General features: G+C 41.3%; 53 protein-coding genes (2 of these 53 cut by a window edge). 6 read left to right on the forward strand and 47 right to left on the reverse strand.

All coding sequences use genetic code 11. The features are described 5' to 3' along the window. From FZC76_RS02630 to spoIIP, 19 genes are all read right to left on the reverse strand, one after another. Window positions 1-949, reverse strand: partial view of an MBL fold metallo-hydrolase gene (locus FZC76_RS02630; RefSeq protein WP_262372381.1) — the 5' portion only. Its footprint begins 314 nt before the window's first position; only the first 949 of its 1,263 coding nucleotides appear in the window; its start codon is at window positions 947-949; its stop codon lies off the left edge, out of view. 74 nt (window positions 950-1,023) lie between these two features. Then, window positions 1,024-3,231, reverse strand: coding sequence for an alpha/beta fold hydrolase (locus tag FZC76_RS02635; RefSeq protein WP_148986714.1), 2,208 nt, complete (start codon window positions 3,229-3,231; stop codon window positions 1,024-1,026). A 20-nt stretch (window positions 3,232-3,251) separates the two neighbouring features. After that, window positions 3,252-4,715, reverse strand: a complete 1,464-nt coding sequence (panF, locus tag FZC76_RS02640; RefSeq protein ID WP_148986715.1) for a sodium/pantothenate symporter — start codon at window positions 4,713-4,715, stop codon at window positions 3,252-3,254. Continuing rightward, complete coding sequence (locus FZC76_RS02645; protein WP_148986716.1) at window positions 4,715-5,005, reverse strand: YhdT family protein; 291 nt, start codon at window positions 5,003-5,005, stop codon at window positions 4,715-4,717. Before FZC76_RS02645 ends, panF begins: the two co-directional genes overlap by 1 nt. 364 nt (window positions 5,006-5,369) lie before the next feature. Further along, complete coding sequence (locus FZC76_RS02650) at window positions 5,370-6,536, reverse strand: acyl-CoA dehydrogenase family protein (protein ID WP_148986717.1); 1,167 nt, start codon at window positions 6,534-6,536, stop codon at window positions 5,370-5,372. A 61-nt stretch (window positions 6,537-6,597) separates the two neighbouring features. Continuing rightward, a complete protein-coding gene (locus FZC76_RS02655) occupies window positions 6,598-7,131 on the reverse strand; it encodes a DUF6241 domain-containing protein (RefSeq protein ID WP_148986718.1) in 534 nt (177 codons plus the stop codon). 150 nt (window positions 7,132-7,281) lie between these two features. Then, window positions 7,282-7,728, reverse strand: coding sequence for a pyridoxamine 5'-phosphate oxidase family protein (locus tag FZC76_RS02660; protein WP_148986719.1), 447 nt, complete (start codon window positions 7,726-7,728; stop codon window positions 7,282-7,284). Between the two features lie 145 nt (window positions 7,729-7,873). Next, entirely contained in the window at window positions 7,874-9,112 is a 1,239-nt protein-coding gene (locus FZC76_RS02665) for a D-alanyl-D-alanine carboxypeptidase family protein (RefSeq protein WP_148986720.1), read from the reverse strand. Window positions 9,113-9,306: 194 nt separating this feature from the next. Next, the gene (locus FZC76_RS02670) at window positions 9,307-10,899 is read right to left on the reverse strand and encodes a M3 family metallopeptidase (protein ID WP_262372355.1); all 1,593 of its coding nucleotides are present in this window, start codon (window positions 10,897-10,899) and stop codon (window positions 9,307-9,309) included. A 49-nt stretch (window positions 10,900-10,948) separates the two neighbouring features. After that, the gene (locus FZC76_RS02675; protein WP_187441930.1) at window positions 10,949-11,845 is read right to left on the reverse strand and encodes a GNAT family N-acetyltransferase; all 897 of its coding nucleotides are present in this window, start codon (window positions 11,843-11,845) and stop codon (window positions 10,949-10,951) included. Window positions 11,846-12,196: 351 nt separating this feature from the next. Beyond that, a complete protein-coding gene (locus FZC76_RS02680; RefSeq protein WP_148986722.1) occupies window positions 12,197-12,739 on the reverse strand; it encodes a GNAT family N-acetyltransferase in 543 nt (180 codons plus the stop codon). Window positions 12,740-12,746: 7 nt separating this feature from the next. Then, entirely contained in the window at window positions 12,747-13,085 is a 339-nt protein-coding gene (locus tag FZC76_RS02685) for a hypothetical protein (protein ID WP_148986723.1), read from the reverse strand. Between the two features lie 11 nt (window positions 13,086-13,096). Continuing rightward, the gene (locus FZC76_RS02690; RefSeq protein ID WP_148986724.1) at window positions 13,097-13,603 is read right to left on the reverse strand and encodes a GNAT family N-acetyltransferase; all 507 of its coding nucleotides are present in this window, start codon (window positions 13,601-13,603) and stop codon (window positions 13,097-13,099) included. A 225-nt stretch (window positions 13,604-13,828) separates the two neighbouring features. Beyond that, on the reverse strand, window positions 13,829-14,449 hold the full coding sequence (safA, locus tag FZC76_RS02695) for a SafA/ExsA family spore coat assembly protein (RefSeq protein WP_148986725.1): 621 nt from the start codon (window positions 14,447-14,449) through the stop codon (window positions 13,829-13,831). A gap of 135 nt (window positions 14,450-14,584) precedes the next feature. Then, window positions 14,585-15,340: a threonine/serine exporter family protein gene (locus FZC76_RS02700; RefSeq protein WP_392396806.1), complete on the reverse strand. Its 756-nt coding sequence runs from the start codon at window positions 15,338-15,340 to the stop codon at window positions 14,585-14,587. Beyond that, window positions 15,341-15,808 carry a threonine/serine exporter family protein gene (locus FZC76_RS02705; RefSeq protein ID WP_148986726.1) on the reverse strand — a complete coding sequence of 156 codons (468 nt, stop codon included), beginning with the start codon at window positions 15,806-15,808 and terminating at the stop codon, window positions 15,341-15,343. A gap of 111 nt (window positions 15,809-15,919) precedes the next feature. Beyond that, a complete protein-coding gene (locus tag FZC76_RS02710; protein ID WP_148986727.1) occupies window positions 15,920-16,498 on the reverse strand; it encodes a YdcF family protein in 579 nt (192 codons plus the stop codon). Window positions 16,499-16,791: 293 nt separating this feature from the next. Further along, window positions 16,792-17,436 (reverse strand): SDR family oxidoreductase, encoded by a 645-nt coding sequence (locus FZC76_RS02715; protein WP_148986728.1) that lies wholly within the window; start codon window positions 17,434-17,436, stop codon window positions 16,792-16,794. Window positions 17,437-18,029: 593 nt separating this feature from the next. Then, window positions 18,030-19,271: a stage II sporulation protein P gene (gene spoIIP / locus FZC76_RS02720; RefSeq protein ID WP_262372356.1), complete on the reverse strand. Its 1,242-nt coding sequence runs from the start codon at window positions 19,269-19,271 to the stop codon at window positions 18,030-18,032. A gap of 355 nt (window positions 19,272-19,626) precedes the next feature. On the opposite strand from spoIIP, the gene FZC76_RS02725 reads away from it, so the two are divergent. Continuing rightward, entirely contained in the window at window positions 19,627-20,769 is a 1,143-nt protein-coding gene (locus FZC76_RS02725) for a glycosyltransferase (RefSeq protein ID WP_148986729.1), read from the forward strand. A 16-nt stretch (window positions 20,770-20,785) separates the two neighbouring features. Here the strand turns inward: FZC76_RS02725 and FZC76_RS02730 are convergent, their stop codons facing one another. The 4 genes from FZC76_RS02730 to FZC76_RS02745 all read right to left on the reverse strand — a co-directional run bounded on the left by FZC76_RS02730 (window position 20,786) and on the right by FZC76_RS02745 (window position 23,879). Then, window positions 20,786-21,178, reverse strand: a complete 393-nt coding sequence (locus tag FZC76_RS02730; protein ID WP_148986730.1) for a hypothetical protein — start codon at window positions 21,176-21,178, stop codon at window positions 20,786-20,788. A gap of 132 nt (window positions 21,179-21,310) precedes the next feature. Continuing rightward, a complete protein-coding gene (locus FZC76_RS02735; protein WP_148986731.1) occupies window positions 21,311-21,874 on the reverse strand; it encodes a sugar O-acetyltransferase in 564 nt (187 codons plus the stop codon). Window positions 21,875-21,911: 37 nt separating this feature from the next. Next, a complete protein-coding gene (locus FZC76_RS02740) occupies window positions 21,912-22,844 on the reverse strand; it encodes a nucleoside hydrolase (protein WP_148986732.1) in 933 nt (310 codons plus the stop codon). Window positions 22,845-22,952: 108 nt separating this feature from the next. Continuing rightward, complete coding sequence (locus tag FZC76_RS02745; RefSeq protein ID WP_148986733.1) at window positions 22,953-23,879, reverse strand: phosphatidate cytidylyltransferase; 927 nt, start codon at window positions 23,877-23,879, stop codon at window positions 22,953-22,955. 104 nt (window positions 23,880-23,983) lie between these two features. Here FZC76_RS02745 and FZC76_RS02750 point away from each other — a divergent pair, with 104 nt between their 5' ends. Next, window positions 23,984-24,538, forward strand: coding sequence for a C40 family peptidase (locus FZC76_RS02750; protein WP_148986734.1), 555 nt, complete (start codon window positions 23,984-23,986; stop codon window positions 24,536-24,538). Window positions 24,539-24,578: 40 nt separating this feature from the next. Here FZC76_RS02750 and FZC76_RS02755 read toward each other — a convergent pair whose 3' ends face one another. From FZC76_RS02755 to FZC76_RS02810, 12 genes are all read right to left on the reverse strand, one after another. Further along, on the reverse strand, window positions 24,579-25,535 hold the full coding sequence (locus FZC76_RS02755) for a DUF6612 family protein (RefSeq protein ID WP_148986735.1): 957 nt from the start codon (window positions 25,533-25,535) through the stop codon (window positions 24,579-24,581). A gap of 1,313 nt (window positions 25,536-26,848) precedes the next feature. After that, complete coding sequence (gene leuD / locus FZC76_RS02760; protein WP_148986736.1) at window positions 26,849-27,439, reverse strand: 3-isopropylmalate dehydratase small subunit; 591 nt, start codon at window positions 27,437-27,439, stop codon at window positions 26,849-26,851. Continuing rightward, the gene (gene leuC, locus FZC76_RS02765; RefSeq protein WP_148986737.1) at window positions 27,439-28,860 is read right to left on the reverse strand and encodes a 3-isopropylmalate dehydratase large subunit; all 1,422 of its coding nucleotides are present in this window, start codon (window positions 28,858-28,860) and stop codon (window positions 27,439-27,441) included. The genes leuD and leuC overlap by 1 nt, the downstream gene beginning before the upstream one ends. Before the next feature lie 250 nt (window positions 28,861-29,110). Then, window positions 29,111-30,202 carry a 3-isopropylmalate dehydrogenase gene (gene leuB, locus FZC76_RS02770; RefSeq protein WP_148986738.1) on the reverse strand — a complete coding sequence of 364 codons (1,092 nt, stop codon included), beginning with the start codon at window positions 30,200-30,202 and terminating at the stop codon, window positions 29,111-29,113. Next, window positions 30,199-31,749, reverse strand: a complete 1,551-nt coding sequence (locus FZC76_RS02775) for a 2-isopropylmalate synthase (RefSeq protein ID WP_148986739.1) — start codon at window positions 31,747-31,749, stop codon at window positions 30,199-30,201. Before FZC76_RS02775 ends, leuB begins: the two co-directional genes overlap by 4 nt. Further along, window positions 31,736-32,761: a ketol-acid reductoisomerase gene (ilvC, locus tag FZC76_RS02780; protein ID WP_148986740.1), complete on the reverse strand. Its 1,026-nt coding sequence runs from the start codon at window positions 32,759-32,761 to the stop codon at window positions 31,736-31,738. Before ilvC ends, FZC76_RS02775 begins: the two co-directional genes overlap by 14 nt. Window positions 32,762-32,960: 199 nt before the next feature. Beyond that, window positions 32,961-33,218 (reverse strand): acetolactate synthase small subunit, encoded by a 258-nt coding sequence (gene ilvN, locus FZC76_RS02785; RefSeq protein WP_010192589.1) that lies wholly within the window; start codon window positions 33,216-33,218, stop codon window positions 32,961-32,963. Then, the gene (gene ilvB / locus FZC76_RS02790; RefSeq protein ID WP_148986741.1) at window positions 33,215-34,930 is read right to left on the reverse strand and encodes a biosynthetic-type acetolactate synthase large subunit; all 1,716 of its coding nucleotides are present in this window, start codon (window positions 34,928-34,930) and stop codon (window positions 33,215-33,217) included. The genes ilvN and ilvB overlap by 4 nt, the downstream gene beginning before the upstream one ends. Before the next feature lie 27 nt (window positions 34,931-34,957). Further along, window positions 34,958-36,625: a dihydroxy-acid dehydratase gene (gene ilvD, locus FZC76_RS02795; protein WP_148986742.1), complete on the reverse strand. Its 1,668-nt coding sequence runs from the start codon at window positions 36,623-36,625 to the stop codon at window positions 34,958-34,960. 140 nt (window positions 36,626-36,765) lie between these two features. After that, entirely contained in the window at window positions 36,766-37,710 is a 945-nt protein-coding gene (gene ilvE, locus FZC76_RS02800; protein ID WP_148986743.1) for a branched-chain-amino-acid transaminase, read from the reverse strand. 529 nt (window positions 37,711-38,239) lie between these two features. After that, window positions 38,240-39,502, reverse strand: a complete 1,263-nt coding sequence (gene ilvA / locus FZC76_RS02805) for a threonine ammonia-lyase IlvA (RefSeq protein WP_148986744.1) — start codon at window positions 39,500-39,502, stop codon at window positions 38,240-38,242. A gap of 116 nt (window positions 39,503-39,618) precedes the next feature. Continuing rightward, window positions 39,619-40,413, reverse strand: a complete 795-nt coding sequence (locus tag FZC76_RS02810; protein WP_187441931.1) for a (2Fe-2S)-binding protein — start codon at window positions 40,411-40,413, stop codon at window positions 39,619-39,621. 211 nt (window positions 40,414-40,624) lie between these two features. Between FZC76_RS02810 and FZC76_RS02815 the strand changes: the two genes are divergently transcribed. The 3 genes from FZC76_RS02815 to FZC76_RS02825 all read left to right on the forward strand — a co-directional run bounded on the left by FZC76_RS02815 (window position 40,625) and on the right by FZC76_RS02825 (window position 44,708). Next, on the forward strand, window positions 40,625-41,470 hold the full coding sequence (locus tag FZC76_RS02815) for a patatin-like phospholipase family protein (protein ID WP_148986746.1): 846 nt from the start codon (window positions 40,625-40,627) through the stop codon (window positions 41,468-41,470). Window positions 41,471-41,490: 20 nt separating this feature from the next. Further along, entirely contained in the window at window positions 41,491-42,852 is a 1,362-nt protein-coding gene (locus FZC76_RS02820) for an MFS transporter (RefSeq protein WP_148986747.1), read from the forward strand. 581 nt (window positions 42,853-43,433) lie between these two features. Beyond that, window positions 43,434-44,708, forward strand: a complete 1,275-nt coding sequence (locus tag FZC76_RS02825; protein WP_148986748.1) for an ATP-binding protein — start codon at window positions 43,434-43,436, stop codon at window positions 44,706-44,708. Between the two features lie 20 nt (window positions 44,709-44,728). Here the strand turns inward: FZC76_RS02825 and FZC76_RS02830 are convergent, their stop codons facing one another. From FZC76_RS02830 to FZC76_RS02845, 4 genes are all read right to left on the reverse strand, one after another. After that, a complete protein-coding gene (locus FZC76_RS02830) occupies window positions 44,729-45,133 on the reverse strand; it encodes a TraR/DksA family transcriptional regulator (RefSeq protein WP_148986749.1) in 405 nt (134 codons plus the stop codon). 67 nt (window positions 45,134-45,200) lie between these two features. Continuing rightward, entirely contained in the window at window positions 45,201-46,088 is an 888-nt protein-coding gene (locus tag FZC76_RS02835) for a TIGR01777 family oxidoreductase (protein WP_148986750.1), read from the reverse strand. A 70-nt stretch (window positions 46,089-46,158) separates the two neighbouring features. After that, window positions 46,159-47,010 carry an STAS domain-containing protein gene (locus FZC76_RS02840; RefSeq protein WP_148986751.1) on the reverse strand — a complete coding sequence of 284 codons (852 nt, stop codon included), beginning with the start codon at window positions 47,008-47,010 and terminating at the stop codon, window positions 46,159-46,161. 88 nt (window positions 47,011-47,098) lie between these two features. Beyond that, a complete protein-coding gene (locus tag FZC76_RS02845) occupies window positions 47,099-47,977 on the reverse strand; it encodes an alpha/beta hydrolase (protein ID WP_148986752.1) in 879 nt (292 codons plus the stop codon). A 160-nt stretch (window positions 47,978-48,137) separates the two neighbouring features. On the opposite strand from FZC76_RS02845, the gene FZC76_RS02850 reads away from it, so the two are divergent. Next, window positions 48,138-48,566 carry a VOC family protein gene (locus FZC76_RS02850; RefSeq protein WP_148986753.1) on the forward strand — a complete coding sequence of 143 codons (429 nt, stop codon included), beginning with the start codon at window positions 48,138-48,140 and terminating at the stop codon, window positions 48,564-48,566. Window positions 48,567-48,667: 101 nt separating this feature from the next. Here the strand turns inward: FZC76_RS02850 and FZC76_RS02855 are convergent, their stop codons facing one another. The 8 genes from FZC76_RS02855 to FZC76_RS02890 form a co-directional block, all read right to left on the reverse strand. Then, window positions 48,668-48,952, reverse strand: a complete 285-nt coding sequence (locus tag FZC76_RS02855; protein WP_148986754.1) for a hypothetical protein — start codon at window positions 48,950-48,952, stop codon at window positions 48,668-48,670. Between the two features lie 194 nt (window positions 48,953-49,146). Further along, window positions 49,147-49,815 carry a DNA alkylation repair protein gene (locus FZC76_RS02860; protein ID WP_148986755.1) on the reverse strand — a complete coding sequence of 223 codons (669 nt, stop codon included), beginning with the start codon at window positions 49,813-49,815 and terminating at the stop codon, window positions 49,147-49,149. 252 nt (window positions 49,816-50,067) lie between these two features. Next, a complete protein-coding gene (locus tag FZC76_RS02865) occupies window positions 50,068-51,690 on the reverse strand; it encodes a long-chain fatty acid--CoA ligase (RefSeq protein WP_148986756.1) in 1,623 nt (540 codons plus the stop codon). Between the two features lie 39 nt (window positions 51,691-51,729). Continuing rightward, window positions 51,730-52,827, reverse strand: coding sequence for a CaiB/BaiF CoA transferase family protein (locus FZC76_RS02870; RefSeq protein ID WP_148986757.1), 1,098 nt, complete (start codon window positions 52,825-52,827; stop codon window positions 51,730-51,732). Then, window positions 52,824-54,398 (reverse strand): fatty acid--CoA ligase, encoded by a 1,575-nt coding sequence (locus FZC76_RS02875; protein WP_148986758.1) that lies wholly within the window; start codon window positions 54,396-54,398, stop codon window positions 52,824-52,826. Before FZC76_RS02875 ends, FZC76_RS02870 begins: the two co-directional genes overlap by 4 nt. A 789-nt stretch (window positions 54,399-55,187) precedes the next feature. Beyond that, on the reverse strand, window positions 55,188-56,336 hold the full coding sequence (locus tag FZC76_RS02880; RefSeq protein ID WP_148986759.1) for a thiolase family protein: 1,149 nt from the start codon (window positions 56,334-56,336) through the stop codon (window positions 55,188-55,190). Between the two features lie 18 nt (window positions 56,337-56,354). Then, window positions 56,355-57,530 carry an acyl-CoA dehydrogenase family protein gene (locus tag FZC76_RS02885; RefSeq protein WP_148986760.1) on the reverse strand — a complete coding sequence of 392 codons (1,176 nt, stop codon included), beginning with the start codon at window positions 57,528-57,530 and terminating at the stop codon, window positions 56,355-56,357. 12 nt (window positions 57,531-57,542) lie between these two features. Continuing rightward, window positions 57,543-57,671, reverse strand: partial view of a class I adenylate-forming enzyme family protein gene (locus FZC76_RS02890; protein WP_148986761.1) — the 3' end only. The gene runs 1,395 nt beyond the window's last position; the window shows 129 of its 1,524 coding nt (coding positions 1,396-1,524); the start codon falls outside the window, past its right edge; its stop codon occupies window positions 57,543-57,545.

Consider the following 57,671-nt stretch of genomic DNA (forward strand, 5'->3'; position numbering starts at 1 on the left):
ATTTTTTAGAGTTTTGCTTTTGCTGATTGGCATAAAGCCATGGACGGTTATTGACAAATAATAACTTTCCATCTGTTGAAAAAACAATGCTCCCAGACTCTGCAGTATTGTATATATCCGCTCCGCTCTCAATTAATCTGTTTAAGACCGGCAAATGTGGGTGGTGAAAGTCATTATCTTTTCCAGCGGATATTACGGCTATATTGGGTTGAACATCCTTCAAAAAGGAAGCCGTTGATGAGCTATTAGAACCATGATGTGCGACTTTCAAGATGGTCGATTCCAGGTTGTATTTCCTGCTCATTCGCTTTTCCTCTTGCTCCTCCGTATCACCCATCAAAAGAAATTTCATCTCCCCATATTTTATATGAAGGACGATGGAAGCATTGTTGGTTTCTTTTTCTTCCGACCCACTGTTTAATACCTTGATCTTCAAGTCGGGATCAATGTCCAATTTCATTTTTTCCTTTGCATATTGTACGGGGACAATATTGTTCCAGACGTATTGTTTGTATTGAATAAATGTTAATGTGGTATGAGCCTTTCCGCTGTCTAATATTTTCTTGACAGGTACCTTTTCTAATAAAGAAGGAATTCCTCCGATATGATCAAAATCGGGATGAGTGATGACTAACAAATCAATGGACTTCACGTTTACTTTTTTCAAATAAGCAAGCAGCTTTTTGGACGAATCTTTTGGGCCAGTATCAACTAGTACGTTAGATCCATTAGGGGTTTGCAATAGGATCGCGTCCCCTTGTCCGACATCAATGAAATGAACAAGTAATGGCAATGAAACAATATTAGTATTTTTAGGTTTTTCTATTTCATAAAGAAATGTAGGCGCGTCTGTTTGATTGATGGACAGTGGTGTCAGAGTACTTGACTCGGATGTATTCAGAGGCTGAAGAAGAATGGAGAGAAGCAGCAGTATGATGATTTTTTTCATGTTCAACCTACTCTCCCCCTTGTGTGATGATTCTATATTTACTATGAGGGAGAGTCGGTATTTTTATTCATTGATTAGTTGGTAAAGCCGATGTTATCTAAGAAAATTAAACCACTATCAGTTTGGTTGAATTCAAAAGTAACCTCTTCTATCTGAGTATAATCTATGTCAGGAAAGTTCTCTTGTAAATAATTCAAAGGGATACCGTATGTTTGAAGCATATGTTCATATTGATTACCGTACCGCTCGTTCCACCAATCAAAACGGTACAAAGTAGTCGTATAAGTAGGTTCGATGTAAATGGTTTTTCTTACTCTGCCATCGAAATTGGCCATCCCTTTTGCTTTGACACTTACTGATACAGGAATCGCTTTATTTTCAAATCCCTCGGGTAGGTCAATATGATAAAAATCATACCTAGATGGATGGGCCTGGACTGCATCAAACCTAAATATAGTCTGCTCTGAAAAGTTATTAGCAGCACCTTTTGGCAATGTGATGGTATATCGACTATTTTTATTCGTCCAACCCAATTTAACTACTTGATTATTTTGCTGTTCTTTATTTCTTTGAAGTAAATTAATTTCTTTCCAGATACGAAGGTTGTACCCTTGGAGCTGTCCACCATTTAGTGTTGTTTTCGTGACATCTACGTCCTCTTCGAATGTAGCGATAGGTTGAAAATCGCGATCCTCATAGCGCACACGAAGTGGATCAGTTGGAATCCATGTCGAAGCAATTTCCTTATCGGAGAAGACTCCGCGGTATTCACGTTTTTCTTTTAGCGTGGCGTCTAGAAAAGCAGAAACATACATCTTGGTGATTTCTCTTTGAGTTTCAGGATTCATTATTTCCTTTCGGTTCATAAACCACCAATATGGGCTTGGCTGATCCACTTCCCAATCTGAATTAAATTGGCCATGGTTAGCGCCATAGATATACACACTGCTTTTGAACCCGTCAAAGTCTTCTGAAAAAGAAACACGCTGAAATTGCCTCATACCAAGGTAATTCGTATGGTCGGTATCATTTCCACCCTGGAGGGTAAGATAGTTCACATCTTTTAAACTGACTGGTTGATCTCCAGGTTTGAATCGACCATCACCTGGCGATAAACCTATCAATGATTTGATGGAAAAATCAAAGTTCAAACTTACTTTTGCGTTGTTCGGAAACCTGTCAAGTTCATTAAAGAGAGCCGCAATACTTACAGCTTCTCCACCCCTGGAGTGGCCGATGAGAGCGATATTGTCCATGTCTACTCTATTGTAAAGCGCATGTGTTTTGTCTTCGTTCCAGGACTGCCAAAGTTCCACGTGCTTTAATAACAGCCATGCCCTCCCCGCATTATCCCAACCGATATGACCTGTTTTCCCGGAGTTGATGAAATTTTGGTCAACCGACGCAACAATATACCCTTTACTTGCCAGCATTTCTCCAAGATAAGCGTAACCTCCGTCTGAAAAATCAGCCATATTATGGTTGCCATGAACGATTAACACAAGAGGATATGCAGCTTCCTCTTCTTTTTCAGGCATCCACACTCGAGCATTCAACGGGGCATTGTATAAATCAAAGCCCCAAAACCATTCTCGATACCATTTATTTAAGCCATTAGGTTGCGCAACAAACGAAGACATATTGACAGTTTTGGTTTCATATTTAACATCTCTATACTCTACCCTGCGTTCATCCTTGCCACTGCCATAGGTAAAATATTGAATCTTGGCACTTCCATTCTCGGCTGGATTTGTTATAGTAGTGGCAACTTCTCCCACCTCAAGTGACCAAGGGCCTTCTTTTCCATCTGTAAACGCAAGATAAATAGCGGCTACGTGCATGCTTAACGTAAGGAAACTAAAAAATAGAAAGATTGCTTTTTTCCGTTTATGATAAAGAAATATAGTGATTCCTGATAGTATAGCGAGTACCATTACGGCAAAACCCATTAATCGGAAGAATGGACCCATATATGCGCCAACACTGTATATTACAGCTATACAAGCTACAATAACTGACACAAGAAATCTAGGTAAACCTCCTAGAATATTTAAGAGGAGTAGTGTAATCCCTATTCCTAAGACTAATGCCAATGCACCAGTACCTGAAATCAAAAGTATATCAAACCACTTTCCTGCACCTGTAAAGAAAAAATAACTTAATACGACAACAAAAATCGATATATAAAGAAGGAGACTGATCACCAGCTGCCTTTTGGTTTCCCTCATGAAGCTACTAGCTTTTTCAATACTGTTATTATAAAGCTGATTTAGCTTGTTCATTTTAAACTCCTACTCTTTTATTAAAGCAAGTATTTATTAATTATTTTTTGGTGTTCCTGCTTCTTTCTATCACTACCTACAATGCTACATAAAATATAGGCCATAAGAGAAAGAAAGACTGGTACTACAACGCTATGCATCCCAAATGCATTTGGAAAATATATAGTTATATAGATATAGGAAAGTACCCCTACAAGTATGGATGCCAGTGCACCAACCGCATTGCCACCTTTCCAATAAAGCCCCAATACAACCGGCCAGATAAAGGCCGCTTCCAACCCACCGAATGCAAATAGGTTTAAGGTAATGAGAAATGCAGGTGGTTCTATTGCCATAAAGAACACTAATACACCTACGACCGCTGTGACTCCTATGCTTATACGCTTGATATTTTTTTCTGGTGCGTCAGGACGTATATAATTTAAGTATACGTCTTTTACAATGGAAGAACTCACTATCAGTAGTAGAGAATCAACCGTCGACATAATGGCAGCCATTGGAGCTGCCAAGACAATCCCTGCCAACCAACCTGGCAAGACATGCAGAGCCAATAGAGGCATGACTGTATCTGGTGTATCTAAGCCAGGTAATACAGCTCTTCCAAACACACCTGCCAAGTGCATCCCTAGCATGATGAACCCAACAACGATGGTACCGATTATCAATGCTGCATGCATAGCTTTGGAATTCTTATATGACATAGCTCTGACAGCCACCTGAGGAAGTCCAACTACTCCAACCCCAACTAAGATCCAAAAAGAAGAGACATATAATGGCGTCAATGACCCATCCGCTCCAAATGGGGTGATAAGATTAGGATTCTCCTTCAAGAGATCGCTCATAATTGCAGGTATGCCTCCACCGGCAATGACGGTACCTGCCAATATGACTATCGTCCCTATCACCATGATAATTCCCTGCACACCGTCAGTAATGGCGACCGCACGGAATCCTCCGATGATTACATATACCAATACGGAAGCTGCAAATACAAACAACGCAGAGGTATAAGAAAGACCCGTTATCGACTCGATGAGCCTCGCTCCGCCAATCCACTGTGCTGCCATCGCGGAGAAGAGGAAAAGAATGATGCTAAGGGCTGATAATAACACGACCCATTTATTCTGATACCTTTCCTTTAAAAAATCGATCAGCGTGATGGCTTTCATTTTCCGTGCTACAATAGCGAATTTCTTTCCTAAAATCGTTAAAACAAAATATCCTGTCACCACCTGTATCATGGCCAACAGCACCCAACCGAGTCCGGAATGATAAGCAATTCCCGGCCCTCCGATGAAGCTGGAGGCACTCCCATACGTCGCGACCATGGTCATTGCAAGTAACAGCCCTCCAAGCTCTCTTCCTCCAAGGAAATAATCCTGTACAAATGAAGAGGAGTTAGCTAATTTCCTGGAGGCAAACACTCCAATGAAGAAAATAATAACAAGAAATAACAGCAAAGGAATAATAACTTGTATGTTCATCAACGATCTCCTTCTTCATCTGTCTCTAAAGGAAGATCCTTAAACCAAAACCTGACCACTAGAATGACGAGTATTATGATAATAATGAAACCTAGTATACAACTATAAAAAAACCATGTGGGAAAACCTAAAATATATGTATAGGTGTCGACCGGCTTTGAACCAAAACCATATGCAAAACCGTACCACCAAGCAAAATGGAAAAGAACCAGTGCAATCCCGATCCATGCTTCTCTATGTGCAACGGGATAGCGCCAGTCTCTTTTACTTTTGTTAAATTTTTCGTGCATAAAATCACTCTCTTTTTATTTCAGTCTGTATTTCTTAAAAGACATTTACTTTTTAAAAAACTTCAGTTACTGGATTGCCGCGCTGTACCTTTCCGCGGGACGGTGCTTGAGCCTCCCTCACTTCTTTGGTGGCCATTGAAAAAGTCTTGATTTTAGTATTTTTATAGACACCGCTGTTGATTTCCGCAAATGGCTTCGCTTTCCTAGGGGCGCTGGTGGAGCCTCCTCGGCTACGCCTGCGGGGTCTCCACCTAGCGCTATCTCCCTCAGGAGTCTGCGCCTTTTGCTCCAAGCAACAGCTAGGAATTGGACCGCCCGCAGGTAAGCGAAGCGCCTGGAACGTAAATCAACAAGATACCCTTTCTTAACTTTTATTTAAAAAAGCCTGCTTAGCCAGCATTTCTATTGTAATCTCATCTGCAGGAGGGTTATGTAATCCTGCCCGGACATCTCGGTAATGACGTTGAAGAGGATGTTCTGCATGCAGGCTTTGTGCACCAACTATCCTCATCGCTTCATCTACAATTGAGATGGCACTGTTTGTCGCAACCAGCTTGGCTGTCGCAAGTTCTCCAATCAGATCATTTCGTTTACCTGGTTTTTCATCCCATAATCTAGCCACGCTGTATAACAGATGACGTGCTGTCGTCAATTCCATATCCATTCTTGCTACCCTATCCCTTACTTTAGGAACTTCTCTTATCGGATGAGGTAGGCTGTTTGGATGGTATGAATCGGCAAATGATACAGCTTCATTTCTTGCTGCAATGGCTATGCCTAAATAACAGGCGGGTATATGAAGAAGCCACCCTTGTGGTTTCGGAGTTTTTTTCTTTTTTATATATAAAAGTGCCTGTTCATCTGCGAATACATCCGTTAACACCAAATCATCACTTCTAGTAGCTCTCATACTCATAGAGTTCCACGTTTCTTCAATAGAGATTCCCTCCAGTTCGCGAGGTAGCAAAAACTCCCCTACATCATCCGTTCCTTCTATGCTTGCTGAGATAATGAAATAATCCAAAACAGGCGCTAGGGAGGTGAAATTTTTTCTTCCGTTAATTTGCCAACCGCCTCCGGAGAGCTTCTTGGCAACTGTTTCGGGCTTCCCTCCTCTTGCTGGGCTACCGGTCTTTCTTTCACTATGCGCACTGTTAATCAATTTTTTGTGTTCTACAATATCCCCACAAATCTTTTTATAGATATCCTTGGGCCATGATTGATTTATCCCTTCGTTCATCATGATACCCAAGTGCCATCCAAGACTCAGTGCCGTTGGTGCATCACCTTGTGCAATGGTTTCCTGCAGTAATACAAACTCATACAACCCCGCACCTTTTCCACCGTACTCCTTTGGGATGGTAAGATCCAGTAAACCCGCATCTTTAAGTGCTTGAAAATTTTCAAAAGGAAATTCAGCTTTTTGATCATACTGGCCAGCGCGGGTATAAAAGCCCGAAGCCAAAGAAGATGCTTTTTTTACCATCAGCTCTTGCTCTTCTGTTCTTGCAAAACTTCTGATTCCATTCATCTGAAATAACCACCCCTATGCGAATTCCCCATCATTTTACCATAAGGTGATGTTGTAGCCATTATTTAAAGTTGATAGTTGGATTTTTTAAGTATTCTTTTTCTTCTTCTTCCGTCATTACGCCCGTTGCTTTCCCAATCGTCCCATTAAGCAAGGACCAGACCCTATTATGATCTAGGTCTGCATGGGAAAAGTCACCGTTCTGCCATTTTGTTAGTATTTCCACATACACTTCTTCATGTTTATACTCGGCTTCTTGGACTTTTTCTAATAGCCAATCAATTCTCTCAGGTGTCATCTTATAGTGGGTCCATTTGCTTTCCGCTTTGACCTTTTGATGAGACATCCAATGAATGTAATTAGCAACATGGACTTCATTCAGTTTCCTCTTATGATTGAATGGATTTTCTTGTTCAACTGAAATATTGTTTGAAGTTGATAATGTCCCTGAAGAAGGGTTCCCTTGTACCCCTGCCGACCCTGTTTCCTGGAATGGGGACGTGTACAAATAGTAAGTAATTAGTGCACTAGCCAAAAGAAAAACAGCCACAAAGGGAAGGAGTTTGTGTTTGTTCGATTTAAACCAACTTTTCATAGAAACCCCTTTCATTTAGAAAAATTTAGTATTCTATCATTATATATGGAAATGTATGACTTTTCTATGTTTCTATTAACTTTGAGAGATTTTTAAGGCAAATAGAAAAGGCTGCCCCTTAAAATATGGACAGCCCCGTGCAGCGTTACATCAGCTTTTCAATAATGCATAAACTTCTTCATCTAACTTTTTGGCAAGGTCTTCGTCGTATGTTTTCACATAGTCAGGTTCTTGCGTTATTTTTCCGCCATAAAAAATGACATCTTCCACAGACTCAACTTCAACGGTCACTACACGATACTTCATTGTTTTATCAATAACTTCAGATACGGAACCCTTACCGTTAATGGAATAACAGCTTCCGGCTCCTACAACACCTAGTATCAATTCCGGGTTCTCTTGAATGTTAAACGCACTCTCTGCCTTATGGCCTAAAGCAAATTTAATCGTTTTACCATCTTCATGTGCAACCAACCATGATACAATGCTTAAATTCGGTTTATTGCTATCCTTGTCTGTTGTAATCAAGGACACGATTTTCTCCCCTTGCAATAATTCAACTAGCTCTTTACTAAGCGCATTCTCTTTTCTCGGCATGATCTTTCCCTCCTATTATCTACATATCTCCATTATATACAATCTTTGGACAACTCGCCAAACCCTTATTCATACCCTACCCCTCTTTCTAAATACAAAACAGCGGAACAACCTGATATTCTTACAGGATGCTCCGCTGTTTCCATTACCTATAATAGCTGCTTCTTCTAGAATAAACGAGCGAATCCGTGTAACGTTGTTGCATTTTTTTTCTCCTTCTTCTTCTTTGTAGCACATTCATAACAAAAAAGAAGATTAATAGTGCTGCAAAAATAAAAATGGTAGAACCTACACTACTCTTTGTACTTGTATCTCCACTTGAGTAATCAGTGGCATTTGATGAAGAAGCAGTAGGAACAGGTGTCAAATCATTTGTTTCTTGTTCAACCAACACATTTTCTTCCACGTGTCTACGGTTGCCTATTTTCACAACCAAATCCTTGTCCTTGTTTACACGCAAGGTAACCGTTTCATCCTCTCTTTTTGCTACATGCACATTTTTCGCGAGCATGTACTCTCTGCCAGCAGCATCTGTGACCATTTCACCTTTATTGATTTCATCTGTAATAAAATTTCCAAAACCATAATCCATTAGAGTCATAGTGTCTTTGTAGATGTAATATTTTGAAGCTGCCTTCATGGTTACCACAATGAGATCCATTCCATCTCTTTGGGCTGAAGTAACCAATGTATGACCTGATTCCGGCACATATCCATTTTTCACTCCAGTTGTTCCCTCGTAATCCCATAATAATCGGTGATGATTGTACAATGTGGTTTCCCACCCTTCACCAATCCACTCCATTTCCTTTGTCGCGACAATCTCCCTAAATGTTTCATTCTTCATTGCATATTGGGCAATCTTTGCCATATCCTGAGCAGTTGTCACATGTTCAGGGTGAAACAGACCATGTGGGTTGGTGAAATTTGTATCCTCAACGCCTACTTTTCCCTTCACAAATGTATTCATTCTCTTGGCAAAATCTTTTTCACTGCCATCAAAATGTTCTGCTATGGCAGTACCTGCATCGTTACCAGAATTAATCATCAATCCTTGAACCAGTTTTTCAAGCGTTACCTTTTCTCCTTCTAGTAAATATACTCTTGAACCGTCTTGATCTCTTGCATTTTTACTTACCGTTACAATATCCTGAAGGTTCCCCTCTTCAATGGCAATGATAGCTGTCACGATTTTCGTGATGCTAGCCGGATACATTTCACGTTTACTGTCTTTTTCATAAAGAATATGACCAGATTTGGCATCTATTAATATAACGGACTCACTAAATAAGTCTCCGGGTTCTTCTGCTTGGACTGCTATCGAACTCCCAAAAATCAAAAAGAGTAATGGGATGATGATGCATAGTTGTAGTTTTTTTATCATAGAAGACTACATACCTTTCTAGTTTCTCTATTGTCGGTGTAGTGTTTTGTCATAAAAACTCGAAAAATCTCACTATCTATTAGTTTATATTAATTTCATTGGATTTTCATGCAAATTTAAGGATTTGTTAGAAAAGTCATAAAAACTTAACAAAAAAAGGGTAAGTAGAGGAGATATCTACTTACCCTAAACTATCAGTTATTTACTTTTTCGTAGTGGCAATAGGCTTTTATAAAGTGGTCTGGGTTTAGTGGTTCGCCCGTCACTTTTTCAATTTTTTCATTCCAATGGTAGGTTGCTCCGGGTGCCAGGAATGCATCACGGATAAAAGCTCCGACCTTAAGGGAGAAGAACTCATCAGATACATTGTTTTTGATATGCTGATAGAGTTGTGCAGCAGTCAATTCCCCCAACAAGTAGTTTTGGTAATAAACAGGTGCAAGTGTGAAATGAATCTTTGCCGCCCAATCTGGATTGGTCCGGTCTTCAGGTGGATGAAGCAATTGAATTTTTTCCACTGTTCCCCACCAAAGAGCGTTAAGGTCCTGGTCAGGGTTTTCATATAGCTTTCTTTCAAAGGAAACAAATGTGATAATCCATCTTGCTGAAATTAGCATTTTCAATTGTTCATGCTCTTCAAGGGACGGCATTAATGTGTTAAGCTTCTCATCGTCTAATTTCAAGAATTTAGAAAGCCACTCTCTATTTTCCGTCATTTTTCCGAATAACATGGCAATGGCCTCTGTTGTTAAGATATGCGAGAAGCTTCTTAGTAAATAGGGAAGATCACGATTTACATATTTATTGTACGCTGCATGTCCAAATTCATGAAGCATGGTCCCCATCCAATAAGTATTATCTACATTGTTGCATAGTACCCGAATATCTCCCTCACGATTCATATCCATACAAAACGCAGTAGGGTTCTTTCCTTCACGAGGATTTAAGTCAGAAGAAGCATACAGTCCTTCAATTGGCATATCCATGGAATCAAACGTGTCTGCAGTCAATTTTTCTAGATCTTGCCCTTTGAAATATTGATCCAGATTCGTTTGTTCGTTTGCCGGTGCTTCCTGGAAAAATGGATCCACATAATGCCATGGTCGTAATTGTTCCGCTTTCACTCCAAACTTTTTGGCTAGTTCGTTGTCTAATTCACTTTTCAACCTACGATAGGTAGAATCCGATTGTTCTACTAGATTTTCGAACATAGAAAAAACTTCTTCTAAATCTAGTTCCTGATTGGCAAACGACATTTCATAATAGTTTTCATAGCCTAATTTCCTTGCCGCTTCATTTCGCTTTTTCACTAGTTCCAACAGCTTTTCCGACACAACTTGACCAACTTCTTTGCTTGCCTTCCAAGCTTCTTCGCGTTCCTTGCTGTCGGTACTATTCAACAAGATATTTCTAATGTCATTGGCGGATAACTTTTTTCCATTCACTTCAGGCAAGTACGTATTAAAAAGGTAATTCAGTTCAGAGGACATAGAAGACATTTCTTCAATTGTATCCTTATCCAATTGATTTTCTTTCATTCCATACTCGAGGATTTCTAACTGTCTTCTTTGTTCCATCGTAAGTTCTGAATCTTGCAGGTATGATTTCACCTGGTTGTAACGATCTTGATTGGCATAAAAAAGGCTGAATTCACTGGAAGCTTTACCGGCTTCCTCTGCCCATTTCTTTTCTCCAGTCGTTTGTGCCATCCACCCAGCGTGAGTGGATTTTTTTAATAGTTTCTGAAACTGTTCATTTTGTTCATCTAAAAACTTTGCAACCATCATAACGATCCCTCCAAAATTAAAACAATATGTAAAATTCGACTCGATTTTCTTATCTTTTTTGCATTGAGTCCACATCAGATGTTATTGTCTTCTTCATCCAAACTTGCTCTACCTTCATCGAAAAACCTTTGTCGATAAGGTAGTCAAACACGATGTTATTGGACGTTTGAAAAAATGCTACCGTACACTGGTAAGGCGCAACAGTCGGCGGAAAAAGATGAAAGAATAAAGCTTCCAATACTCTTTCCGGTTCTTTCTCTCCTTCATTTAAAAAACAATGAGAGACTATAATGGCCTTTAAGGTTCCATCAGTGGTATATTGTCTTTTGAACATGGCATATGCAGCAGTTTCACCGTCAGTCCCCAATAGTTGCAACGTCAAACCATCTTTCATGCACCACCATTGACTTTGCCATGGCGTGTCATGATGATAACTTGATAGATACTGAGCATCATGTGCCGATGTAAACACAGGGTAATATTCCAATGAGTCATTTAATTCAAGCGACGTCTCTAGGGACAGGTGCACCACATGATCTACAATCTGATAGTCTTTGGATTCGTACAGCGCGATTGCTTGTCTGTTTTTTGAGATAGCTTCCAAAGTAGCTGTATGTATCCCTTTTTCCTTATACAATTCACAAGCTTTTTCTACTAACAGCTTCCCAATCCCTTTTCTGCGGTGAGTCGCAGCTACCCCTGTACCTCCATTCCAAGCAACAAGTTCTTCCCCTATCTTTTTGTATCCACTTAATAAAAGACCTACAGGTTTCAAACCGTCAAACGCAATAATGGATAAGTCAGCGGATATATTCTCTTGACCCAATCTAGCAGCAAATCGGTCCACATCCATGGTTGCATCAAAAAAATAACCTTCAAACCCCTTGTTCCAAGCTTCAAGTGCTTGATTCAATGTGCACTCACTCAAACGTTTTATTTGATACATATACATGCCCCCTTTGTTCCTAAATGCATACCAAGCCAACCTAATTACTATCTTATAATAATAACAGAAAAACTTACAGTATATTCTGAGAAATAGATTTTTCTGAAATTAAATTCTAGATGATTGGTTAATCGTCGCTGTTCCTTTCCGCAAATGGCGAAGAGTCTAGCGGGGGAAGAAGCGACATTGTTGAGACCTCGCAAAGAAGTGAGGGAGGCTCAAGGACGGACCGCCCGCAGGCTAGCGAAGCGCGTGGAACGGAAATCAAAGGATATTATAAATGCTTTCTAAATCTTTTCAAAAAAAATACAGGTTGAAACGTAGTTGTTCCGACCTGTAATTCTATAAGTTTTATTGTTTGTGATCTTTTTTAAGTATGGAAAAAACATTTGCATCATGAAATTTGCCGCCTTGATATAAATATCCCCTCAAAAGACCCTCATGAGTAAACCCTACTTTTTCTAGAACCTTTCTCGAGCCGACATTTTCCGGATAGACGTTTGCACCGATACGATGGAAATTCATCCCCTCGAACCCAAAATGAACCAGTGCTCCTATGGCCTCTGTTGCATAGCCTTTTCCCCAATAAGGAATATCTATTTCATAGCCGATTTCGGCCCGTTGATGCTTTTCCGATATTGCATGAAAACCGCATGTCCCTATTAGACTATTAGTTTTCTTCTCTATGATTCCCCATCTATAAAGAGTTGTATAGTCATCAATGAAATCTTTTATGAATTTATCTGCCTCCAGTTTTGTCTGAAAAGGCTCCATCCCGTAAAATTTCGTCATATCCGGTTGGGAAAAATATGAAAAAATAACATCTGAATCTCTTAACGTTAGACTTCTTAATTGAAGTCGTTCCGTTCTGAGCATTGGTACCGGTTTTAGCATGATCTACCTACCCTTCTGTCATTTCTGCTACGATATATTGGTTAGTCCACATTTTCAGCATTATCACTAGGCTCTCATCCCCTTTCGAAAAAAGAAAAGTAGAACCTAGTTGTTCTTCAAATTCCCAGCCATCTTCTTCCACATGGGAGAGAACATCCTGCAGCCCTTCACCATTATCCATTTTCGCCATGACTGTTGTGGAATCTTCTGCTGAAGAGAGTGTTACAATTGGTGAACCGGTCAATGCTAATTTCACCGCTCCCCTTACCTCTTCATTAAATGCAAGTAGTGTTCCTGTGACTAGTAGTATGCCTGTGAAAATGACGAGCACCCATTTCCATTTCATTCTACTTCCTCCTACTCTACTATTCTTCTCCCCAATATCACCAAATCCCTTTTTACAGAATCAAGTTCCGCGACACCAGGAAGATATCCCCACTTTTCAAATCCATACTTTTCGAACAATCGTATACTTGGGACATTATGTGCAAAAATGAATGCTAATAGATTCTCAATTTGAAGAGCTGGACACTCTTCCATTGCTATTTCTAATATTTTTGCCCCTAGACCCTTCCCTCTGATTTCTTCGCTAAGATAGATACTTACCTCCGCTGTTGCTTGATAGGCCGGACGACCGTAAAAATTTTGAAAACTAATCCAGGCGCAGATGTGATTGTTTAGTTCCACTACCTTTAAAGGTCTTTTTGGATTATGTTTATCAAACCAATCCATTCTACTTTCCACAGTGATCGGAGAAGTATCTGCCGTCACCATCCTGCTTTCGATGGTGGAATTATAGATGGAAACTATTATAGGTAGGTCTTCTAATACAGCATCCCTTATATGGATAGACAAGTTATTCATGATGATTCACCTTTCTAGTATTCTATGCTTTTATTCTGTTAATAGTATATTATTTCATAAGAAAATTGGATAGAATTATTTTGGAATTTAGGTGAGTAGAATTGTATATACCAATACGAAGATTTATATATACAACTAGACATATTTTTGCTAGTGGAAATAATCGAAATTAGATATTTTTATAGGAAAAGGCGGTACCATCATGTAGAGGTACCGCCTTTCTTATTATCTAGAGATGAACATTTGCGTCCAGTAATGACCGTATTGGCCACCTTTTGCATAGCCCACTCCAATTTCAGTATATTGGCTGGATAAGATATTTTTACGATGTCCTTCACTGTTCATCCAAGCATTCATGACCTCTTGTGGTGTTTTTTGCCCAGCAGCAATATTTTCACCTGCTGATCGGTAAGAAATACCAAAGTTACGAATCATATCGAAAGGAGATCCATATGTTGGTGATGTGTGGCTGAAATATCTTTTATCTATCATATCTTGAGATTTATATCTTGCGACTCTGGATAACTCCCAGTTAAGTTTCAAAGGCTTTAACCCGTATTTAGCACGTTCCTGGTTTACTAATTTAGCAACTTGCTCTTCTTGCGTTTGCCCCTCCCCTTTTTCTGGAATAGTAATTCTTTGACCTGGATAGATTAGGTCAGGATTGTTAATAGAAGAATTCGCAGCAATCAATTCGGAAACTCCAACTTGATATTTCACTGCAATCTTCCACATCGTATCACCGGACTGAACCGTGTGAGTAGTAGCTGCTAAGGCAGCTGAATTTCCACCTAAGACTAGTGCGACAACCGACAAAGTTATGAGGACTTTCTGTAAAGTTTTCATACTATTAATCTAATATGTTTTCCGCTCTTTGAAAACAAGTAATTATTGTAAAATAACGAAATATACTGTTAATTACCTGTCATGACTGTAATGAGAAATATATTCCAGTGTGTTGGAGGAGGTTGGATTGGCGGCTCAGAGGAAAACTACTGCCACACCTGCTCCAATAGCAAAGGCTGTAAAAAGCGCCTCCGCTCCTTTCGATAAACCTGAAACGAAATGCCCTACCATCAGGTCACGAACAGCATTTGTGATAAGGAGGCCAGGAACCAATGGCATAACAGAACCTATGATTATTTTATCTAATTCCATCCCATATCCAAACGTAACCATCGCCAGTGCGACAAGGCCAATGATCAAGGATGCGAAAAACTCTGCAAAAAACTTAACCCTCGTGTAATGTTGTATCAGTAATAGACCGGAATATCCAAGACCTCCCGCTAGCATTGCTGGTAGGAAATCCGTCCATACTCCCTTGAACATTATTAGGAAAGAGCCGCTTACAAAGGCCGCAGCGAGAATTTGATAGCTTATCGGAAAAAGCAGATGTGATTTCTCTAATTGGATTAGCGATTGATGAGCCTCTTGCACGGAAAGCTCGCAAGCGGCAATTTTACGAGAAATCTGGTTAACTTGTGCGACCTTTTCTAAGTCAGTGGTTCTAGAATTTATTCTTACTAATCGTGTAGGATTGTCTCCTTGAAGCGAAACGATGATACCGGTAGGTGTAACGAAACTGTGCGTTTCTGTGATACCGTATGCAGCAGCAATCCTTGTCATTGTATCCTCTACCCGGTATGTCTCCGCTCCCCCTTCCATCATGATTCTTCCGGCAAGCAGACAGACTTCCAGAATTCTCTCCGTTTCCCGCTCTGTCATTTCCTTTGTCACCTAGCTCACCTCACGTTTAGTATCCACTGATACTCGTTTTACGATATTCATGATAACCTGCATGATGACCTCAGCAAACACAAGCCCCATCGCGATGGCACCTGAAATCATAAATGCCTTTGCCGCTAAGGGAATGGCTCCAAGGTAATCATTTTCCGCAATTTGCCGCATTGTATTGTACGCCAGACCCCCTGGTACAAGCGGGATGATCCCAGCCACACTGAATATAATCATGGGCATCCGGAATCGCTTAGCCATAATATGACCTACAAGCGCCACCATAAACGCCCCAACAAACGAAGCCACCACCGGATCCACCCCTGCATCGGCCAATAATATGTAAAAAATCCAGCCAATCATCCCAACCGTGCCGCAATGGCCCAAAGCCCTTCTCGGTGCATTAAAAAGGACCCCAAAACCTGCCGCTGCTATAAAGCTGAATCCGAGCTGAGAAAGTATATATAGCATGCTGTCACCTCATTATTTCTAGTACTGCTTATTATATAGGAAAGTGGGAATAGAAAAAACCTCCATTTTGGAAGGAGGTTTTTGGGGTTGGTGGTTGTGGGTTCTCTCGCACTATTTATCCATTATCCAAGTCTTCGCAACAGCGAAATATTCACGAGACCATAGCTTGAAGATTGCTATTGTCGGAGTCTTCCCTGCAAGTGTGTGAACCTCTGCAAAATCCAGTCTTTTTCCGATAACGGATGCCCGATACATATGAAAATCATTGCTTACAATGGCAACAGAAACCCCTTCTTCCATCAGAGCTTTGGAAAAAGATAAGTTTTCAAAAGTGGTAGTTGACTGGTCTTCCAATATGATTCTGTTCTCATCAATGCCATGTCCTACAAAGTACCTCCTCATTGCCTCCGCTTCTGTAATATCCTCTCCTGGCCCCTGTCCGCCTGATGCAATGACTTTCGTGTTTGGATTTTCTTCTAGGTACTCTAGCGCTGCTTCCACTCTAAATAATAGGGCCTTCGTCATCACTTCCCCCTTCACTCTTGCGCCAAGGACAATTAGGTAATCTACACCTTTAGGAGGTTCCTGCTTTGCAGTTTGGTATATGAGGGAGTGGACGATGATCAGGTAGATTAGCAGCGGAACAAGAGCGATTTTCGTTAACGTTTTTACTCGTTTTTTAGTTATCATTATTGTTTTTCCTTATATAATTTTGTTGTTCAATTACTATAACGAAATGGGGGTGGGATTTGTTTCAAATGTTTATTTATTAATTTGAGGGGGTGTAGATTTTTGAAAGGTTATTGTCGAACGGCTCGTATATTACTGTAACGGAAAATAAATGATTGAGTTTGGAAAATATTTTGGTCAAAACGGCTCATATATACCGCTAACGGAAAATAAAATCCCCAATTTGGAAAATAAGTTAAAATGGAGACTTAAAAAGACTGCCTCTTCCAAAGAGACAGTCTAGACTTTCCTATTTATAAATTACTCACAGCATCCTCTACGCCATCTTCACCTGCAACTACGTCAAATGCAGCCCCATACGTATTCTTAGCTCCTAGTACTGCTAGCAAAACTTTTGCTACATCTGCTCTAGCGATCGATCCTGGCTCAATGTTGTCACCGATTTTCACCTTGCCAGTACCTGATTCATTCACTAAGCCACCAGGTCGCACAATGGTATAGTCTAAGCCACTTGCCATTAACACCTTATCTGCATAATGCTTGGCTACATAGTAGGGACGTAGCTCGTCATTCCAATTTTTCCGGTTGTCCGCTTGAAACGCACTTACCATGACATAACGAGAAATACCAGCTTTTTCAGCAGCTTCTATCGTTTTAACAGCACCATCTAAATCGATCAACAATGTCATGTCTGCCCCTGTGCTTCCTCCAGATCCCGCTGTGAACACCACTGCATCACTCCCACTAAGGGCCTTCACAAGGTCATCTACCGATCCTTCCAAATCAGCCAATACTGTTTCAATACCGTCTTTTGCGAAATTATCTGCTTGCTCTTCTTTCCGAACCATTGCTATAGGAGTGTATCCATCTTCCTTTTTTAAAAAATGTACGAGTTGTTTTCCGATCTGTCCGTTTGCTCCAACTACAGTTACTTTCATTGATAACACTCTCCCTTAACTTTTGTGTGCATTATTTCAAATGCATAAATGGATAGCAAATTTATTGCTCACCGATACTATTCCCTAAAACAAAAGAAAAGCAACATGCTATAGCACATGCTGCAGTTTGGTAGCTATTATTTTTGATAGAACCATATCAATCATTTTTCGGAGTAAATTTTTTGAATTAGCCTGAATGAAGAACATTTGATATAAAAGGTAGAAGTACGGCTGGGAAATGTAGAAGCTAGTCCGGGAAATGTAGAACCTCAAAAATTACAGGGAGAAGATAGAGATTAAAGTGTAGAAGCATACCTGATGCTGCCACCAAAAAAAGACCAACCTAACTACCCAAGGCCACTTCTAGTAAAACCAAACCTCACACTCTCTAAAAATTAAAAAAGGCAGAATAACTTCCGCCCCTTTATTTTGCCATATAAAAATCCTCAAACAATGAAATAGAAATAACGATAACACCGGCCATAAAAGATGCCAATGTAGCTATCCAGTGAAAATAATTAAACGAAATGATTATAGCCACAAACATAACTACTAGCCAAAAAAATGCATATTTGATTCCTCTCACTCCTTTATCAAAACTCTCCTGCTTCTCGCTCCTCCCAAACGATTTCACTGTAGATATCTGCAAACGCCTTTATGGAGTTTCGCGCCTCTTCCAGGTTATTGTCCACCCCGCCAACTTCTAAAAGAATGGCACGGTTGGAAAGATCCTGATTATATAAACCGTTTCCTGTAGATTTACCTTTAGGGATGACTCCCCTGCTCAAACCCGGATACTTTTTCTCAATAGCATGATGGATTCGTTCTGCAAATTCTAGATTTTTTTCATATCCTTTATGAGCTGTCCCCACCACAAACAAAAGTCTAGCATAGCTTTTTCCTTCTATCACTTCGGTTGTCTTTTCTTTTCGTAAAGCGTCACGGTGAATATCAATTAAATATTCCACATCACTATTAAATGTCATTGCAGCTTTCACTGTTTCTCTAGAATATTGATAGGAGTGATTGTAATTCCATCCTCTTGCAGCAAGGTCCTTTGGAACATTTCTCGTATCATGATTCGCTTTTATTCCTTTATCAGCAAGTTCGTTTTTGAGCATTTTTCCAACTGCTATAACATTGGCTTCAGGATTATTACTCGTTGCATCATCCGGTTCGCTTACTCCCCTTAATAGCGGGAGGTAAGATTCCCAACTATGAGACTGATAGATATGCACAACGGTTTCATCCATAGATTTTTCCGGTGCAGGGGGGGATGGCTCATCCTCTTTTTCGTCAACAAGAAGCATTTCCTCCGCAATTTCTCTTTCCTTTAACAGAACTTCCATCGGGGCAACTGATTCAAACGGGATATCTGTATAATCAGTCCCTTTCCCTGCCACATAGAACTGGGTGTCATACGCATAAAAACCAGGAATCTCATTTCCTAGAAAACTTCTGATATCATAAGGTTTTAAGTTAGTTGCTAATTCAAAAGTTAATTCCAAAATAGGGAGCTTGGGAACCTCGACATCCTTACCAGTCAAATAATGATTTTGTGATTGAATGACATTTAAGTAAAGTTCAATAGACTGTACCTTTCTCAATATATTCCCAATATACTCAGAGGAGAGTTTAGTAGATAAGACGCTTGTAATGGTGGAAATAACAATGAATAAGATCACCATGAATAGGACGGTGTTATTTATAAAAAGAAAAAATCCCTTTCGCTTAGTAGTTTCTATCTTCCCCCCCTCCTTTCTATCTAATTTGTATGCCTGTTTGATAGAAATTAGAAGGGCAAAATAAAAAGATGACTCTATTTCTAGAATCATCCCCTACTTTTACAACCATCGCAGAAATTAGAAGCACTATTAAAGTATTCCCTTCCACATGACACACACATGGAGGGGCGTACAAATTTGCTACCATAGATTTCATGATGTTTTCTTAATGATAGATTTAGAAAATAGAAGAATATAGCGACAAGTACGGTAAAACTAATAAAAAAAACCCAGATCACATCGTTCCACAACCTTCTTGTACCTTTTTTCCTATATTATACCATATCTGATTTTTAGAGTGAGAATATTCAAAGTAATTTTCTCTTATGTTCCATTACACCTCAAGAGGTGCTTTTACCTCCTTGCTTCTGGTAAAATACAGGAATCAACTACTGGAGGGACAAAGATGCTCTATTTAGCAATATTCACCCTTCTATTCTGGTTTGCTGTATGGCTGGATGCAAAGATAGGTATGAAGAAGATTGCAAAACTAAAATTTGTAAAAGAAGATGAAAGTTTGCATAGCAACGGTCCACTTCTGTCCATCATTGTCGCTGCCAAAGATGAAGAAAAATATATAGAAGCTAGCCTGCTATCTCAATTTCAGCAAACTTATCACAATATAGAATGGCTTGTAGTTAATGACCGTTCTACTGACCGGACCGGCACCATTTTAGAACAATTGGCGGAAAAAGAACCGAGAATGAAATGTATTCATATAAAAAAACTTAAAGATGGTTGGCTCGGAAAAAATCACGCACTGTATGAAGGCTACCTTCAAAGCAAAGGCCAGTATATCCTTTTTACCGACGCAGACATCCAATTCAAAAGAGATACCATCTCAAAAGCAATAACATACTTTCAAGACATGAAACTCGACCATTTAACCCTTGCTCCCAATTTAAAAGGAAGCAGTTTCTGGACCAACGCATTCGTCTCCTTCTTCCTTTTTGGCTTTGGTTACTTTAAACGGCCCTGGAAATCCAATGATCCTAAAAGTAAGTCTGCAATCGGCATTGGAGCTTTCAACCTTTTATCTAAAGATGCTTATGAAGAAATCGGGACGCATAAAAATATAAAAATGAGACCTGATGATGACCTGATGCTTGGCAGGCAGATCAAAGAGTCCGGGAAAAAACAACATTTAGCCCTGGCGCTGGAACACCTGCAAGTAGAATGGTACCCTGACCTGCGTTCGGCACTTATCGGATTGGAGAAGAACACCTTTGCAGGGCTCTTTTACAGCTACTTTATGGTGTTGTTTGCCCTTAGCGGTTTATTTTTATCACAACTCTTCCCTTTTATCGCCTTGTTAATGACGACAGGGACCACTCAACTGATTTACGCTTTCAGTATTATCATGTTAGTTCTAGCTTACAACGAAACAGCAAACAAAATGGCAAAAGGAGCAAATATATATATAACAGTCTTCCCTATCACTGTCTTGCTTTTTATGTACAGTATCGCGAGAGCAACCATCCTCACTCTCCACAGAGGCGGCATCATTTGGAGAGGAACCTTCTATTCCATCAAACAACTTAAAAAGTGACGGGCCTCCCGTCACTTTAGTAATGCCGCACTAATAAAATCAATTTCAACAACGGATATACTACAATCGCCATCGACAACTGCACATACAACACCATCTCCACCGAAATCCGCTCCATAATCAAAAGCAACACCGAACATACCACACTTGTAGCCATGAGAATATAAGCAACATGTCCACTTTTTTGATTAATTTCTGCTCGCTTCCTCTTCGTCGGACGATAATGCCGTCTCATCACAGCACGGATAATTTCGGATAACCCAAGCAGAATGAACACCACCGGGATGTATTTCAGTTTCCCTGAATTATGTGCTTCCACAAGCAAAAATACTCCAAACAGCATTATAAGTATTGGCAAGCCAAAGGCTATGATAGGTTGATCAAATAAGGAATGCTCTTCTTTTTCCAAAACCGTCCCTCCCACCAAAAACACTAGTATGTACAGTTCCGCAATTAAACTATAAGCAAAGATACATATGTAAAAACAAAAGAAGAATCGTTACATTATATGCAACGATTACTAGGAAAAATGATAGATTCTTTATTTTACTTCTATTTCTTTTATGATTCTGGCTGGATTTCCTCCGATTACTACATTTGGAGGCACATCTTTCGTCACAACAGCTCCCGACGCGACAACCACATTATCCCCGATTGTGACTCCTGGATTTATGACGGCACTGCCACCGATCCAAACGTTGTTGCCTATTTTGACTGGAATTCCGTATTCTGGTCCTTTGTTTCTTTCAACCGGATCGATGGGATGCGTTGCGGTATAAATATGAACACCTGGCGCAAGCATACAATTATCACCAAACTCCACTTTGCACACATCAAGTATGCAGCAATCAAAGTTTGCGAAGAAGTTTTCCCCTACATGGATATTGTATCCATAGTCACAACGGAAGTTTGGTTCGAGAAAGACATTTTCTCCCGTGGATCCAAAAAGCTCCTTAAGCAGTTCTACTCTTTGGTCTCCTTGCGTTTCTGTAGTTTCATTGATTAGTCGACTTAGTCTTCTTGCATTGGCTCTTTTCTTCATTAACTCTGTATCCCATGGTTTGTACAACTCGCCAGCAAGCATTTTTTCTTTCTCAGAAATCATTTTTATTTTCTCCTTCCATTGTTGAAACTTTCTCTCATTATAAGGGTCTTGTTAATATTTGAAACACTTCTTGCAAAAAATGCTCATAGTCGAAGCCTAAAGCGATGTGATGTTTACTCTCATTTTCCACGTTCATATGACGAAAGTCAGCAAATGATTTCCCACGTGTTTTTCCTTCTACAACGACATGCACTTTTTTAGCCAAGTACTGCATCCTCTCTGGATGGGCAGCTGAATAAACGGTTAACAAATCATGAAACGGCGCGCCTTCTATTCCCGGTAACAGTTTTGAATAGGCTTTCGCATAATAATTAATAATCGGAACGTACATTTCTTTAAATATATTTTTAGTATAGTACTCAAGCGCCTCCGCATGATCATTCGTAATAATTGCCTTTTGCGTGACATTTAGAGGGGTTAGAAACACTTTTTTACCGTGAGCTAACAATAGATTTGCTGAGGTCGGGTCTCCAAAGAAATTTGCTTCGGCTACAGGGGTAACATTTCCAGGGACCATGAAAGCACCGCCCATTATATGAAGCTCTTTTACCTCTCTCATTACTTCCCTGTTTAATAAGAAACATGCAGCCAAAGTGGTCGATCTACCTAGGTCGGCAATGACTAAGTCTTTATTACGCTTAATAATTTCAAATACCTCACCAAGGTTACGAATTCTAAACTGGTATGACGCTTTTTTCACTTTTATAGGACCAATACCGTCCTCTCCATGAATTTCAGGATAGTAGTTGGCAAGTTCTCCGGAAACCGGCATTTCTGCACCATTGAATATTGGGATGTCCATCCTGCCAGCCAATTGCAAAATATGAGCTGTATTATAAGCAGCAGTGATCTTATCCACATTTCCGTAGCTGCATACAAGTCCAAGTACTTCTATTTTTGGATGAAGTAGTGCATAGATTAAAGCCATCGCATCATCAATTCCAGGATCACAGAAAATAAGCAGCTTCATACATCATTCCTCCCAATATTCTGTTATTGTAAAATATTAGGCGAGATGTGAAATTATGTGATTCGAAAGATGTATTTCTGTTACCCCTTTAAACACAAGCCTAAAACCCTACATAAAATCAAAATAATACCGGATAACGTGGAAGAAAACCGGAGCCGAGTATGCAAGGCTATCCACCCTCGTTAAATAGCTTTTCTTCAGCACAGATGCTTTCTCATCATCCCCCACTAACAGATCGCGCTTCAAAACCGATACTGCTAAACTGCCTCCAAAACAAGCAACACTAATAATTAGACCCGATAATAAACCGAACAACTCATTTAATGGAGTTAAATAGGAGAACAGATTATAGGAAACTCCTGTCGTGACAAAAGTGGAAATGAGAAAGCCCTCCCACGTTATGTTCGGGTTGGAAGATGGAATAACTTTCTTTTTACCGATATAAAGCGAAATCAAATATTGAACCACATCATGCAATTGTGTCAGCACAACCAAATATAACACAATGTTCGCACCATACTCCGGGGTTGCAACTTGATAAAACGCGAGGTGACTCAGACCGAATACCATGAGCATCAATCCCCATTGTGTGGAGGAAACGGAGCGAAGGAAACCAACCGTTCCTTTCCCAAGTATCCTCGGAAGCGGCAAGAAGAGGAATACATAGACTGGAATGAACACAATGAACATGCCGTACCATCCGATATAGATCCAATAAAACTGGATAGGAATAGAGAGATACGCCCATAAAAATAATTGCCTGTCGACCTTACGGGTTCGCAATATCGAGAAATACTCTTTTAATGAAAAAAAACATAAAAACATAAGGGCAAATAAAGATACCATTGGATGAAACAACGTCGCAATGCTAAATACTGCAAGCATCCCCCACCACGTTTTCACCCGCACTGATAAATCTGAAAAGTCCTTAGACGTTGTATTCCTTTTTACTATGTAAAAGATTGTACTAAATACACTTAATCCAAATGCAATAACTAATAACGTTATGACTGCTTCTTTCTCGAAAATAAACATAATAATCCCCCTATCTACCTATTATTATGAAATTAATGGTTAATTTTGGTCAAGAGAAATTATATACTATAATAGTAGAAATAATTCTTACAAAGGTGTGGGGAATGTTGGGAGATACATATGTATACATATTACTTACTGATACTGGTACCTTATTTACCAAATCCATAAAGAAGTACACGAAGGCCCCATATAATCACGTCTCCCTTTCGTTTGACAGTGATTTAAAGGAGTTATACAGCTTTGGCAGAAAACGGCCAAGTAACCCTTTTAATGGCGGCTTTGTTCGGGAAGATGTGGAGAATGGAACGTATAGAAAGTATCCCGGCACAACATGTGTTATCTATAAAATGGCCGTAAGTCAACGAGAAGTGGAAAAAATGCGGAGAATCATTGGGGTCTTTCAAAAGAAAGAAACAAAGTGGTTTTATAATTTGCTCGGCGTAATTGGCGTTTCCATAAACGAGCCTGTAGAAATTGATTCCAGTTATTTCTGTTCCCAGTTCGTTTCAGATGTTCTTCATCGCTCTGGTATCAAATTATGGGATAAACTCCCCTCCCTAGTTACCCCTGATGACTTCAGACAAAGCGACCGGCTAGAATGGATTTACGAAGGAAAACTTTATGACTATCAACCTGTAAAATTGCGAATAACGTAAATAAGGGAGGAAGCTTTAAACTGGCTCCTCCCGTTCTTTTTTAGTAGCTTCCTTGCTGTTCCATTTGTTCCAGATCTTCTTGTGTAATTTCCTGTGCGCTTTCAATGACTTCTTGAGGGACCGTAATTTCCCCAACTTCATCAAAATTCGTTAATGTTGAATCCATCACCTGAATGCTTGACACCTTTTCCCCGTCAACATCCATTTCCATATCCATGTTCAATAAAACCTTTGTTTGATAGAAGCTTTCTTTATCAATATGAACCAAATAACTTAACTGGTTAACTGTCATCATGGAGAGCATCTCTTGCATCACTTCTCCCATGCCGTCTCCCATCATACCGCCAATCATTCCAGCCAATTCATTAAATTGTTCACCAGATCCTTCAAAGTTCAACACATAGTGATCTTCTTCTTCTGTCATGGTAATCTTATCAGTGTAGTCTTTCAGCATCTCCAACTGTTCAGCCGGATTTCCTTGCATTTCAGACATTTCGTTTATCTGGGTTGTAAATTCTTCCGGCATTTTATACCATTGTCCAGCCACGGAATCGTATACGAAGAAACCGTCTTCAGAGAAATACGATTCATTTTCCATGCCATCCATCATTCCATCGGCATCTTCAATGGACGTCACCTGATACATAGCCATCGGATTTAAAGACATATCAGTTGTCGTGGTGGTAACCATTTTTATAGTCTCTTCATTTGCCATGGATATTTCTTGATCTGAGATCATTTCCATTGAATAACTGGATAGTTTAGCCATTGCTTCAGTTGATTTCTGTAGGACTTCATCTGCAGTCAGCGCTTCTTGTTCTTCTGTTTCTTCTGTGGCATCCACTTCCTCTACCTCATTAGTTGTTTCCTCGTTAGTGGTCTCTTCCGCTTCTGCATTCCCCTCAACATTCCCACTGGCCCCATTAGAGGAGTTGCCACAGGCTGTTAGTAACATGACAGCCAAGATCCCCACCAACATCATTTTCAAAGCTTTCACATAATCCTCTCCTGTTCCCTGTTTGTTTTATAGACTATTTTCTTTTACCCCTTTACAGGATAAAAATAACAGTAATAACAAAAAGTTATATTTTTCAAGTAAACTCTTTGTTTTCCTATTGTTGATACGAAATGGGATGATAATTAGTTTCAGAAATGGGGATATTTAGTAGAATATACCTATCATATGAATGTCTATTTAACATTGCTTCCTTTTCCAGACGGGGGGGCGGGCTTATAGAGCGCTTCTATTAGACAGTTCTCCCTCTTCAGATGGAGTGTATGACGACCAATGAGGGTGAAAAAGCAGAGGAGCCGTCGTCATAGAGAGTGTATGACGACCGGTGAAGGTGAAAAAGCAGAGGAGTGGTCGTCATAGGAGGTGTATGACAACCAGTGAGGGTGAAAAAGCAGAGGAGTGGTCGTCATAGGAGGTGTATGACGACCGGTGAAGGTGAAAAAACAGAGGAGCCGTCGTCATAGGCGATTAATCCTTGGAACTCTTTGTAACTATTTTTACACTTTAATATGGACTTGACTTTCAGACGGAGGTTCGGGCTTATAGAACCCTTCTATTAGACAGTTCTCCCTTTTCAGACGGGGGTTCGGGCTTATAGAGCGCTTCTATTAGACAGTTCCTCCTCTTCAAACAGGGCTTCGGGCTTTTAGAACGCTTCTATTAGACAGTTCCTTCTCTTCAAACAGGGCTTCGGGCATATAGAACGCTTCTATTAGACAGTTCCTCCTCTTAAAACAGGGCTTCGGGCTTTTAGAGCGCTTCTATTAGACAGTTCTTCCTTTTCAGACGGGGGTTCGGGCTTATAGAACCATTCTATTAGACAGTTCTCTCTTTTCAAACGGGGGTTCGGGCTTATAGAACCCTTCTATTAGACAGTTCTCCCTCTTCAGATAGGGGTTCGGGCTTATAGAACCATTCTATTAGACAGTTCTCCCTTTTCAGACGGGGGTTCGGGCTTATAGAACCCTTCTATTAGACAGTTCTCCCTCTTCAGATGGGGGTTCGGGCTTATAGAACCATTCTATTAGACAGTTCTCCCTTTTCAGACGGGGGTTCGGGCTTATAGAACCCTTCTATTAGACAGTTCTCCCTCTTCAGATAGGGGTTCGGGCTTATAGAACCATTCTATTAGACAGTTCTCCCTTTTCAGACGGGGGTTCGGGCTTATAGAACCCTTCTATTAGACAGTTCTCTCTTTTCAAACGGGGGTTCGGGCTTATAGAACCTGACTATCAGATACATTTACACAGCAAAAAGCCATCAACCCTTTAAAAGAGATGATGGTCTTCACAATTTTAGTAGACTCTCCTTGTTTGCTCAAATTCACAAATCTCTTTCATGTACATTTCGGTCAATCCGATATCGTCCAGTCCTTTCAACAGCATCTGCTTTCGATATTCATCTGCTTCAAAATGATACTTCACATCATCACCAATACAAACCTCCTGGAACTCAAGATCAACCTCCAGTTCTAGAGTCTGTTTAGAAGCTTTCTCAAAAAGCTCCTCCACCTCTTCTTCTTTTAACACAACCGGTAAAATTCCATTTTTAAAGCAGTTGTTATAAAAAATATCTGCAAAAGATGGTGCAATGACCACCCTGATTCCATAATCCTTCAAAGCCCATGGTGCGTGTTCACGAGAAGATCCACAGCCAAAATTCTTTCGTGCCAGAAGAATTGAAGCACTGTCGAATTTCGGGTCATTCAGGATAAAGGAATCATTCTTTTCTCCATTTGCTTCAAAGCGCCAATCATAAAAGAGAAATTGACCAAATCCTGTTCGTTCGATTCTCTTTAGAAATTGCTTCGGAATAATTTGATCAGTATCGACGTTGGCCTTATCCAAAGGAATTACTTTTCCGATATGATTGATGAGTGCCTCCATTAGACCACCTCCTCTTTTTCATATCGCCATTCATTCACATTGACAAATCGGCCGCTAATCGCAGCAGCTGCAGCCATCGCAGGGCTGACCAAGTGCGTTCGGGCACCTCTTCCTTGTCTTCCTTCAAAATTGCGGTTAGAAGTAGAAGCACATCTTTTCCCTGGAGGGACAACATCTGGGTTCATACTGAGGCACATGCTGCAGCCGGCTTCTCTCCATTCAAATCCCGCCTCTAAAAATACTTCGTGGAGGCCTTCCTCTTCCGCCTGTTTTTTCACCTGTTTGGAGCCGGGGACGACAAGTGCCGTAACCTGACTAGAAACGGTTTTGCCTTTTACCACTTCAGCAGCTTTCCGTAAATCTTCAATCCTTGAATTGGTACAGGAACCGATGAACACATAATCAATGGCAATATCAGAGATCTTCATACCAGGGGTCAGCCCCATATAGTTGATTGCTTGTGCAATTGATTTTCTTTCCCCCTCATTTTCAATAGTAGCAGGATCCGGAACCCTACCACTGATACTTGTGCCCATTGAGGGATTCGTTCCCCATGTCACCTGTGGTTCTAAATTTGTAATGTCAAATTGGATTGCTTTATCATAAACCGCACCCTCATCTGAGCGTAATGCGTACCATTCCACTTCCGCCTTGTCGCGTTCTTCCCCGACAGGAGCATATTTTCTTCCTTTTAAATAGGAGAAAGTCGTTTCATCTGGTGCCAGAAGTCCAGCGCGAGCACCTGCTTCAATGGCCATATTACAGATGGTCATCCGTTCTTCCATGGACATCTCTTCGATTACCTGACCTTTAAATTCAAGCACATATCCTGTGCCGAAATCTGTTCCGTATTTGGCAATCACAGCTAAAATAAGATCTTTTGCAGAGACTCCTAGTGGTCTGAGGCCGGTAAAATCAACCTTTAATGTTTTCGGTTTTGATTGCCATAAGCATTGGGTGGCAAGGACGTGTTCGACTTCACTTGTACCAATTCCAAATGCCAAGGCACCAAAAGCTCCATGTGTGGAGGTATGGCTGTCACCGCAAACGATGGTTTTGCCTGGTAAAGTCAAACCCAGTTCAGGTCCGATTACATGGACAATTCCTTGTTCTGTGCTGTGAAGGTCTGCAAGTCTTATTCCAAACTCTTTGCAGTTTGCTTCTAGTGTCGTCATTTGTTTGGAGGCGATTTCGTCTGTCACATGGAACGGGTTGATGGTTGGGACATTATGGTCCATTGTTGCAAATGTTAGGTCTGGTTGTCTTACTTTTCTTCCTGAAAGACGGAGTCCCTCGAATGCTTGAGGAGAGGTGACTTCGTGCACTAAGTGGAGGTCGATGTACAACAGGTTTGGTTTGTTCACTTCCTTTACTACTGTATGACGATCCCAGATTTTCTCGAATAGTGTTCTTGGCTGCATGTCACTCACCTTCCGTGTTTTTTTCTATCCTTCTTGACTATTTAAAAAATAGAATTGTTTTCTGTTTAACTCCTGTAGATTTCCGTTCCAGGTGTTCGCTTTCCGAGGGGCGGTGCTTGAGCCTCCCTCACTACGCTTCAGGGCTCTCAAGTCTACCGCTATCTCCCTTCGGAGTCTCACACCTTGCACTACAATCTACAGGGATGTCACGTTTTAACATGATAGGCTCAGTTTCCAATCTCATAATCAGTTAATTCTTTATCGGCGCTCTTAGATAACTTCTGACTGCTTCTCCCATTTGGGTTGTTCCTAGGACGCGTTCCCATTCTGTGCCGATGTCTTGGGTGCGGTAGCCTTCTTCTAGTGCAAGGTCTATTGCTTTTTCGACAGAGGCTGCTTCTTCCTCTAATCCGAGGGAGTGCCTCAGTAGCATGGCGGCTGAAAGGATGGTAGCCAATGGATTAGCAATATTTTTGCCGGCAATATCAGGTGCAGTACCGTGAATCGGTTCATAAAGGCCTGGACCGTCTACCCCAAGGCTTGCGGAAGGTAACATGCCAAGGGATCCTGTCAACATGGAGGCTTCATCGCTTAATATGTCTCCAAACATGTTTTCTGTCACGATTACGTCAAACTGTCGTGGATTTTTGACCAATTGCATGGCCGCATTGTCTACTAACATGTGGTCTAATTGGACATCCGGGAATTCCTTGGCAATCCGGTTGGCTGTTTCCCTCCAAAGCCTGCTGCTTTCCAACACATTTGCTTTATCAACAGATGTAAGTTTTTTCTTTCTTCCTTGCGCGACTTCAAATCCTTTTCGGATGATTTGCTCCATCTCTTTTTCAGTATAGAAAAGCGTGTCTACTACCTCTAGACCATCCTTACCCTGTCTTCTTTCCCGGGGAGCTCCAAAATAGATGCCGCCTGTCAGTTCCCTAACTATTAAAATATCTGTATCTAAAACCACTTCTCTTTTTAAGGGAGATGCATGGATAAGAGATTCAAATAGGGTGACAGGACGAAGATTGGCATAAAGTTTCAACTGTTTGCGAATTCCAAGCAATCCAGCTTCCGGCCTTCTTTCAGGTGTTTCTTGGTCCCATTTTGGACCGCCCACCGCACCTAAAAGAACCGCGTGGCTTTTTCTACATAATTCCACTGTTTGTTGTGGAAGAGGAGTTCCTGTCTCATCGACAGCAACTCCCCCGATCTTGCCATAGTTAAAAATAAATGTATGTTGAAAATTCTTGGCCACCTGCTCTAGTACAAGTATTGCTTCCCTTACTACTTCCGGTCCAATTCCGTCACCAGGCAGGACGCTGATGGTAAACTGACTCATCCTACCTCCACTCCTTTTGCTGAGTATCTTGCAAATTTTTCTTTTATAGATAAGCGATTAACTGCATCCAAATAGGCTTTTGCGGAAGCTTCCAGGACATCATGCTCAATTCCTCTTCCACTTGATACTTCGCCTTCACTGTTTATTTTCACATACACCTCTGCAAGTGCGTCACTACCGTTTGTCGTAGATTGGATGCGATAGTCAAGTAACGAAATTTCCTTTTGCAGAATCCTAGAGATAGTATTATAGACAGACTCCACGCTTCCTTTGCCTGTAGCAGATTCTTGGAGCACCTCTCCGTCTTCTGTTTTGATGGCAATAGTGGTCGTTGGAATAATATTCGAGCCGTACGAGATTTGTAAAGTTTCCATTTGGTAATGCGGGAAGAGTCCCTTTACGGATGAATCCATCATCAAGGCAAAAATATCGTCCTCTGTTACTTCTTTCTTTTTTACCGTAAGATCCTTGAATGCTTTAAACAGCTTTTTTCCTTCTTCTTCGTTTAAGAATAGTCCCAGTTCCTCGCATCTTTGCTTAAAGGCATGACTGCCGGAATGCTTGCCAAGGACCATTTTGTTGGAATGCAGCCCCACCATCTCTGGATTGATCACTTCATAGGTGCTCTTGTTTTTCAAAACCCCATCCTGGTGGATTCCTGATTCATGGGCAAAGGCGTTAGCTCCTACAACCGCTTTATTTTGAGGAACAATCATACCGGTCAGCTTGCTAACAAGATTACTTGTTCTGACCGTTTGTTTTAAATCAATATTTGTTTCCACCTCGTACATGTCTTTTCTAATTTGAAGGGCGACAATGATTTCTTCCAAGGAAGCATTTCCTGCACGTTCCCCGATTCCATTAATGGTTCCTTCGATCTGATCCACACCGCTTTGGATGGCTGCGAGTGAATTGGAAACGGCCATTCCTAGATCGTCATGGCAATGGGCAGAGAGTTTTACTTTGTGGATATTCGGCACATGTTCGCGAATATATGTGATTAGTTGAGCATATTCCAGTGGAGTCGTGTACCCTACTGTGTCAGGAAGATTGATGACATTTGCCCCGGCATCAATAACCTTTTCAATAATATGAGCCAAGAACGGCCATTCGCTTCTTGTTGCGTCTTCAGCAGACCACTGAACATGATCGAAAAAACGTTTTGCGTATTCGACTGCCTGAACGGCTGCTTCCACCACTTCTTTCGGCTTTTTTTTCAATTTGTACTCCATATGAATCGGTGAGGTTGCTAAAAAAACATGGATCCCGTTTATTTCTGCATCCTTTACCGCTTCATAGACTGCATCAATATCGGATTTTATGGAACGGGCAAGACCGACCACTCTTGACTTTTTAATGGTCCTGGCAATTTGCTGGACTGCTTGGAAGTCCCCATAGGAGGAAGCAGGAAATCCTGCCTCCATCACATCTACTCCGTATTTTTCTAACTGAATGGCAATTTCCAGTTTCTCGTGGGGATGAAGGTTCACTCCTGCTGACTGTTCACCGTCTCGTAATGTGGTATCAAATATGTCAACCTTTCGCACTGCCAACGACTCCTTTCTTCTTCGATTGGATGAATGGCATTTTCGCGCGGAGCTCCCTTCCTACCACTTCGAGTGGGTGTTGTTTTTCTTGTTCATTAATAGAGTGGAACATTGGGCGGTTTGCCTGGTTTTCAAGTACCCATCCTTTGGCAAATTGTCCGGATTGAATTTCAGAAAGAATTTTTCTCATTTCATCCTTTGTTCCATCATTGATTACTCTTGGTCCTGCGGTAAAATCACCCCACTGAGCTGTATCTGAGATAGAGTAGCGCATTCCTTCTAATCCATTTTCATATAAAAGATCAACAATTAATTTTAGTTCATGCAGACATTCAAAGTAGGCGACTTCTGGTTGGTAACCTGCTTCCACTAGCGTTTCAAATCCTGCTTTTACTAAGGCAGTTGTTCCACCGCAAAGTACTGCTTGTTCTCCGAATAAATCTGTTTCTGTTTCTTCTTTAAAAGTTGTTTCCATAACGGCTGCTCTTCCGGCACCTACCGCTTTACTGTAGGCCAAAGCAACTTCTTTTGCCTCCCCCGATGCATTTTGATGGACTGCAAAGAGTGCAGGTACACCGCCGCCTTCTTCATAAACGCGTCTCACTAAGTGGCCAGGCCCTTTTGGTGCGACTAAGAATACATCCACGTCTTTTGGAGGGACCACTTGATGGAAATGGACATTAAAGCCATGGGCAAATGCCAATGCTTTCCCATCTGTTAGGTGTGGTTCGATTTCCTGTTTGTATACTTCCGGTTGCCTTTCGTCAGGAAGTAAGACCATTACGACATCTGCTTGGGCGACTGCTTCTCCTACGGAGTATACTTGAAATCCGTCTTCTTTTGCTTTTTCCCAAGAACCGCCGGGTCGAACGCCTACTACTACTTCTACGCCGCTGTCACGCAGGTTTTGTGCGTGCGCATGGCCTTGAGATCCGTAGCCTACTACTGCTACCTTTTTTCCGTTTAGTGCTGCTTGGGAGATGTCGTCGTTATAATACATGTTTGCTGCCATTTGAATTCCTCCTTGGGAAATATAAGTATTTGAACGAACTCCCGATGACCTTCGTTCCAGGCGTTCGCTTTCCGAGGGGCGGTGCTTGAGCCTCCTCACTTCGTTGTGGGGTCTCAAGTCTACCGCTACTTCCCTCCGGAGTCTCACGCCTTGCACTACATTCAACGGGTAGTACCACTTTATTTATAAGAATATTCTGTTAATTAGTTAGGGCGATCTGTTCGGATATATCGGTGATTTGGATGACGTCGATTTGTTTGTCTAGTTGAAGCTTTATTTTTTCCACTTCTTGTTCCTCGACCACGTTAACGACGATGGTCATAAGGGAAATGGAAGATTCGTTGACAGGTGCTACTGCCAGACTTTCAATGTTTAATCCCTTTCGCAAGAACAGATTGGTTAATCGGTTCAATACTCCAAGTTGGTTGTTTACTAGGAGCGACAATGTACGCTTCATGGCTTCACACCTTCCATTTGTTGAATTCCTTTTCCAGGGGCAATCATCGGATATACATTTTCCGTAGGAGTCACCCGGCAATCTAATAGATAAGGCTCATCTGTAGCAAGTGCTTTGGCAAATGCCTTGCGGAACTCTTCTTCACTATGAACAACTGCCGCCTTGATTCCAAATGCATCGGACAGTTTTACGTAATCTGGTTGGTTCGGCAATAAGGACTCTGAGTATCTTTCCTTATAAAATAGCTGTTGCCATTGTCGTACCATTCCCATAGATTGATTGTTTACGAGCACTACTTTTACCGGTAGTTTATACTCTTTCAGGACAGCCAGTTCCTGAAGTGTCATCTGAAATCCTGCATCCCCTAGCACAGCTACAACTGTGGAAGGTCGTTCTGCCACCTGCGCGCCGATTGCTGCCGGTAATCCAAAGCCCATGGTTCCGAGTCCCCCTGAAGTTACCCAGCGATCTGGCTTTTGAAAACCATGGAATTGCGCTGCCCACATTTGATGTTGACCAACGTCTGTTGTGACAATCGCTTCTCCTTGTGTCAGTTCATGAACAAGTTCTACTAGCTTTTGAGGCTTGAATGTTGCCCCGTCTTCTACATACCATAGTGGATAATCTTCTTTAGATTGCAAGAGTTGCTCCAACCAACTACTTGTATCCGCGGTTTCTGATAATTCCTTTAATAGTAATTGAAGTGACTTTGCTGCATCCCCGATAACAGGATAATCAGTCGGAACATTTTTGCCGATTTCAGATGGATCAATATCAAAATGAACCACTTTCGCAAACTTAGCGAACTCTTGCAAGTTTCCTGTCAGTCTGTCATCAAATCTTGCTCCGATATTAATGATTAAATCCGCTTCATATAAGGCCATATTGGCTGTATATGTTCCGTGCATGCCCGCCATTCCAAGAAAAAGAGGGTGGTCTGCCGGAAAGCTGCCAAGTCCAAGTAATGTATTTACTACAGGGATTGTGGTTTTAGCAACCAGTTCCTTCAATTCATTCGTTGCTTTACTGTGGAGAACGCCTGCGCCAGCTAAAATGACGGGCTTTTCCGCTTTCTTCAGTACGTGTGCTACTTTTTTTACTGCCTGTGGATCCGGCGCAGTTTGTAGTTTATAACCCGGAAGATGCACTTCTTTTGAATAGTCGTAAATACCTGAAGTGGCAGTGATGTCTTTGGGAATATCAATCAATACCGGTCCTGGTCTGCCAGTGGATGCAATATAGAATGCTTCTTTAAATATTCTTGGGAGATCTTTGACATCCTGAACCTGAAAATTATGTTTGGTAATTGGCATCGAAATCCCTAAAATGGGTGCTTCTTGAAAGGCGTCTGACCCCAGGACCTGAGAGTTGACTTGACCCGTAATTACGACTAGTGGCAGGGAATCAATCATGGCATCCGCAAGGCCAGTGACAATGTTGGTGGCACCGGGACCGGAAGTGGCAATGACCACTCCAGCTTTCCCAGTAATCCTTGCATATCCTTCTGCTGCATGGATTGCCCCTTGTTCATGTCGTGTTAAAAGATGTGGAATTCCGCCGTCATATAGTGCGTCGTAAATGTTTAGTACAGCCCCACCCGGATACCCAAATATCACTTCCACTTTTTCCTCTTTTAACGCTTCAACAATCATCCGTGAACCCGTCAGCAGTTTCTGCGCCACCTTTGTTCCACTCTTTTCAACTGTACTCATTCATTCTCCACCTCCTTGTGTTCGGTACTATACTTTTAGAATTCCTCCGGTATTAGCTGACGTTACAAGTGCTGCATATCTTGCAAGGTAACCGCTTTTCACTTTTGATTCTGGAGGTTGCCAGTTCTTTTTTCTCGCTTCTAATTCTTCTGTCTCAACCAATAAATGTATGGTTCGTTTTGGTAAGTCAATTTGAATGATATCGCCATTTTCCACAAAAGCAATTGGGCCGCCTTCAGCTGCTTCAGGGGAGATATGTCCAATAGAGATACCCCTTGATGCACCAGAGAATCTGCCATCTGTGATGAGTGCAACTTTAGTGGATAACCCTCTCCCAGCAATAGAGGAAGTTGGTGCAAGCATCTCCGGCATTCCCGGTCCTCCTTTTGGCCCTTCATACCTGATGACAACTACGTGCCCTTCTCGGACTTGACCACTATTAATGCCTTCCTGTGCCTCATCTTGTGATTCAAAAATGATGGCCTCTCCTGTAAAAGTTTTGATTGAAGGATCTACTGCTCCAACCTTTATGACACTACCGTTTGGTGCAAGGTTTCCGAATAGGATACTCAACCCACCGACTGGACTATATGGATTATCTTTTTTCCTGATGACCTGGTCATTTACAATCTGTGCATGATCTACCACTTCTTGAATGGATTGACCTGAGATGGTGAGACGATCAGGGTGGATGGCCCCTTCAATTTGGCAAAGTTCCTTGATGATGGCACTTACTCCTCCTGCCTCATGCACATCTTGCATAGAATAGTCTGACGCAGGACTTACTTTGCATAGATAAGGGATTCTCTCTGCGATTTTATTAATATCTTCTAACTTGTACTCGATTCCAGCTTCATGTGCGATGGCAAGTGTATGTAGAACGGTATTGGTCGATCCGCCCATTGCCATATCCAGTGCAAAAGCGTCGTCGATTGCTTCTTTTGTGATGATATCTCTTGGTCTTACATCTTCTTCGATTTGTCGCATAAGATGCTTCGCTGCATCTTTGATCAATTGGTGGCGCTCATTGGAGGTTGCCACCATGGTACCGTTACCAGGGAGAGCCACTCCGAGCATTTCCATCAGGGTGTTCATGGAATTTGCCGTGAACATTCCGGAGCAGGAGCCGCATGTTGGACACGCACTCGATTCAATTTCTAGCAATTCTTCACGGGACATCTTTCCTGAAAGGACACTACCTACTCCTTCAAAAACGGAGACAAGGGATAATGGCCTGCCGTCTTTTGTTCTACCGGCTTCCATTGGACCACCGGAAACGAATACTGCAGGAACATTGGTCCTGGCTGCTGCCATCAGCATGCCTGGTGTAATCTTGTCACAATTCGGGATGTAAAAGACGCCGTCAAACCAGTGGGCGTTGATGACTGTTTCTGCTGAGTCTGCGATCAGCTCCCGACTTGGCAAGGAATAACGCATTCCTATATGACCCATCGCAATTCCGTCATCGACTCCGATTGTATTGAACTCGAAAGGCACTCCTCCCGCTTCTCTGATTGCTTCCTTAACCACTTCTGCGAATTTATTTAAATGCATATGCCCCGGAATAATATCCACATAAGAGTTACAGACACCGATGAACGGCTTATCCATATCCTCCGGCTTTACCCCTGCTGCATGCAACAAACTTCTATGTGGTGCTCTATCAATTCCTCTCTTGATCGTATTACTTCTCATCGATTGCTTCACTCCTTTAGAAGGGACCATGACGAATTATTGGTGATGACAATGGCCCCTTATTAACGCTTTAATGTGGTGAGGGTCAGACCCCTCTTTAACGATTTAATGCAGTGAGGGTCAGACCCCTCTTTATCTCTTTAATGATTCAACGCTTCACCCAACAGCACTCCGCCGTTGATTTCCCAGCCTACTTGGGTTTCTTCTGGGTAGACTTTGTGGCCGTCTTCAACGACTAGTTGCCGGAAGCGGTTTAGGATTTTGTGGGTCTCTTTTCCTGGGTTTCCGTCTGCGATTTTTCTGCCATCTAGGCTAATAACCGGGATAACTTCCGCTGCGGTTCCTGTTAAGAATACTTCGTCCGCTACATACACATCATGCCTTGTAAACGGTTCTTCTCGAACGTCATAACCCATTTCATTAGCGAGATCGATGATGGCATTTCGCGTGATGCCTTCCAACGCTCCAACATAACTTGGCGGCGTTAATAGTTTATTGCCCTTCAGGATGAAAATGTTCTGTCCTGACCCTTCAGCTACATAACCTTCTGTGTTAAGCGTGAGTGCCTCATTGGCACCTGCCATATTTGCTTCAGCTTTTACCATGATGTTGTTTAAGTAGTTAAGTGATTTTACTTTCGGACTTAAGATATCCGGGCGGTTTCTTCTAGTAGGAACGGTTACCATCGTAATACCTACGTCATAGAGTTCTTTAGGGAATAATGCCAGTTGCTCAGCAATGACAATTAGGTTTGGTGTTTTGCATTTTGTGGGATCTAAACCGAGATCGCCGACTCCTCTTGATAGGACCAGTCGAATATAGGCCGTATCATGTAATTTGTTCTTTCTGAGAGTCTCAACGATAATATCCTCAAGTTCAGACATGGTATAGGGGACGTCCAATAATACAGACCTTGCAGAATCATATAATCTTTCAAGATGTTCGCGAAGACGGAATACATTTCCGTTGTACATTCGGATTCCTTCAAAAACGCCATCGCCATATAGGAATCCGTGATCATATACAGATACAACTGCCTTCTCTTTTTCTACTAGCTGCCCATTCATATAGATGTATCTACACATAACTAATCTCCTCTTTTCACTTTTTATTGTTTGAATATTCTGACATATAACAGTTTAAAAGTTGCCTCTTGGTCAGGTTGAATAAACGTCAAGCGTTCATCAGAACCTATCCGTAGAGGCTTTTTTCCTCGCGGTGTACACCATCTGTCAAGATCGTGCTGGTATCGCTCGGACCAGACATGATTGGAAAAATGGGCTGATACTGCAAAGAATTTTCTTTCTTGCACTACCACTTTACTTTCCTGAAATCACCGGAACCCTAGACACCCTTCTGATAAGGGAAATGTTATTTCTTTTACCAATGTTTCTTTGAGTTGATGTTATTTTAATACCGTCGATACAGGCCGTCAACACCTAATTTCAGATAATTCAAATTTTACAGATAATATAAAAACGCTTTCATTTTTGTCCTATTAACAAAGAAAACGCTTACAAATGATTGTTAAATTTTTTTACATACCCTTCTTTCTTTCTCTCAAAACATAAAAAAAGAACGAGTTACCCCGCTCTTTTCTAAGACGATCTAACATTATATCAATAAATTAAATAACTGTTTGTCTTTATTAATCTCGATATAGGTAAATCCTTTCTTTTCCATACGGTCAATAATAGCAAAATAATCGTCAGGCATGCGCAATTCGACGCCGACCAACACCGGGCCCTTGTCTCGGTTATTTTTCTTAGTGTACTCAAATCGTGTGATATCGTCTGTTTCTCCCAGAACATCCTCCATAAATTCGCGCAATGCTCCTGCACGCTGAGGGAAGTTGACAATAAAATAATGCTTAAGCCCTTCATAGATCAGGGACCTTTCTTTCATTTCTTGCATGCGGTCTAAATCATTATTGCCGCCACTCACAATACAGACTACCGTCTTCCCTGCAATCTTATCCTTGTAAAAGTCCAGTGCCGCAATAGACAACGCTCCTGCCGGCTCGGCTATAATGGCGTTTTCGTTGTACAAATTCAGGATGGTGGTACAGACCTTCCCTTCTGGTACCAATACAACATCATCTGCGAGGTCTTTGGTCATTTCAAACGGCAACTCTCCCACCTGCTTAACAGCCGCTCCATCTACAAAGCTATCAATCTCATTTAGTCGCACCACTTTATTTTGAGCCAATGATTGCTTCATACCTGGAGCACCGAACGGTTCCACACCAATTAATTTTGTATCGGGACGCTTTTCTTTCAAATAGGATCCCACTCCTGAGATTAGTCCCCCACCGCCTATACTCAAAAACACATGAGAACACTCTTCCTGTAATTGCTCAGAAATTTCAAGGCCTACTGTTGCCTGTCCGGTGATGGTTAACCGATCGTCAAAGGGGTGGATAAACTTCATTCCTTCCCTTTCACAAACCTTCATCGCTTGCTGATAGGAATCGTCGTATGTGTCGCCCGTAAGAATGACTTCTGTAAACTCGCCACCAAAAAACTCTACTCGTGACACTTTTTGTCTCGGGGTAGTTGTCGGCATAAAGATCTTACCTTTTATGCCAAGTTTTTTGCACGCATAGGCAACTCCTTGTGCATGGTTCCCTGCACTCGCACATACTACTCCTTTTGCTCGTTGTTTCTCTGTTAAACTATGAACCGAATAGTATGCTCCTCTGATTTTAAAGGACCTAACCAACTGTTGGTCTTCCCGTTTAAGGTACACCTTACAGTTATATCGTTCTGATAGAATGGTATCCAACTGAAGCGGGGTTCTGACAACAACGCCCTTCAGTACCTCATAGGCATGCTCCACTTCTTCTGTTGTCAATCTTGTCTGTAATGCTTTCGCCAATCTTACCGCTCCTTTCTTAATCGAAAAATGAATATTGTGAATTATTGTACAACATATTCTTTTAAAAAGTCACGATGAAATTTCCATATAAACACTAAAAAAAGCATTCGACATCTTTAACTCGTTGTCGAATGCTCTGCTAACACTTTATGAAATTTGTCTTGTCGCTCTGATTTTTTCATCCTCGGACAGGTATAACATAAGTGTCCTCCTTCTGTTTGATAAGCAAGACAACACGAAGGTTTTAATGGCAAAGGGTCATTTAGATCCCAAGGATTTTCAATAAATATTAATTTTTTTGCATAGGGATGATTTTCGGTATTCATACCCATGCAAGATGAAGGATTTCCACCCTTAAACTTTTCCATGTTTTTTTCATATTGCAACATATATCTTTCAGGAAGAATGGAATGCTTCATACGGTCTGAAATCCAATAAAGACTATGAGTAGCCTGGTACCACATATGTAATAGATGGTTGCTATCTGACATAGAGTGCATTTGCTTATATATGGGGTTCATAATTTCTTTATAAAATGCTTCCACCCACTCTTTGTCCCTCTGTTCTGTGAGGTTTCTAGAATGAATGATAAATGAGATCAGCATTTTACCACGCTGATTTTTATATAGTTGCAGGTTAATATTTTCTGGTGTGACATTCCAGCCATCGGAGGACATAAAATGCATAGCCCCACATAAATATCCAAACCATCCTGCAAGATACATGACGGTAACATCCTTTGTCGTTGCCTTGATTCCTTCTCCATAAAGGTCTAGTAGATTTTGTAGAATATCAGGATTCCTCAATTCACTTATCCGACACTCCCAGACAACATTCGTTTTTTCTTGGTTTGAGATATAAAAGAAATTCTCCATCTGATCCCATGTCCAACCTTGTTCTTGAGGATCCATATTCTCCCTCCTTTTATAAAAAAAGGCTGACAACATATGTCAACCTTCCTATCATTATAGGTAGCAATGACTAGAAAAGCTATAGACTTTTTTAACAATAAGCATGAACTATTTTTTCAGGCACCGTTTCGGACAAAGGTTGTAGTGGTTTGTTACAATATGCTTTATGAAAAGAATGGAGCATTTAAGTATAAGAAAAGAGGGATTGAAGTTGTTGAACATTGGGTTAGTGCTTGAAGGCGGAGGTATGCGAGGAGTATATACTGCCGGAATTTTAGAATATTTTATGGAAAAGGACTTATACTTTCCATATGTGATTGGTGTTTCAGCTGGAGCTTGCATGGCAGCCTCCTATTTATCCAGACAACCTGGTAGAAACAAAAAAGTCAATATTGACTTTGTTGGTGATCCTCGGTATCTTTCCTACCGTAATTATTGGAAGAAACGTCAAATGTTCGATATGGATTTTCTATTTGATGAAATCCCGAATAAACTTGTTCCTTATGACTATGAGACATTCTTGAACAGAACAGAGCAGTTTGTTATCGTGACAACGGATTGCCTGACTGGAGAACCCATCTATTATAATATGGATCAACATGGAGAAGATATGCTCCAACTAATTCGTGCATCAAGCTCTCTTCCCTTTGTTGCACCAAGTGTTGCTTACCAAGACAAAATGCTCTTAGATGGGGGAATCATTGATCCTATTCCCTTAAAAAAAGCACAAAAGGATGGCTTTGAAAAAAATGTCGTCATTTTGACAAAGCCTGTTGGCTACAAAAAGAAAGCAAGCAGATTTACTTCACTCTTCAAATACAAGCAGTATCCAATTATCTCAGAACGCCTTCAGACACGTTATAAGCTCTATAATGACACGTTGGACTATGTTGCATCAGAGAAGAATGCTGGCTCCACCTTTGTATTTCAACCAAGCAAGCCTTTACCTGTAGGCAGGATGGAACGAAAAAAAGAACGTCTTCAAGCCCTTTATGAACTAGGGTATGAAGATGCAAAAAACAACTTCAAGGCACTACAAAAATTTTTACAAAACTAAGATAGAAACTGGTGAGACCAATGGCATCACACGCTACCGATTATAAAGAATTAGATCAACCCGTCATACAAGAAAATAAAATCATTCTTATCTGGAGCGCCACCGTTTGGCTTGTTGTCATGAATACGACGATGTTCAATGTTGCCTTGCCAAGTGTATTGAGCGAGCTGAGCCTTTCCTCCTCCACCGCTTCTTGGATTGTATCTGGCTATTCCATCGTTTTCGCCATTGCAACCTTGACATATAGCAGATTATCTGATTTTTTACCGATCAGAAAGTTGCTAAGCATTGGACTTGGCTTGTTGGCCATTTCCTCGATTATTGGTTTCTTTTCGCAAGATTTCATCTGGTTATTGTCCGCAAGACTCTTGCAAGCTGCAGGTGCCGGGGCTGTTCCTGGACTCGCCATGGTATTGGCAGGACGTTACATCCCTATCTCTAGAAGAGGAAAAGCAATGGCCTTTATCTCTTCTGCCGCTTCGCTCGGATTTGGACTTGGTCCGGTAATTGGGGGATTGATCACCCAATACTTGGGCTGGCATTACCTTTTCGTCGTGACAGGATTCGTATTACTGTTAATGCCACTGTTTCGAAAACTATTACCTAAAGAGGAAACTCAAAAAATAAAATTTGACTACCTAGGTGGTCTGTTAATTGGTATTGGTGTGACAGGACTGTTACTTTACCTTTCCACTTTTAAGATTCCGATATTGCTGATGAGCATTGCAGCACTCTTATGGCTATGGAGACATATTCAAAAAGTTTCTACTCCGTTCATCCAACCAGCATTATTAAAAAACGGGCAGTTTGTGAAACTGTTGGGTATTGGATTTGGTGCATTTGTCACGCATTTCTCAGCGTTGTTCTTAATGCCAATTATGTTGGCAGTGATATTCAACAAGGAGCCGGCAACTATCGGCTTGCTTATTTTTCCCGGGGCGATTCTTTCTGCCATTGCCGCTCAGTTTATTGGAAGATTTATCGACCGCTTTGGCAATATGCCACTGATTTTGTTTGGTCAGATGTTTTTAATCATTTCCACATTATCATTCGGATTATTTGGGAATTTTTCACCGTATGTCATTTTGATTACCTATATGTTCATGAGTACAGGATTTTCAGCACTAACTTCAAGTATTTCCAATGAGATTTCAAGGATTTTGGATAAGTCGGAGCTTGGTGCCGGCATGGGAATTGCCCAGCTTGTTCAGTTCTTCGGAGGCGCCTTTGGAGTGGCGTTGACTGGGTTATTGATTGTGTGGCAGGGGGACTTACCAGTGGAAGAGATTTATCGAAATATTTTTCTTGGGGTTACGGGGCTATTGTTACTTACCTCAGTTGTGTTTTATCAATATAGAAGAAATAAAGGGAGACAGTCTTAATTGGACTGTCTTTTGCTAACTCTCCGACCTATACGTTTTAATTCACTTGAATGAGATGAGGACATCCCTCTTACAGTTTTCACGGTAGAGAGGGCTTCATGACTCTAATGAGGACCTCTCTCTTCCTTTTTTCACGGTAGAAAGGTCCTCATCTCCCGTATGAGGACCTCTCTCTTCCTTTTTTCACGGTAGAAAGGTCTTCATCTCCCGGATGAGGACCTCTCTCTTCCTTTTTTCACGGTAGAAAGGTCCTCATCTCCCGTATGAGGACCTCTCCCTTCTGATTTTCACGCTAGGAAGGTCTTCATCTCCCGGATGAGGACCTCTCCCTTCTGATTTTCACGCTAGGAAGGTCCTCATCTCCCGTATGAGGACCTCTCCCTTCTGATTTTCAAGCTAGGAAGGTCTTCATCTCCCGGATGAAAACCTCTCCCATTCTTTTTTCACACTAGAGAAGTCTTCATAAGCAAGATAAAGCCGACATTCCTCTCACGACTGTCTTTTATATTGCCTCCATTCCATTTTCTCAGTAAAATATAGTATGTTAAGAAATAACTACCAAAAATGGAAGAAGGACATGCATGCAAAAAACACCTTACTTAATTCACTTCAAGGAAAAAGACTACCAAGAAATGGGAAGCTATTATGATTTCGGCTATGTGGTCAGCAAACTGAAAAATGCCCTACAAAGTAAATATGGTACTGATTTTCATCTTTATGCGGATGATGAGACATCCAATGAGATTTGGGAGGTACTTGAAGAGGACTTGGAGATTCATCCTGAAAAAGTGGAAGCTGTTACCCACGTATTTGATGGACTAGAAACAAGAACGATCTCCTCTAATCATAATCAAGATAAGCTCGAATTCATTATTAAACCACGTCTTACTAATACTCTTTATTACTATACTGAGTACGAAGTGGCAGTGGTCAGATGTCCTGTTTTTCAAACTCATACAGAGACCATTCATGATTTTATTTTAGCCAAAAATAATGAAGGCCTCTTAACTTTCTTAAACTATGTGATTAAAAGAAAACGGGACTACACGAAAAACTATGTTACCGTTTTTACGGATACGGAGAACGGAATTGAAAGCACAAAAGAGAAAATTACCACCTTTGTTACACGTGTTGATGTGTTTTTAGAAGAATCTCTTAAAAAGGAAATCTATCGTTCTATCGACGAGTTCTTTACAGATAGCGGCTCCTTCTTTAAAACGTATGAGATTCCTTATAAAAGAGGTATCTTGCTATATGGGAAACCTGGTAACGGAAAAACCACTTTGGTGAAGTCAATTGCCAATAGTATTACTGCTCCTGTAGCTTACTGGCAGATTACGGAGCATACTTCCAGCTACTCGGTCCATGAAGTGTTTTCAACCGTTAACAGAATGACACCAATGGCTTTGGTGATTGAAGATATTGATTCCATGCCAATAGAAGTACGGTCCGTCTTTTTGAATACACTGGATGGTGCAACTTCTAAGGAAGGTATCTTCCTCATTGGTACCACCAACTATCCAGAGAAAATTGACCCTGCTCTTATCAATCGTTCCGGACGTTTTGACAGAGCTTACGAAATAAAACTTCCTACTCTGGAGTTAAGAATGGGCTATTTGAAAAAGAAGAATATGCTTCAATTCATTTCAGAGGAAGCGTTAATGAAGATTAATCAGCTGACAGAGGGGTTCTCCTATGCACAGCTGAATGAGTTATACACTTCTGTCGCCTTGCAGTGGCATTATGAAAAGGCAGTCGACGTGGAAAAGATTTGTGCGGATCTACAGGCAGATAACAAGAAGAAGAAAAACTTCAAATGGGATACAGATGCTGAACAAGTAGGATTTATTCGATAAAAAAAGCGTGAGACCTTATGCTAATTAGCGAAGGTCTCACGCTTTTTAAATCTTTCACCTTTATCAATCTTCTCTTGCGCTTGCGCCGTTCGTTTCGCATAAGGCAACGCTTCAAGTCGCTCATAAGGAATCTCTTCCCCTGTATCGACACAAGTACCATACGTACCTTCTTCTATTCTAGCTAATGCTTCTTCAATCTCACCTAGTAATTTCTCATCGATCTGTTCAAAGGTCTGTTCCTGCTCTCGCTCTACTCTCTCGGCGTTGCCTTCAGCCAAGTGGTTTCCGATCCCAGTAGTGATTTCTCCTGTGGATTCGCGCAAGGATTCGTCCAATATACTGCTTTCCTGCTTTTTCTCTATGCTTTCTTTCATCTTTTCCAGTTTAGTTTGAAGTGTTTTCTGCTTGTCTTTTGTTAATGTCATTTGTATCTACTCCCTTCATCTAGTGAAGGTATACCCTTTGAAACATGGAATAAAACAAACCGATATTCTAGGATAAAATTTCTGCTAATGCTTCATCTATTTTGGGATACTTGAATTGATAGTCCTCTTTTTCCAACCTCTCAGGAATGACCCACCTGCTTTTCAGGATCAACTCTGTTTCCGTCCTAATGACGACAGCGCCAATCTCGAGCATCCATCTTGGGGACGACAACCCCATATTTCTATTCATCTTCTCTCTCATCTCAGCCATGAAATGCTTGTTAGAGATAGGATTTGGAGCAGAGCAGTTGAACACACCCTGTAAGTCTTTTCTTTCTCTAATGAAAAGCATGATCCGATAAACATCCTCTATATGTACCCAGCTGAACATTTGGGTTCCTGGTCCTTGTACTCCACCCAGTCCAAATGTGACCAAGTTTTTAAATGGATTCATCACACCGCCGTCTTTTCCTAGTACTATAGCAATTCGCAATGCCACCTGTCTTGTATGTAGCAAGTTAAAATCAAAAAATGACTTCTCCCACGCTTTAGCCACTTCGACGGAAAAGCCCTCTCCAATCTCACCCGTTGCTTCCGTCATTGGTCTATCCTCAGCATGTCGGTAAATAGTCGCAGTACTGGAGTTGATCCATAATTCAGGAGGGTTAGAAACAGACTCAATAGCTTCCCCAAGAATTCGGGTCGTCTCCGTCCTTGAGTCAAAAATCTGCTGTTTATTCTTCTCATTATAGCGGCAATCGACCGATTTTCCAGCCAAATTAATGACCAGCTCTGCATTGTCGACCGCTGTGGCAATTCCCTTCGTATCTGTCCAGGCAACATGTTGAGGCTGCCTGGAAATAATGATAACTTCATAGTTTTGTTGAATAAACTGCTTTTCTAGGTATTTCCCAATAAATCCGGTTCCTCCTGCAAGGACAACTTTTTTCTTCAAGGGGTGTACCTCTTTTCTAATCATTATTTATATAGACAGCAAAGAATTAAGCTCACTCCTCAGCCTTATTTTAAAACTCTTTTTTACAAAACTCCCATTTCTCCAGTGCTTTTTGAAGAGTAGAGTAGATAGTGATATGGGAGAAATCAAGTCCAAGTTGGATGGCTGTTTGCGCTACTTCAGGACGAACACCTGTAATAATGCTCTTCACGCCAATCAGCTCTAAAGCGTTCACAACGATAAATAACTGATTGGCTACCATAGTATCCACAATAGGTACACCAGACAAATCGATGACAAGACAATTTACATTCTTTTCTTGACACTGTTTAAGACTTGTTTCTGAAATAACTTTTGCTCTTTGTGTATCAATGCTTCCTATCAATGGTAATACACTAATTTCATTCGTCAATTTTATAATTGGTGAGCTTAGCTCTGATATCATTTCTTGTTGTGCCAAAAGTGTCGCACGGTGATAAGCTGTATAGGTTGCCACAAATTCCTCGATAACGTTGTCAAACGCATAATGGAAAAGATTAGACCAGGTTAACAGCTTCTCAGGAGTAATCGAGTTGGTAGGTTCTGATGCAAATTCATTAATTTTATTCCAGTAAATCTGACGGAACACTTTAAACTGAGGTATGATTTCGTTTAATTCCGTATTGGTGGAAACTCTATCTTTCGCAACATCTGAAGCCCATTGTTTAATAGCATCATAGTTAGATTCTGTATCAGGATTGATGAAAATTTGGGCAATTGTTGTAATAAACTTTTTGTTTTGCACACGTAACTTCTCACCAATGGTAGGAGCAGTACTAGAATAAATACTACCTTCCTTCGCTTTTTTAGACTGGAACCAAGCGTTAGTCAAGGAATCCGTATTATTTACAATAAAATCATGTAATGCCACGTTCTTTTCCATAAAAAGCCCCTTAATTTATTTATTTTAGTATATTATAACGGTTTCAGACAGGAAGAGCACTATTCTCTGACCGATTCAATAAATATAATTAAGCTTTGATTACTTCTTTCATTTTCCTAGCGATCAACGCCCAAGCTTCTTCGGCTCTTTCTTTTGGGCCTAAGTGGGTAAACGCATGATAACAATCATTATATAGCTCATATTGAACGTCTACTCCTGCTGCTTTTAATTTCTCAGCATAACATTCGGCCTCTGGTTTAAATGCGTCATGCTCGGCATTCAGAATCAGTGCAGGAGCTAAGCGGTCGGTGACTTTAGCAAAAACAGGGGAGGCAAGTGGATGACCGGCATGTTCTTTTTCAGATAAATAACACATATTAATAAAATTTGCTACTTGAGGATATCGAGAACGCCATCGATCTGGTTCTGGTTTATCTGCATGAGGAGTGACAAAATCAAGCATAGGGCAAGAAAGCACTTGTAAAAGTGGCTGATTGTCCCCTTTCTCTTCCAGATATAGACATAAGGCTGCTGCGATATTTGCACCTGAACTTTGGCCGCCAACCATCAGTTTTCCCATATCAATTTTTAACTCTTCCGCCCTGCTTTTCAACCATTGAATGATTTCATACCCCTGTTCAATCGGTTTAGGAAAACGATGTTCCGGTGCTTTCACATAATCAATATTAAGAACAACACATTCTGCCTGATTACAAAGGAAGCGACAATAAGGATCGTCCATTTCCTTATTGTTCATAATAAACGCTCCACCATGGAAATTAAGGTAGACAGGGAGCTTCTCCTGGTTAGCTTTCAAGGGATAATATAAAGAAATAGGAGTACGTTGAACAGATGTTTCAATTAATACATCTTTTTTCATTTTTATATTTTGCAGAGGTACCATTGGTGTTTTTAATGCTTTATTAGGTAAGTGGCGAAGTAATTTTGCGATAACCGATGTGAACATAAAAGTAACCTCACTTTCTATAACAATTCTAACATTCAAAACATTTATACGACTATATAGTGGGAGAGTTAAAATAATTTAGAAATAATTCCTAAAGAAGAGTAACTTTTACACTATAATTAACGTGAATAGTAAGAATTTCATTTGGAGGAGGAAGATTATGTTTAGAGTAGGCAGTATTTTTATTCCAGTTACAAACATTGAAAAATCAACAGAATGGTATGAAAAGTTTCTTGGTGCAAAAATGATTGATAGTTGGGGAGATGGTATTGGATTTTATTTACCAACAGGGCAAACACAATTAGCCTTGGTAAAGGTAGAATCCCCACAGCCTACTGAATTCAAAACCCATGGTGATCAGAAAAATGGCTATTTTAATTTTGTTGTTGAAGATATTGAGAAAACCCATCAACAGTTTAAAAGCAATGGCATCGTTACCTCTGAAATTGATGAATTTGGCGGAATGAAGTTTTTTGATTTCTTTGACCTAGATGGCAATCCATTTAGTGTGGTAAATGAAGTCGCCGGCTCCCCCTACCATTCAGATAATGTTAGAAAGATGCAGGAACGAGACATAAAAAATATATAAATAGAGAAAAAGAATTACCATTCAATTAGGATAGGTAATTCTTTTTAGATTTTAATTTAATAGTAAATTGCATTCTTGATAAATGATGTGGCACCAAGTCTTTATTTCTTACTTTTTCGTTCTAAAAATATAGGTGCCAGATTTAATAATATAGAAACAATTGTCAAAAACCATAATGCCCTTTCCATACCAGGTACTACATCCTCTATAGCTGCCCAATCTTTCACTTCTACCCAATCCGATACAAGACTGTATTCTGCACAAAGTGTTAATGCTGTAAATGATAATCCTAGTGCCATGAAAAGCTTATAATCCTTTCCTATTGCGAACATAAAAAGATTAATACAAGTTGCTACTATTGCAACGACCCCTAATATTACCCACACAGCTATTCCCCCATATATATCTCTTTATTACGTGCTTGAATGTTCTACCATAACCTAGTAGATTACTTAATACCAATTATTTCAAAAACGAGTGATAAACTCAATCTTTTCTTTTCTTTCAAATAAAAAATCACGCTCTTATATAAACGTGATTTTTTAAAATTTCTTAATTACTCCTGACAAAACTTGGATAACTATTTATTAAGTCGTTTGTTTACTTCAATCGTAATGAACTCCGGCAAATAATTAGGAGTACATCCTTTTGATACCATTTCATCTTTATAAAGGCCCGTTTTCTCACCAAGTTTCATACAACGTTCCCGATACTTTTCATCATAAACGCCTATCCAGCCTGCGGTAAAATTCATGGCCCATTGAACTTCGGGTTCTTCCTGCGTAATAGTAGCTTCCATTGCAGATAGTAAGTCTGCGGTATTATCTGGCGGTGTTTGTCCAGTCCATCTTAATCGCGCTTGAAAATACCAGAAAGCTCGCCTTTGAAGAGCAGAAGGACTATTTTCCCATGACTCCATCCATGCTATGTTTTTCTTGTCTTTGGTGAGCTGATTAGCCATTAACCAATCCATTAAGTTATTTCGCTCATCAAATGTGTGAGTTTGCATATCTTTATCAAGCTCATTTAGTACATCTTGTGAAAGAAGTTTTTTGTCCATAATTAAGATTGCCAATAGTCTGGGCAAAAACTCTCCTGTTGACCAAAATTCCAAAGCTAGTTGGTGATCTTTCTTAATGTCCTTCGCGATTTTACGTAAGTCGCCTAGCTTAGTTTTACTGTTGATCTGAGCTAAAATGTTTTCTGCTTTTAATGAGCGTTCTATTTCTGTGCTTTTATGTTGATTCATTTGACACAACTCCTTTTTAAAGCACTGTTTCTTAAAATATCATTGGTGGGATATTTCACTATCATAATTCATTATTAGTCTTATTGCGTACAATTGTACCATAACCATGTAAAGGAGTGATTCATTTCGCCGTTACTTATGGTACGGTTCACCTCTATTAGTGCTAAACTAGATCTTCAACAATGGGCGATATTGGGAACAAAAAACAGGCCTTCCACTAAAAGAAAGGCCCATTCTCCCTTTACAAAACTCCTACTCTACCGTACTCTTCATTTCTTTCTCCACAATATCCCGTAAAGCACGTTTCAGGAATTTCCCTACCGATGTCTTCGGTATTTCTTCCATGAAAATTACTTCATCTGGCAACCACCATTTGGCGAACTGAGGGGAAATGAAGTCAATGATCTCTTGCTTGTTTACTTTACCAACATAAGTTTCTTTCAGTACGACGCACGCGACTGGTCTTTCCTGCCACTCGTCATGTGGAATGGCGACGACGCTTGCTTCAAATACCGCCTCATGGGCCATAATGGCATTTTCCAGGTCGACAGAGGAGATCCATTCTCCACCGCTTTTTATTAAGTCTTTGGTACGGTCGACGATTTTGACGACACCTTCTTCATCTACTGTAACTACATCGCCTGTGTGCAGCCAACCATCGATAAAGGCATCTGCCGAACGCTCATCTTTATAGTACTCGTCTGCAATCCATGGACCTCGGAGGCATAGTTCTCCCATTTCCACGCCGTTCCATTCAACTTCCCCTTCTGCACCGACAATTTTCATCTCAAGGCCTGGTACCAACAATCCTTGCATGGAGCGAATATCCAGCATTTTTTCTTCATCTAAATCTGTTTGATGACTTTTCAACCTGGAAACTGTGGCAAGTGGCGTCGTTTCCGTCATGCCATATGCATGTAAGAACGGTATTCCGTATTTGGTCTCAAAGGCTTTGATCATCCCGCGAGGTGCAGCCGACCCTCCACACAATATAGCGCGAAGGCTTGAGGTGTCATATGATCCTTTTTCCAATTCATTCAACAAACCAAGCCAAATGGTCGGAACGCCGGCAGTCAAAGTAATGTTCTCACTTTCAATCAACTCTGCCAAAAGTTGAGGTGTGAATTGTGGTCCAGGAAGCACTTGTGTTGTTCCAAACCAAGTGGCGGCAAACGGTAATCCCCACGCATTTGCGTGGAACATCGGCACAACCGGCATGCATGTATCATATTCCGATAGCCCTGCTGTATCCGCCAATCCAAGTGCATAACTATGAAGCACCAAGGAGCGGTGGGAGTATACAACCCCTTTTGGATTACCAGTGGTGGCGGAAGTGTAACAAATTCCGGCCGCGTCGTTTTCATCGATATCATTTATAAAGGAGTAGTTTGGGTCTCCTTCTTCTAATAAATCTTCATAAGAGAAAACAGGATGTAAGGAAGTTGATGGGAGTTCTTCTTTATCTGTCATGATGATGAATGCTTTCACTGTTCCCAATTGATCCTTTACCCGTTCCACTAACGGAAGCAGATCTTCATCCACAAAAAGCACCACATCTTCTGCATGATTGACAATATAAGACACATGCTCGGGAGCCAGCCTGATATTAATCGTATGAAGCACAGCCCCCATTCCTGGAATTCCAAAGTAGGTTTCTAAATGGCGGTGATGATTCCAAGCAAAAGTTCCGACTCTATCGCCTTTTTGCACCCCAAGCTTTTCTAGCGCACTGGATAATCGGCGTGTCCGTTCCCCAATTTTCCTGTAGGACAAACGCTGCACGCCAGATAGAGTTCTTGACACAACCTCCTTATTCGGAAAAAACCTTTCCGCTCTTTCCAGCATGGAACTAACGGTCATTGGTACATTCATCATCTAACATTACCCCTCTCAATTAAATGAATTTAGCTTACATTAAAGCTTGTACAACCATTTTGCTGTATGTTCCCCCACAGTTGGTGCATGCAAGTTTCCGTTTGAACTTCCACCATGCATAGCAACCTTTACATTTCCTGCTTTATCCTGAAATATACTATTATTTTCCATGAAATATGGATAACGTGAAAGTTCTCCTACTTCTAAGACAGGTGTTAGGCAGCAATCGACCTCTTGGCTAAACGTTGTCCACTCTTCAAAAGTACGACTAGCAAACAACTCTTCCACACCTTGTGCAACCGGATTGCTGTTTCTTCTGATCGAAAAATGTGCTCCAAGCCATTCCTCCCGGTCCACCGCTTCGCAGAAATTCTGCCAGAATTTATATTCCAATGCGCCAAGGGCCATATATCGCCCGTTCTTCGTTTCATAAATTCCATAGCTAATGAGTTCCCCGTTCAGTAGCGTGATGCCTTGCTCCTCTCCTACCTCCTGATGAATGGACAGGTGGGTCCCCATCAAAGAAATGGCAACATCTGTAAGACTGATAGAGTGGTAGCCTCCTCGACCAGCTCGCTCCTTTTTCAACAATAGTGCTAGCACCATTTCACAAACCGCCATACTGCCAAAGTAGTCCGCTATGGTGATGGAAGGGTGAATGGGTCGTCCAGATCTATCCTTAAGTTGAGCAAGCAATCCACTTAGTGCCATATAGTTAATATCATGGCTCCCAAGCTTGCTCCAATTACCGTTGTTCCCGTACCCTGTAATGGAACAATAGATGATGTCGGGCTTTCGCAGCTTAACAGTTTCATAGTCTAGTCCAAACCGGGACATAATACCTGGCCTGAAACTTTCTATAATTACATCGAAGCCTTCAACCAAATTCAAGATTTCCCCCCTGTCTTCCTCTTTTTTCAAATCGACGGACACACTCATTTTCCCACGATTATTAGCGAGATAAACCACACCAGTTCCTTCACGCTTTATTCCAGTATGACGGGCGGGATCTCCTGCCAATGGTTCCACTTTAATAACCTCTGCTCCAAGATCCGCTAGCCGTTGCGTGGCATACGGACCTGGGAGATAGTTGGTGAAATCTAATATTCTAATGCCTTCAAGCAATTTCTCTATCATCGGGATGGTGTTTCCCCTGTCACAAGCTCTTCCATCTGCTTTCTCAAGACAAACTTTTGAATTTTCCCGCTCGCATTTCGAGGCAGAGCATCCACAAACATGTATTTACGCGGGCGTTTATAACGAGCAAGCTCAGAACTGTTCAAACAGAAAGCATCTAGTTCTTCCTCTGTCACTGTGTTATTCTTTTTCACGACAAACGCGGTTACCGTCTCTCCCCAACGGTCATCTGGCAGACCGACAATGGCTACATCCAGAACTGCCGGGTGCTCATAAAGGACATCCTCGACTTCTCGTGGATAAATGTTCTCCCCGCCGCTGATGATCATATCATCCACCCTGTCTTTCACATATAGAAAGCCTTCTTCATCCAGATAACCAATGTCACCTGAATGGTACCAACCTTTATACATGGCGGCCGCTGTTGCTTCTTCCCTGTTAAAATATGCACTCATGATGCATGGGCCTTTCACAAGGATTTCTCCTGCCTCTCCTGCTGGCAACGTATCATCTGGGTCACTTGGTCCATCTTCGTTGGGACGCACAATTCGAATTTCATGATTCAAGCATGCCTGTCCAGCAGAACCAGCTTTCCTCAGCTGATCTTTTTCAGCTAGGAAAGTAATCGCTGGTCCCATTTCAGTCATGCCATATGCTTGAACAAGGGAAATTCCCAATAAGTCGTGACATGCCCTGACAAGTGCCGGTGCCATTGGGGCAGCTCCGTATAACCCAAGATTCAGGCTGTTCAAATCATATTCATTGAAATTTTCTTGAAGCAGCATATTCCACATGGTTGGGGCGGCAAAAAACTTTGTCACCTTTTCCTCCTGGATCAGCTGGAGCACCTTTTTCGGTTCGAAATGATGGAGGATGACATTTTTTCCACCAACATGAATTCGAGGGATGACGGCACAGTGCAGTTCCGCACAATGGAACATCGGGGCGGTCACCAACCCAATATCCTCCGCTTCAAGCTTCGTGGCGGAAATGACAATTAAGCTTTGCTCTGCCATGTCCCTATGGCGATGAACGACTCCTTTTGGTCTTCCCGTTGTTCCGCTCGTGTACATGATGGCATATGTGTCGTTTTCCAGGACGTTGATAGAAACTTCATCAGTAGAAGAAGATTTTAATTTTTTATGATAAGCGGAGGAATAATTGGTTTCTTCCCCATCTATAACCCAGAATCCTGTTTCTTCAAAGCGGGCAGCAATGGAACCAACTACAGGCTCTAACGCTTTTTCATACATCACGATTTTCGGCTTTGCATCGTTTAGAATAAATGCAACTTCCTCCGGCTGTAAACGGAAATTGATAGGATTGAAGACTGCTCCGATCTTTGCACAAGCAAGCATGGTTGTTGCCAGTTCCTCTGTGTTAAAAAGTAGCGTGGAGACTCTGTCCCCTTTCCTTACTCCTTCGTTCATAATGGCATTGGCTAACCTGTTCACTTCCAAATTCCATTCTTTGTAGGTAAAACGCACATTTTTCTTCACATCATAAAGCGCTTCTTTATCCGGAAACTTTTGTACTGTGAGATCAAAGATTTTCCCAATCGTTATCGACATCTTTCATCCTCCTCCTTTTTCATGAGTTGGTTTGTCATCTCGTAATTATCATCAACGGTGCTAAGATTATTGCTTTTATTAGACAGTTGCACTGTTTCAGGACCAGCTATGGATTTTTAGAGACCTTCGATTTAGTTTCTTTTTTTATTTAAGGGCTTCGGGTGTTTAGAGGCTTTCTATTAGACAGGCTCACCTCTTCCAGTAAGACTTCGGGCGTTTAGAGATCCCCTATTAGACATTTCCACCTCTTCCAGATAGGCTTCGGGCGTTTAGAGCCTTTCTATTAGACAGTCTCTCCTCTTCCAGTAAGACTTCGGGCGTTTAGAGGTCCCCTATTAGACATTTCCACCTGTTCCAGATAGGCTTCGGGCGTTTAGAGCCTTTCTATTAGACAGTTTCTCCTCTTCCAGCAAGACTTCGGGCGTTTAGAGATCCCCTATTAGACATTTCCACCTCTTCCAGAAAGACTTCGGGTGTTTAGAGCCTTTCTATTAGACAGGCTCACCTCTTCCAGTAAGACTTCGGGCGTTTAGAGATCCCCTATTAGACATTTCCACCTCTTCCAGATAGGCTTCGGGCGTTTAGAGCCTTTCTATTAGACAGTCTCTCCTCTTCCAGTAAGACTTCGGGCGTTTAGAGGTCCCCTATTAGACATTTCCACCTCTTCCAGTAAGACTTCGGGTGTTTAGAGCCTTTCTATTAGACAGTTTCTCCTCTTCCAGCAAGACTTCGGGTGATTAGAGGTTCCCTATTAGACAATTCCACTTCTTCCAGCAAGATTTCGGGCGTTTAGAGCCTTTCAATGATAGTTGCGTTCGCCATCCCATGCCCCTCACACATAGTCTGTAATCCGTACCTTCCACCAGTGCGTTCAAGTTCATGCATCATGCTGATCATAATCCTCGCACCGCTTGCCCCCAGTGGATGACCTAATGCAATTGCTCCCCCATTCGGATTAAGTTTTGCTGGATCTGCGCCTGTTTCCTTCAACCACGCCATCGGTACCGGAGCAAATGCTTCATTAACTTCGAACACATCAATGTCATCAATGGACAGGCCTGATTTTTGCAGTACTTTTTCCGTAGCCGGAATCGGCCCTGTCAGCATTAATGTTGGATCGGACCCCACCACCACTCTTGTATGTACTTTGAATCGCGGCTTTAATCCAAGTTCCAATGCCTTTTCCTTTGTCATCAAAAGAAGGGCAGCAGCTCCGTCACTGATCTGACTTGCATTCCCTGCATGGATGACGCCATCTTCTTTGAACACGGTTTTTAATCCACCAAGCGCCTCCACCGATGTTTCCTTGCGAGGACCGGAATCATCCTTCATCATAAATGTTGAGCCATCTTCCATTGTCACTTCAATCGGCATGATCTCTTTTGCAAAATAACCCTCAGCTTGTGCTTTTAATGCTTTTTGATGGCTTTGATAAGAGAAGGTATCTAGCTCCTCACGTGTGAATCCGTACTTTTCCGCTATTCTTTCCGCAGAAAGTCCCTGATTAATGATTTCATATTTTTCCTGCAGCCTGTCACTGAATGGCGCCTTTTGATAGTTGGATCCCATCGGCACTCTGGTCATATTCTCAACTCCGCCTGCAATGACGACATCCATGTCACCTGATAGGATAGCCTGTGCAGCAAAGTGGACAGCCTGTTGACTAGAGCCACACTGACGGTCAAGCGTAGTTCCAGGCACTTCTATCGGAAAACCTGCAATCAAGGCAGCAACCCTTGCGATGTCCCCGGCCTGTTCTCCAGATTGAGTCACACACCCAAGAATGACGTCTTCCACAAGTCCAGCTTCTATCCCGGCACGATTTACAAGCTCCTTCAGTACTTCCCCAGCCAGATCATCTGGCCTGTAATCCTTCAATATCCCTTTCCTTCTTCCGACAGGTGTTCGAACCCCTTCTACAATGACGACTTCTCTCATGATGAATAATCTCCCTTCCTACAATCCTAAGTTTTTGGCAATGATCGTTTTCATAATGTCATTGGTTCCTGCATAAATACTTGCAACTGGAATGTCACGATATCTTCTTGCAATCTTGTATTCTTCCATATAACCGTATCCGCCATGAAGCTGCATGCACTGGGTTGCAATGTTTCTTGCAATCTCTGTTAGCTTCCATTTCGCCATCGATACCTTTGTTACCGCGTCTTCTCCGGCAATATGATCCGCGATGAGCTGATCAAGAAAAGCTCTTCCCATCTCTACTTCTGTTGCCATTTCCGCTATTTTAAACTGAGTATTCTGAAATTGACTGACAGGTCTGCCGAACGCTTCCCTGCTTTTTACATAGTCAATTGTGGATTGCAGCATTTCTTCTGAAGCAACCTGGGCTCCAATGCCAACCAACAGCCTTTCTTGCTGCAGTTTATCCATTAAGTATAAGAACCCGTGTCCTTCTTCACCAAGTAGATTTTCCTTAGGAACCTTACAATCCTCAAAGAATAATTCTGCAGTATCTTGAGAATGTAATCCCACTTTGTCTAGCTTCCTACCTCTAGAAAAGCCCGGATGTCCCCTTTCAATTACAAGCAGACTGACTCCTTTATGCTGCGGACGTACCTCTGTATCCGTCTTCACTGCCACGATTACTAAATCAGCATGGATTCCATTCGTAATAAACGTTTTTGCCCCATTCACAATATAATGGTCGCCTTCAAGTCTTGCAGTTGTTTTGATATTCGCTAGATCTGATCCCGTCCCAGGTTCTGTCATTGCAATGGCCGTAATAGTTCGGCCAGACACACATGAAGGCAACCATCTCTGTTTCTGCTCCTCTGTGCCAAAACTTGTAATATAAGGGACTACAATATCATTGTGTAGCGCTACGCCAATTAGTCCTGTCCCGACACGCTCGAGCTCTTCGTTGATGACGACTGAATAACCCCAGTCCGTCTCACTTCCACCATACTTCTCATCAATATCCGGACAAAGATAGCCCTGTTCCCCCATCTTCGTCCAAAACGAACGAGGAATAATGCGGTCATTTTCCCACTCATCATAATAAGGAACTGCTTCTCTTTCCAAAAACTTGCGCAAAGACTTCCTGAATTGTTGATGGTCCTCTGTTAAGTATGGATGTTTTCTTGGTTCTTTCTTTGCTGAAAGCGATTTCAAAATATTCCACCCCTATGCTTCTACTTGATTAAATTGCTGTCTCAATTGATATTTCAGGATTTTTCCTGAAGCATTTCTCGGCAACATCTCTTCCACAAATATTCTACGTGGAACCTTATAGCCGGCAAGCTTTTGACGACA

The sequence above is a fragment of the Sutcliffiella horikoshii genome, assembly GCF_008180725.1.
GTDB lineage: Bacteria > Bacillota > Bacilli > Bacillales > Bacillaceae_I > Sutcliffiella_A > Sutcliffiella_A horikoshii_B.

What these genes read in the sequence shown, in the direction of transcription:
- FZC76_RS02830 (WP_148986749.1), bottom strand. Translation starts at nt 45,133, where the DNA reads ATGACATTAACAAAAGACAAGCAGAAAACACTTCAAACTAAACTGGAA.
- FZC76_RS02715 (WP_148986728.1), bottom strand. Translation starts at nt 17,436, where the DNA reads ATGAAAGTAACTGTAGTTGGAGCAAACGGACAGATCGGAAAACAACTC.
- leuD (WP_148986736.1), bottom strand. Translation starts at nt 27,439, where the DNA reads ATGGAGGCACTCATCAATCATATCGGAAAAGTAATTCCTTTGGATAAG.
- FZC76_RS02680 (WP_148986722.1), bottom strand. Translation starts at nt 12,739, where the DNA reads ATGCTAAAACCGGTACCAATGCTCAGAACGGAACGACTTCAATTAAGA.
- FZC76_RS02845 (WP_148986752.1), bottom strand. Translation starts at nt 47,977, where the DNA reads ATGTTCACATCGGTTATCGCAAAATTACTTCGCCACTTACCTAATAAA.
- FZC76_RS02645 (WP_148986716.1), bottom strand. Translation starts at nt 5,005, where the DNA reads ATGCACGAAAAATTTAACAAAAGTAAAAGAGACTGGCGCTATCCCGTT.
- FZC76_RS02650 (WP_148986717.1), bottom strand. Translation starts at nt 6,536, where the DNA reads ATGAATGGAATCAGAAGTTTTGCAAGAACAGAAGAGCAAGAGCTGATG.
- FZC76_RS02690 (WP_148986724.1), bottom strand. Translation starts at nt 13,603, where the DNA reads ATGAATAACTTGTCTATCCATATAAGGGATGCTGTATTAGAAGACCTA.
- FZC76_RS02870 (WP_148986757.1), bottom strand. Translation starts at nt 52,827, where the DNA reads ATGATAGAGAAATTGCTTGAAGGCATTAGAATATTAGATTTCACCAAC.
- FZC76_RS02860 (WP_148986755.1), bottom strand. Translation starts at nt 49,815, where the DNA reads ATGAATCAACATAAAAGCACAGAAATAGAACGCTCATTAAAAGCAGAA.
- ilvN (WP_010192589.1), bottom strand. Translation starts at nt 33,218, where the DNA reads ATGAAGCGTACATTGTCGCTCCTAGTAAACAACCAACTTGGAGTATTG.
- FZC76_RS02660 (WP_148986719.1), bottom strand. Translation starts at nt 7,728, where the DNA reads ATGCCGAGAAAAGAGAATGCGCTTAGTAAAGAGCTAGTTGAATTATTG.
- leuC (WP_148986737.1), bottom strand. Translation starts at nt 28,860, where the DNA reads ATGCAGCCAAGAACACTATTCGAGAAAATCTGGGATCGTCATACAGTA.
- FZC76_RS02710 (WP_148986727.1), bottom strand. Translation starts at nt 16,498, where the DNA reads ATGATAACTAAAAAACGAGTAAAAACGTTAACGAAAATCGCTCTTGTT.
- FZC76_RS02810 (WP_187441931.1), bottom strand. Translation starts at nt 40,413, where the DNA reads ATGGATCCTCAAGAACAAGGTTGGACATGGGATCAGATGGAGAATTTC.
- spoIIP (WP_262372356.1), bottom strand. Translation starts at nt 19,271, where the DNA reads ATGATTCTAGAAATAGAGTCATCTTTTTATTTTGCCCTTCTAATTTCT.
- ilvE (WP_148986743.1), bottom strand. Translation starts at nt 37,710, where the DNA reads ATGTGTAGATACATCTATATGAATGGGCAGCTAGTAGAAAAAGAGAAG.
- FZC76_RS02670 (WP_262372355.1), bottom strand. Translation starts at nt 10,899, where the DNA reads ATGATGGTTGCAAAGTTTTTAGATGAACAAAATGAACAGTTTCAGAAA.
- panF (WP_148986715.1), bottom strand. Translation starts at nt 4,715, where the DNA reads ATGAACATACAAGTTATTATTCCTTTGCTGTTATTTCTTGTTATTATT.
- FZC76_RS02745 (WP_148986733.1), bottom strand. Translation starts at nt 23,879, where the DNA reads ATGTTTATTTTCGAGAAAGAAGCAGTCATAACGTTATTAGTTATTGCA.
- FZC76_RS02655 (WP_148986718.1), bottom strand. Translation starts at nt 7,131, where the DNA reads ATGAAAAGTTGGTTTAAATCGAACAAACACAAACTCCTTCCCTTTGTG.
- FZC76_RS02725 (WP_148986729.1), top strand. Translation starts at nt 19,627, where the DNA reads ATGCTCTATTTAGCAATATTCACCCTTCTATTCTGGTTTGCTGTATGG.
- FZC76_RS02825 (WP_148986748.1), top strand. Translation starts at nt 43,434, where the DNA reads ATGCAAAAAACACCTTACTTAATTCACTTCAAGGAAAAAGACTACCAA.
- FZC76_RS02685 (WP_148986723.1), bottom strand. Translation starts at nt 13,085, where the DNA reads ATGAAATGGAAATGGGTGCTCGTCATTTTCACAGGCATACTACTAGTC.
- safA (WP_148986725.1), bottom strand. Translation starts at nt 14,449, where the DNA reads ATGAAAACTTTACAGAAAGTCCTCATAACTTTGTCGGTTGTCGCACTA.
- FZC76_RS02750 (WP_148986734.1), top strand. Translation starts at nt 23,984, where the DNA reads ATGTTGGGAGATACATATGTATACATATTACTTACTGATACTGGTACC.
- leuB (WP_148986738.1), bottom strand. Translation starts at nt 30,202, where the DNA reads ATGAGTCAGTTTACCATCAGCGTCCTGCCTGGTGACGGAATTGGACCG.
- FZC76_RS02820 (WP_148986747.1), top strand. Translation starts at nt 41,491, where the DNA reads ATGGCATCACACGCTACCGATTATAAAGAATTAGATCAACCCGTCATA.
- FZC76_RS02880 (WP_148986759.1), bottom strand. Translation starts at nt 56,336, where the DNA reads ATGAGAGAAGTCGTCATTGTAGAAGGGGTTCGAACACCTGTCGGAAGA.
- FZC76_RS02735 (WP_148986731.1), bottom strand. Translation starts at nt 21,874, where the DNA reads ATGATTTCTGAGAAAGAAAAAATGCTTGCTGGCGAGTTGTACAAACCA.
- FZC76_RS02865 (WP_148986756.1), bottom strand. Translation starts at nt 51,690, where the DNA reads ATGATGAATGTACCAATGACCGTTAGTTCCATGCTGGAAAGAGCGGAA.
- FZC76_RS02740 (WP_148986732.1), bottom strand. Translation starts at nt 22,844, where the DNA reads ATGAAGCTGCTTATTTTCTGTGATCCTGGAATTGATGATGCGATGGCT.
- ilvC (WP_148986740.1), bottom strand. Translation starts at nt 32,761, where the DNA reads ATGGCAGCAAACATGTATTATAACGACGACATCTCCCAAGCAGCACTA.
- ilvB (WP_148986741.1), bottom strand. Translation starts at nt 34,930, where the DNA reads ATGAGTACAGTTGAAAAGAGTGGAACAAAGGTGGCGCAGAAACTGCTG.
- FZC76_RS02840 (WP_148986751.1), bottom strand. Translation starts at nt 47,010, where the DNA reads ATGGAAAAGAACGTGGCATTACATGATTTTATTGTAAATAATACGGAT.
- FZC76_RS02875 (WP_148986758.1), bottom strand. Translation starts at nt 54,398, where the DNA reads ATGTCGATAACGATTGGGAAAATCTTTGATCTCACAGTACAAAAGTTT.
- FZC76_RS02850 (WP_148986753.1), top strand. Translation starts at nt 48,138, where the DNA reads ATGTTTAGAGTAGGCAGTATTTTTATTCCAGTTACAAACATTGAAAAA.
- FZC76_RS02635 (WP_148986714.1), bottom strand. Translation starts at nt 3,231, where the DNA reads ATGAACAAGCTAAATCAGCTTTATAATAACAGTATTGAAAAAGCTAGT.
- FZC76_RS02705 (WP_148986726.1), bottom strand. Translation starts at nt 15,808, where the DNA reads ATGCTATATATACTTTCTCAGCTCGGATTCAGCTTTATAGCAGCGGCA.
- FZC76_RS02665 (WP_148986720.1), bottom strand. Translation starts at nt 9,112, where the DNA reads ATGATAAAAAAACTACAACTATGCATCATCATCCCATTACTCTTTTTG.
- ilvD (WP_148986742.1), bottom strand. Translation starts at nt 36,625, where the DNA reads ATGAGAAGTAATACGATCAAGAGAGGAATTGATAGAGCACCACATAGA.
- FZC76_RS02675 (WP_187441930.1), bottom strand. Translation starts at nt 11,845, where the DNA reads ATGTATCAAATAAAACGTTTGAGTGAGTGCACATTGAATCAAGCACTT.